General features: G+C 61.9%; 56 protein-coding genes (2 of these 56 only partly in view). 22 read left to right on the forward strand and 34 right to left on the reverse strand.

The genetic code is table 11. The features are described from left to right. The 3 genes in view from HX817_RS06845 to HX817_RS06855 are tightly spaced (at most 31 nt apart) and all read left to right on the forward strand, a layout consistent with a single transcriptional unit that may run on beyond the window. Window positions 1-377: the 3' portion of a CoA transferase subunit A gene (locus tag HX817_RS06845; RefSeq protein ID WP_008435892.1), read on the forward strand. It extends 322 nt beyond the left edge of the window; 377 of the gene's 699 nt are visible here — the last part of the coding sequence; the start codon falls outside the window, past its left edge; the stop codon is at window positions 375-377. 31 nt (window positions 378-408) lie between these two features. Beyond that, window positions 409-1,068: a CoA transferase subunit B gene (locus tag HX817_RS06850; RefSeq protein WP_003211625.1), complete on the forward strand. Its 660-nt coding sequence runs from the start codon at window positions 409-411 to the stop codon at window positions 1,066-1,068. Window positions 1,069-1,079: 11 nt separating this feature from the next. Next, on the forward strand, window positions 1,080-2,261 hold the full coding sequence (locus HX817_RS06855) for an acetyl-CoA C-acetyltransferase (RefSeq protein ID WP_003211627.1): 1,182 nt from the start codon (window positions 1,080-1,082) through the stop codon (window positions 2,259-2,261). Window positions 2,262-2,321: 60 nt separating this feature from the next. On the opposite strand, the gene HX817_RS06860 is transcribed toward HX817_RS06855, so the two are convergent. Together HX817_RS06860 and HX817_RS06865 are read right to left on the reverse strand one after the other, a co-directional pair. Beyond that, window positions 2,322-2,741, reverse strand: coding sequence for a PaaI family thioesterase (locus HX817_RS06860; RefSeq protein ID WP_003211628.1), 420 nt, complete (start codon window positions 2,739-2,741; stop codon window positions 2,322-2,324). A gap of 93 nt (window positions 2,742-2,834) precedes the next feature. Further along, the gene (locus tag HX817_RS06865) at window positions 2,835-3,920 is read right to left on the reverse strand and encodes a DUF1615 domain-containing protein (RefSeq protein WP_177040018.1); all 1,086 of its coding nucleotides are present in this window, start codon (window positions 3,918-3,920) and stop codon (window positions 2,835-2,837) included. Window positions 3,921-4,066: 146 nt separating this feature from the next. On the opposite strand from HX817_RS06865, the gene HX817_RS06870 reads away from it, so the two are divergent. Continuing rightward, window positions 4,067-4,681, forward strand: coding sequence for a LysE family translocator (locus tag HX817_RS06870; RefSeq protein WP_102369383.1), 615 nt, complete (start codon window positions 4,067-4,069; stop codon window positions 4,679-4,681). Between the two features lie 125 nt (window positions 4,682-4,806). Here the strand turns inward: HX817_RS06870 and hemB are convergent, their stop codons facing one another. From hemB to HX817_RS06885, 3 genes are all read right to left on the reverse strand, one after another. After that, the gene (gene hemB / locus HX817_RS06875) at window positions 4,807-5,781 is read right to left on the reverse strand and encodes a porphobilinogen synthase (RefSeq protein WP_177040019.1); all 975 of its coding nucleotides are present in this window, start codon (window positions 5,779-5,781) and stop codon (window positions 4,807-4,809) included. Window positions 5,782-5,904: 123 nt separating this feature from the next. Beyond that, window positions 5,905-6,747, reverse strand: coding sequence for a PhzF family phenazine biosynthesis protein (locus tag HX817_RS06880; protein ID WP_177040020.1), 843 nt, complete (start codon window positions 6,745-6,747; stop codon window positions 5,905-5,907). A gap of 8 nt (window positions 6,748-6,755) precedes the next feature. After that, window positions 6,756-7,454: a glutathione S-transferase N-terminal domain-containing protein gene (locus HX817_RS06885; protein WP_008435902.1), complete on the reverse strand. Its 699-nt coding sequence runs from the start codon at window positions 7,452-7,454 to the stop codon at window positions 6,756-6,758. A gap of 217 nt (window positions 7,455-7,671) precedes the next feature. Between HX817_RS06885 and HX817_RS06890 the strand changes: the two genes are divergently transcribed. Next, entirely contained in the window at window positions 7,672-8,373 is a 702-nt protein-coding gene (locus tag HX817_RS06890) for a histidine phosphatase family protein (protein WP_102604857.1), read from the forward strand. A gap of 118 nt (window positions 8,374-8,491) precedes the next feature. Beyond that, window positions 8,492-9,547 carry a permease gene (locus tag HX817_RS06895; protein WP_003211251.1) on the forward strand — a complete coding sequence of 352 codons (1,056 nt, stop codon included), beginning with the start codon at window positions 8,492-8,494 and terminating at the stop codon, window positions 9,545-9,547. Between the two features lie 128 nt (window positions 9,548-9,675). On the opposite strand, the gene mnmH is transcribed toward HX817_RS06895, so the two are convergent. The 4 genes from mnmH to HX817_RS06915 form a co-directional block, all read right to left on the reverse strand. Continuing rightward, window positions 9,676-10,779, reverse strand: a complete 1,104-nt coding sequence (mnmH, locus tag HX817_RS06900) for a tRNA 2-selenouridine(34) synthase MnmH (RefSeq protein ID WP_177040021.1) — start codon at window positions 10,777-10,779, stop codon at window positions 9,676-9,678. Then, entirely contained in the window at window positions 10,779-11,813 is a 1,035-nt protein-coding gene (selD, locus tag HX817_RS06905) for a selenide, water dikinase SelD (RefSeq protein ID WP_003211248.1), read from the reverse strand. The genes mnmH and selD overlap by 1 nt, the downstream gene beginning before the upstream one ends. Window positions 11,814-11,897: 84 nt before the next feature. Continuing rightward, window positions 11,898-12,644 carry a TerC family protein gene (locus HX817_RS06910; RefSeq protein ID WP_087694101.1) on the reverse strand — a complete coding sequence of 249 codons (747 nt, stop codon included), beginning with the start codon at window positions 12,642-12,644 and terminating at the stop codon, window positions 11,898-11,900. Between the two features lie 28 nt (window positions 12,645-12,672). Beyond that, a complete protein-coding gene (locus HX817_RS06915; RefSeq protein WP_023658942.1) occupies window positions 12,673-12,936 on the reverse strand; it encodes a hypothetical protein in 264 nt (87 codons plus the stop codon). 134 nt (window positions 12,937-13,070) lie between these two features. Between HX817_RS06915 and nhaR the strand changes: the two genes are divergently transcribed. Continuing rightward, complete coding sequence (gene nhaR, locus HX817_RS06920) at window positions 13,071-13,973, forward strand: transcriptional activator NhaR (protein WP_003211241.1); 903 nt, start codon at window positions 13,071-13,073, stop codon at window positions 13,971-13,973. A 4-nt stretch (window positions 13,974-13,977) separates the two neighbouring features. Here nhaR and HX817_RS06925 read toward each other — a convergent pair whose 3' ends face one another. Continuing rightward, window positions 13,978-15,132 carry an MFS transporter gene (locus HX817_RS06925; protein ID WP_177009760.1) on the reverse strand — a complete coding sequence of 385 codons (1,155 nt, stop codon included), beginning with the start codon at window positions 15,130-15,132 and terminating at the stop codon, window positions 13,978-13,980. Window positions 15,133-15,346: 214 nt separating this feature from the next. On the opposite strand from HX817_RS06925, the gene sstT reads away from it, so the two are divergent. Then, on the forward strand, window positions 15,347-16,567 hold the full coding sequence (sstT, locus tag HX817_RS06930; RefSeq protein ID WP_003211235.1) for a serine/threonine transporter SstT: 1,221 nt from the start codon (window positions 15,347-15,349) through the stop codon (window positions 16,565-16,567). A gap of 69 nt (window positions 16,568-16,636) precedes the next feature. Here the strand turns inward: sstT and HX817_RS06935 are convergent, their stop codons facing one another. Continuing rightward, entirely contained in the window at window positions 16,637-17,146 is a 510-nt protein-coding gene (locus tag HX817_RS06935) for a DUF1993 family protein (protein ID WP_003211233.1), read from the reverse strand. Between the two features lie 126 nt (window positions 17,147-17,272). On the opposite strand from HX817_RS06935, the gene HX817_RS06940 reads away from it, so the two are divergent. After that, window positions 17,273-17,920: a YceH family protein gene (locus HX817_RS06940; protein WP_003211232.1), complete on the forward strand. Its 648-nt coding sequence runs from the start codon at window positions 17,273-17,275 to the stop codon at window positions 17,918-17,920. A gap of 202 nt (window positions 17,921-18,122) precedes the next feature. Here HX817_RS06940 and HX817_RS06945 read toward each other — a convergent pair whose 3' ends face one another. After that, entirely contained in the window at window positions 18,123-18,941 is an 819-nt protein-coding gene (locus HX817_RS06945) for a shikimate 5-dehydrogenase (protein WP_177040022.1), read from the reverse strand. A 241-nt stretch (window positions 18,942-19,182) separates the two neighbouring features. On the opposite strand from HX817_RS06945, the gene HX817_RS06950 reads away from it, so the two are divergent. The 3 genes from HX817_RS06950 to HX817_RS06960 all read left to right on the forward strand — a co-directional run bounded on the left by HX817_RS06950 (window position 19,183) and on the right by HX817_RS06960 (window position 20,246). Further along, window positions 19,183-19,536, forward strand: coding sequence for a hypothetical protein (locus HX817_RS06950; protein ID WP_008435927.1), 354 nt, complete (start codon window positions 19,183-19,185; stop codon window positions 19,534-19,536). Window positions 19,537-19,768: 232 nt separating this feature from the next. Then, window positions 19,769-19,963, forward strand: a complete 195-nt coding sequence (locus tag HX817_RS06955) for a hypothetical protein (RefSeq protein WP_003211226.1) — start codon at window positions 19,769-19,771, stop codon at window positions 19,961-19,963. A gap of 103 nt (window positions 19,964-20,066) precedes the next feature. Next, window positions 20,067-20,246 (forward strand): hypothetical protein, encoded by a 180-nt coding sequence (locus HX817_RS06960; RefSeq protein ID WP_003211225.1) that lies wholly within the window; start codon window positions 20,067-20,069, stop codon window positions 20,244-20,246. Here the strand turns inward: HX817_RS06960 and HX817_RS06965 are convergent. Beyond that, the gene (locus tag HX817_RS06965) at window positions 20,243-21,304 is read right to left on the reverse strand and encodes an AI-2E family transporter (protein WP_003211223.1); all 1,062 of its coding nucleotides are present in this window, start codon (window positions 21,302-21,304) and stop codon (window positions 20,243-20,245) included. The genes HX817_RS06960 and HX817_RS06965 overlap by 4 nt on opposite strands. Before the next feature lie 149 nt (window positions 21,305-21,453). Here HX817_RS06965 and yegQ point away from each other — a divergent pair, with 149 nt between their 5' ends. From yegQ to HX817_RS06985, 4 genes are all read left to right on the forward strand, one after another. Then, entirely contained in the window at window positions 21,454-22,773 is a 1,320-nt protein-coding gene (yegQ, locus tag HX817_RS06970) for a tRNA 5-hydroxyuridine modification protein YegQ (protein ID WP_008435935.1), read from the forward strand. Window positions 22,774-22,981: 208 nt separating this feature from the next. Further along, complete coding sequence (locus HX817_RS06975; protein ID WP_177040023.1) at window positions 22,982-24,223, forward strand: exonuclease SbcCD subunit D C-terminal domain-containing protein; 1,242 nt, start codon at window positions 22,982-22,984, stop codon at window positions 24,221-24,223. Then, window positions 24,220-27,858 carry an AAA family ATPase gene (locus tag HX817_RS06980; RefSeq protein WP_177040024.1) on the forward strand — a complete coding sequence of 1,213 codons (3,639 nt, stop codon included), beginning with the start codon at window positions 24,220-24,222 and terminating at the stop codon, window positions 27,856-27,858. Before HX817_RS06975 ends, HX817_RS06980 begins: the two co-directional genes overlap by 4 nt. Then, window positions 27,855-28,448 (forward strand): glutathione S-transferase, encoded by a 594-nt coding sequence (locus HX817_RS06985; RefSeq protein ID WP_177040025.1) that lies wholly within the window; start codon window positions 27,855-27,857, stop codon window positions 28,446-28,448. The genes HX817_RS06980 and HX817_RS06985 overlap by 4 nt, the downstream gene beginning before the upstream one ends. Window positions 28,449-28,579: 131 nt before the next feature. On the opposite strand, the gene HX817_RS06990 is transcribed toward HX817_RS06985, so the two are convergent. The 5 genes from HX817_RS06990 to HX817_RS07010 all read right to left on the reverse strand — a co-directional run bounded on the left by HX817_RS06990 (window position 28,580) and on the right by HX817_RS07010 (window position 33,924). Next, window positions 28,580-28,759 (reverse strand): hypothetical protein, encoded by a 180-nt coding sequence (locus HX817_RS06990; RefSeq protein WP_003211212.1) that lies wholly within the window; start codon window positions 28,757-28,759, stop codon window positions 28,580-28,582. A gap of 156 nt (window positions 28,760-28,915) precedes the next feature. After that, on the reverse strand, window positions 28,916-30,091 hold the full coding sequence (locus tag HX817_RS06995; protein ID WP_177040026.1) for a lactonase family protein: 1,176 nt from the start codon (window positions 30,089-30,091) through the stop codon (window positions 28,916-28,918). Beyond that, window positions 30,078-30,374: a DUF5629 family protein gene (locus HX817_RS07000; RefSeq protein ID WP_003211207.1), complete on the reverse strand. Its 297-nt coding sequence runs from the start codon at window positions 30,372-30,374 to the stop codon at window positions 30,078-30,080. The genes HX817_RS06995 and HX817_RS07000 overlap by 14 nt, the downstream gene beginning before the upstream one ends. A gap of 118 nt (window positions 30,375-30,492) precedes the next feature. Continuing rightward, window positions 30,493-32,868, reverse strand: coding sequence for an RND family transporter (locus HX817_RS07005; RefSeq protein WP_003211205.1), 2,376 nt, complete (start codon window positions 32,866-32,868; stop codon window positions 30,493-30,495). Window positions 32,869-32,883: 15 nt separating this feature from the next. Next, the gene (locus HX817_RS07010) at window positions 32,884-33,924 is read right to left on the reverse strand and encodes a YCF48-related protein (protein ID WP_256348670.1); all 1,041 of its coding nucleotides are present in this window, start codon (window positions 33,922-33,924) and stop codon (window positions 32,884-32,886) included. A 427-nt stretch (window positions 33,925-34,351) separates the two neighbouring features. On the opposite strand from HX817_RS07010, the gene HX817_RS07015 reads away from it, so the two are divergent. Next, on the forward strand, window positions 34,352-35,467 hold the full coding sequence (locus tag HX817_RS07015; protein WP_177019746.1) for a Gfo/Idh/MocA family protein: 1,116 nt from the start codon (window positions 34,352-34,354) through the stop codon (window positions 35,465-35,467). A 102-nt stretch (window positions 35,468-35,569) separates the two neighbouring features. Here the strand turns inward: HX817_RS07015 and HX817_RS07020 are convergent, their stop codons facing one another. The 5 genes from HX817_RS07020 to HX817_RS07040 form a co-directional block, all read right to left on the reverse strand. Then, the gene (locus HX817_RS07020; protein ID WP_177040028.1) at window positions 35,570-38,683 is read right to left on the reverse strand and encodes an efflux RND transporter permease subunit; all 3,114 of its coding nucleotides are present in this window, start codon (window positions 38,681-38,683) and stop codon (window positions 35,570-35,572) included. Further along, window positions 38,680-39,951 carry an efflux RND transporter periplasmic adaptor subunit gene (locus HX817_RS07025; RefSeq protein WP_177035705.1) on the reverse strand — a complete coding sequence of 424 codons (1,272 nt, stop codon included), beginning with the start codon at window positions 39,949-39,951 and terminating at the stop codon, window positions 38,680-38,682. Before HX817_RS07025 ends, HX817_RS07020 begins: the two co-directional genes overlap by 4 nt. Next, window positions 39,944-41,182 (reverse strand): TolC family protein, encoded by a 1,239-nt coding sequence (locus tag HX817_RS07030; protein WP_102606345.1) that lies wholly within the window; start codon window positions 41,180-41,182, stop codon window positions 39,944-39,946. Before HX817_RS07030 ends, HX817_RS07025 begins: the two co-directional genes overlap by 8 nt. Before the next feature lie 96 nt (window positions 41,183-41,278). Beyond that, window positions 41,279-41,623, reverse strand: coding sequence for a hypothetical protein (locus HX817_RS07035; protein ID WP_087694115.1), 345 nt, complete (start codon window positions 41,621-41,623; stop codon window positions 41,279-41,281). Between the two features lie 297 nt (window positions 41,624-41,920). Next, a complete protein-coding gene (locus HX817_RS07040) occupies window positions 41,921-42,826 on the reverse strand; it encodes a hypothetical protein (RefSeq protein WP_003219728.1) in 906 nt (301 codons plus the stop codon). 368 nt (window positions 42,827-43,194) lie between these two features. Between HX817_RS07040 and HX817_RS07045 the strand changes: the two genes are divergently transcribed. Beyond that, window positions 43,195-43,878: a response regulator transcription factor gene (locus HX817_RS07045; protein WP_003219726.1), complete on the forward strand. Its 684-nt coding sequence runs from the start codon at window positions 43,195-43,197 to the stop codon at window positions 43,876-43,878. Next, the gene (locus HX817_RS07050; RefSeq protein ID WP_008435962.1) at window positions 43,856-45,253 is read left to right on the forward strand and encodes a cell wall metabolism sensor histidine kinase WalK; all 1,398 of its coding nucleotides are present in this window, start codon (window positions 43,856-43,858) and stop codon (window positions 45,251-45,253) included. The genes HX817_RS07045 and HX817_RS07050 overlap by 23 nt, the downstream gene beginning before the upstream one ends. A 126-nt stretch (window positions 45,254-45,379) precedes the next feature. Here HX817_RS07050 and HX817_RS07055 read toward each other — a convergent pair whose 3' ends face one another. From HX817_RS07055 to HX817_RS07065, 3 genes are read right to left on the reverse strand one after another with little or no spacing between them, the layout of a single operon-like run. Then, entirely contained in the window at window positions 45,380-45,796 is a 417-nt protein-coding gene (locus tag HX817_RS07055; RefSeq protein ID WP_102369400.1) for an SRPBCC family protein, read from the reverse strand. A gap of 29 nt (window positions 45,797-45,825) precedes the next feature. Further along, a complete protein-coding gene (locus HX817_RS07060) occupies window positions 45,826-46,623 on the reverse strand; it encodes an SDR family NAD(P)-dependent oxidoreductase (protein ID WP_003219722.1) in 798 nt (265 codons plus the stop codon). A gap of 16 nt (window positions 46,624-46,639) precedes the next feature. Continuing rightward, the gene (locus tag HX817_RS07065; protein ID WP_003219721.1) at window positions 46,640-47,644 is read right to left on the reverse strand and encodes an aldo/keto reductase; all 1,005 of its coding nucleotides are present in this window, start codon (window positions 47,642-47,644) and stop codon (window positions 46,640-46,642) included. Window positions 47,645-47,762: 118 nt separating this feature from the next. Between HX817_RS07065 and HX817_RS07070 the strand changes: the two genes are divergently transcribed. Continuing rightward, the gene (locus HX817_RS07070) at window positions 47,763-48,728 is read left to right on the forward strand and encodes a LysR substrate-binding domain-containing protein (protein ID WP_177040029.1); all 966 of its coding nucleotides are present in this window, start codon (window positions 47,763-47,765) and stop codon (window positions 48,726-48,728) included. Window positions 48,729-48,882: 154 nt separating this feature from the next. Here the strand turns inward: HX817_RS07070 and HX817_RS07075 are convergent, their stop codons facing one another. From HX817_RS07075 to HX817_RS07090, 4 genes are read right to left on the reverse strand one after another with little or no spacing between them, the layout of a single operon-like run. Beyond that, window positions 48,883-49,359: a periplasmic heavy metal sensor gene (locus HX817_RS07075; RefSeq protein WP_008435977.1), complete on the reverse strand. Its 477-nt coding sequence runs from the start codon at window positions 49,357-49,359 to the stop codon at window positions 48,883-48,885. Further along, window positions 49,356-49,787 carry a hypothetical protein gene (locus HX817_RS07080; RefSeq protein WP_003219715.1) on the reverse strand — a complete coding sequence of 144 codons (432 nt, stop codon included), beginning with the start codon at window positions 49,785-49,787 and terminating at the stop codon, window positions 49,356-49,358. Before HX817_RS07080 ends, HX817_RS07075 begins: the two co-directional genes overlap by 4 nt. Then, a complete protein-coding gene (locus HX817_RS07085) occupies window positions 49,784-50,365 on the reverse strand; it encodes an RNA polymerase sigma factor (RefSeq protein WP_177040030.1) in 582 nt (193 codons plus the stop codon). The genes HX817_RS07080 and HX817_RS07085 overlap by 4 nt, the downstream gene beginning before the upstream one ends. Before the next feature lie 47 nt (window positions 50,366-50,412). After that, window positions 50,413-50,733, reverse strand: a complete 321-nt coding sequence (locus tag HX817_RS07090; RefSeq protein WP_003219711.1) for a YXWGXW repeat-containing protein — start codon at window positions 50,731-50,733, stop codon at window positions 50,413-50,415. A gap of 270 nt (window positions 50,734-51,003) precedes the next feature. On the opposite strand from HX817_RS07090, the gene HX817_RS07095 reads away from it, so the two are divergent. Further along, window positions 51,004-51,147 carry a hypothetical protein gene (locus tag HX817_RS07095; protein WP_166742173.1) on the forward strand — a complete coding sequence of 48 codons (144 nt, stop codon included), beginning with the start codon at window positions 51,004-51,006 and terminating at the stop codon, window positions 51,145-51,147. 4 nt (window positions 51,148-51,151) lie between these two features. Here HX817_RS07095 and HX817_RS07100 read toward each other — a convergent pair whose 3' ends face one another. Then, complete coding sequence (locus HX817_RS07100; RefSeq protein ID WP_008435982.1) at window positions 51,152-51,400, reverse strand: DUF1652 domain-containing protein; 249 nt, start codon at window positions 51,398-51,400, stop codon at window positions 51,152-51,154. Between the two features lie 243 nt (window positions 51,401-51,643). Between HX817_RS07100 and HX817_RS07105 the strand changes: the two genes are divergently transcribed. Continuing rightward, window positions 51,644-52,588: a sensor domain-containing diguanylate cyclase gene (locus HX817_RS07105; protein ID WP_177040031.1), complete on the forward strand. Its 945-nt coding sequence runs from the start codon at window positions 51,644-51,646 to the stop codon at window positions 52,586-52,588. Window positions 52,589-52,875: 287 nt separating this feature from the next. Here the strand turns inward: HX817_RS07105 and HX817_RS07110 are convergent, their stop codons facing one another. The 3 genes from HX817_RS07110 to HX817_RS07120 all read right to left on the reverse strand — a co-directional run. Then, complete coding sequence (locus tag HX817_RS07110) at window positions 52,876-53,136, reverse strand: hypothetical protein (protein WP_177040032.1); 261 nt, start codon at window positions 53,134-53,136, stop codon at window positions 52,876-52,878. A 129-nt stretch (window positions 53,137-53,265) separates the two neighbouring features. After that, on the reverse strand, window positions 53,266-54,165 hold the full coding sequence (locus HX817_RS07115) for an AraC family transcriptional regulator (RefSeq protein WP_177040033.1): 900 nt from the start codon (window positions 54,163-54,165) through the stop codon (window positions 53,266-53,268). Between the two features lie 36 nt (window positions 54,166-54,201). Then, window positions 54,202-54,502: the end of a fumarylacetoacetate hydrolase family protein gene (locus tag HX817_RS07120; RefSeq protein ID WP_102369405.1), read on the reverse strand. Its footprint extends 395 nt past the window's final position; the window shows 301 of its 696 coding nt (coding positions 396-696); its start codon lies off the right edge, out of view; the stop codon is at window positions 54,202-54,204.

The following is a 54,502-nucleotide window of genomic DNA, read 5'->3' on the forward strand; positions in this document are numbered from 1 at the left end:
AAAAACTGCGCGCAGGCGGTGCCGGCATCCCGGCCTTCTTCACCGCCACCGGCGTCGGCACGCCAGTCGCTGAAGGCAAGGAAACCCGCGAGTTCAACGGTCGCCCGTACCTGATGGAAGAATCCATCACCGGCGACTTCGCCATCGTCAAAGGCTGGAAAGCCGACCACTTCGGCAATGTGATCTATCGCCACACCGCCCAGAACTTCAACCCGCTGGCCGCCACCGCCGGCAGGATCACCGTGGTCGAAGTCGAAGAAATCGTCGAACCGGGCGAGCTGGACCCGGCGCATATCCACACCCCAGGGATCTACGTCGACCGGATCATTTGCGGCACCTTCGAGAAGCGCATCGAACAGCGCACCCTCCGCAAATAATCCACCAGCCCAAATAATAAGGAGACAAAAAATGGCTCTTACCCGCGAACAAATGGCTCAACGCGTCGCCCGCGAAATGCAGGACGGTTTCTACGTCAACCTCGGCATCGGCATTCCGACCCTGGTGGCCAACTACATCCCAGAAGGCATGGAGGTCATGCTGCAGTCGGAAAACGGCCTGCTGGGCATGGGTCCGTTTCCTACTGAAGAAACCATCGATGCCGACATGATCAACGCCGGCAAACAGACCGTCACCGCGCGCATTGGCGCGTCGATCTTCTCCTCGGCCGAATCCTTCGCGATGATTCGCGGCGGCCACGTCGACCTGACCGTGCTCGGCGCGTTTGAGGTCGATGTACAAGGCAACATCGCCTCGTGGATGATCCCCGGCAAGCTGGTCAAGGGCATGGGCGGCGCGATGGACCTGGTGGCCGGTGCCGAGAACATCATCGTGATCATGACCCACGCGTCCAAGGACGGTGAGTCCAAGTTGCTGAGCCAATGCAGCCTGCCGCTGACCGGCGCCAACTGCATCAAGCGCGTGCTGACGGACCTGGCCTACCTGGAAATCGAAAATGGCGCTTTTGTCCTCAAGGAACGCGCACCTGGCGTCAGTGTTGAAGAGATCGTCAGCAAGACAGCCGGTAAACTGATCGTCCCGGACCACGTTCCAGAAATGCACTTCCAGTGAGGACAGATTCCATGCAAGACGTCGTGATTGTTGCTGCCACCCGCACCGCCGTGGGCAGCTTCCAAGGTTCGCTGGCAAGCATCCCGGCCCCGGAGCTGGGGGCTGCGGTGATTCGTCGCCTGCTGGAGCAGACCGGCATCGACCCGGCACTCGTGGATGAAGTGATCCTTGGCCAGGTGCTCACCGCCGGCAGCGGCCAGAACCCGGCCCGCCAGGCCTCGATCCTCGCTGGCCTGCCCCACGCCGTGCCGGCGCTGACCCTGAACAAGGTCTGCGGCTCGGGGCTCAAGGCCCTGCACCTGGGCGCACAAGCGATCCGTTGCGGCGATGCCGAGGTAATCATCGCCGGCGGCATGGAGAACATGAGCCTGGCCCCGTACGTATTGCCGGCCGCCCGCACCGGCCTGCGCATGGGCCATGCGAAGATGATCGACAGCATGATCACCGACGGTCTGTGGGATGCGTTCAACGACTACCACATGGGCATCACCGCCGAGAACCTGGTGGACAAGTACGGCATCAGCCGTGAAGCCCAGGACGCCTTCGCCGCCGCCTCCCAGCAAAAAGCCACGGCGGCCATTGAAGCCGGGCGTTTCAGCGATGAGATCACACCGATCCTGATTCCCCAGCGCAAGGGCGACCCGGTGGCCTTCGCCGTGGACGAACAGCCACGCGCGGGCACCACCGCCGAATCCCTGGCCAAGCTCAAGCCGGCCTTCAAGAAAGACGGCACGGTCACCGCCGGCAATGCATCCAGCCTCAACGACGGCGCGGCTGCCGTGCTGCTGATGAGCGCGGACAAAGCCAAGGCCCTGGGCCTGCCGGTACTGGCACGCATCGCCAGCTACGCCAACGCCGGCGTCGATCCCGCGATCATGGGCATTGGCCCGGTATCGGCCACCCGCCGCTGCCTGGACAAGGCCGGCTGGAGCCTGGGCGACCTGGACCTGATCGAAGCCAACGAAGCCTTTGCCGCGCAGTCACTGGCGGTGGGCAAAGAGCTGGAATGGGACGCGGCCAAGGTCAACGTCAACGGCGGCGCGATTGCCATCGGCCACCCGATTGGCGCGTCAGGCTGCCGTGTGCTGGTGACCCTGCTGCATGAAATGATCAAGCGTGACGCCAAGAAAGGCCTGGCTACCCTGTGCATCGGTGGCGGGCAAGGTGTAGCCCTGGCCCTTGAACGCAGCTGATTTCAAAGAGCAACATGGAAAAGGCCCGGTTCCACGAAAACCGGGCCTTTTCTTTATCGGTCAGTCCCGCGCCTGGGGCACCGCAAAAACCGCATTTGCCCGCACCACCACCTTCTCCCCGACCTGCACGCTGACCGTGGCAAACGCCATCTGCCGCCCGCGCTTGTGATGCTCCAGACGCACCTCGACCCACTCCCCTACCTGCACCGCGCCGAGATAGTCCAGGGTCATGCTCGCCGTGATCAACGGCAGCGGCGGCTCGCTGGAAAACGCCATGGCGTAGCCCATGCCCACATCCGCCAGGGTGGCCAGCACGCCACCGTGCACGGTGCCGCGTCCGTTGGCGTGGCGGTTGTCGGCGCGCAGGCCGATTTCCAGCTGCAAGCCCTCACCTCGGCTATACACCGGGCCAAGCAGGTCCAGGAGTGGGCTGCTGCGACGCAGCGGAGTAAAGCCTTCGGGGATGGCATGGGCAGTCATGTCAGGTTCTTCCTTGGGGACAAGGCTGGAGGTGTATCCCACCGCAGCCATCCGGACCATCAACATCAGCCCGGTAAATCCCCGGTGATAAGCCTAACGCTTCATGCAGCGCTGATAACGCTCATCCACGCGCTTGGCAAACCAGGCCGTGGTGAGGTTGCGGGTGATCTTCGGGCTTTTCAGCACGATGCCCGGCAGGATCGCCCGCGGCACCGGTTTGCCGGCGGCCTTGTCGGCCAGGGCGAACACCCGCTGGTACAGGGTAGTGTCTTCAAAATCCAGGCGCTCGCCCTGCTCCAGCTGGCTGCGGATGCTCGGGTTGCGCATGTCCAGCGCCTTGCCCAGGGAACGCACTGCCAGCTCGGTGGTGCCTGGCAGGAACGAGCCGTAGTTGATCAAGTCGCCGTCCAGCGCCAGCGTGGTCCCCGAGACCCGGCTGACCGCTGCCTGGAATGCCGCGTTGCGGCTGGCGTACCAACCGGCGTTGAAATCGGCGAAGCGGTACAGCATCTGGTCGTAATTCACCGGGTAGCCCAGCAGATGGAGGATGCCAAAGTACATGCCGCCTCGGCGGGTAAACACTTCCCGGCGGATGCTGCCATCCACGGTGTAGGGATAATCCCGGGCCTGCTTCTGTGCGAAGTCGATGCTGACCTGCATCGGGCCTGCGGTATGCACCGGGTTGAAGCCGCCAAACAGCGTATTGCCCAAGGGCACAACACTGATGAAGTCATCAAAGATTCCACTCAAATCCCGCTCGGTGCGCGCAGCGTTCAAGCGCTCGGCGTAGGACTTGCCCGTGGGCGAGCGCAGTTGCAGCGCCGTGCGCACCAGCACCGCCGGCACGTGGACTTTAGCGGCGCGGCGCAGGATTTCGTCCTGGGCGATCTTGCCCATGTTCGGTACCGGCGGGTCAACCTGATAGGTGGACTCCTGCTCGGTCACGGCCAATACCGCGCAGATGTTTTCCGTGCTGGGGTAGATTTTCTGCGTATTGAAGGCGGTGTAGATGTCCTGGGCCCAGCCGCCACGATCCGGCACGCTGGCCGGCATCAGCCGCACGATCTGCGCTTTCACCTCGGCTTCGCTGCGCTCCGGCAGTTGCTGGGTGCGCTGGCTGGAGCAGCCGGCCAGTACCAATAAGGTGGTAAGGCACAGGATGAGGCGAGATGAACGCATGGGGCTTCCTTGGGCGACAATGGGCCAGTCTTGGCAGATATCGACCGGTAAGTCTAACCGGGGTTCGCCGACCTGCCGCACTCGCCAAAAAAACCGCAACGTGAAAGGATCAGGCTCCCATCGTTCCTACAAGGAGTTTGAATGCCATGCTTAGCCTGAACTTCCTGATCACCTGCCTGATCGTCGTGCTCATTCCCGGCACCGGCGTGATCTTCACCGTGTCCACCGGACTGACCGCCGGCAAGCGCGCCAGTGTGTTCGCCGCGCTGGGCTGCACCGCCGGGATCGTCCCGCACTTGTTGGCCTCCGTGCTTGGGCTGTCCGCCCTGCTGCATACCAGCGCCCTGGCGTTCGAAGCCCTCAAGTATGCCGGCGCCGCCTACTTGCTATACCTCGCCTATGCCACCTGGCGGGACCGCTCGGCCTTTGCCATGAACGACGCACCGACGATTTCCAGCGCCCACAGCCTGATGGTGCGAGGCCTGTTGCTGAATATTCTGAACCCCAAGCTGACGATTTTCTTCCTGGCGTTCCTGCCGCAATTCGTCACCCCGGGCGCGGGTGCACCGGCCCTGCAAATGCTGTTGCTGAGCAGTGTATTCATGGCGATGACGTTTGCGGTGTTTGTGATTTATGGCCTGCTGGCCAATGTGTTCCGCCGCGCGGTGATCGAATCGCCACGTGTACAGAACTGGCTGCGCCGCAGTTTTGCAGCGGCGTTTGCGGGGTTGGGGCTGAACCTGGCGTTTGCCCAGCGCTAAGTTGCAAGCAGCCGCGAACAGCCTTCTTGTGGCGAGGGAGCTTGCTCCCGCTGGACTGCGCAGCAGGCCCATTTTCAGGGCCGCTGCGCGCCCCAGCGGGAGCAAGCTCCCTCGCCACAGGTTACTTAGATCCCGGCGAGTGCCAGGTCCATCGCGAAGTAGGTGAAGATCAAGTCCGCACCGGCGCGCTTGATCGAGCCCAGGGTTTCCCGTACCACGCGGGCTTCATCGATCGCACCCGCCTGGGCGCCGAACTTGATCATCGCGTACTCGCCGCTGACCTGGTACGCCGCCACCGGCAAACGCGAGGCTTCGCGGATGTCGCGGATGATGTCCAGGTACGCGCCGGCCGGCTTGACCATCAGCGCATCCGCACCTTCCTGCTCATCCAGCAACGATTCGCGCACCGCTTCGCGGCGGTTCATCGGGTTCATCTGGTAGCTCTTGCGATCGCCCTTCAGCGCGCTGCCGCCGGCTTCGCGGAACGGGCCGTAGAGGGCCGAGGCGAACTTGGTGGAATAGGCCATGATCGGGATATGGCTGAAGCCTGCTTCATCCAGGGCCCGGCGAATGGCCTGGACCTGCCCGTCCATCGCGGCAGACGGCGCGATCACATCGGCACCGGCACGAGCGGCAGCCACAGCTTGCCTGCCAAGGTTGACCAGGGTGCGGTCGTTGTCGACTTCGGCGCCGTGCATCACGCCGCAATGGCCGTGGTCGGTGTACTCGCAGAAGCATGTGTCGGACATCACGATCATTTCCGGCACCGCATCCTTGATGATCGAGGACATGCGCGACACCAGGCCACGCTCTTGCCAGGTGTCACTGCCCGAGGCGTCCAGGTGGTGGGACACACCGAAGGTCATCACCGACTTGATCCCGGCTTTGGCATAGCGTTCGATCTCGCCGGCCAGCTTCGACTCGGGAATGCGCTGCACCCCGGGCATGCTGGTGATCGGCACGAAGTCGTCGATTTCTTCTTCAACGAAGATCGGCAGCACCAGGTCATTGAGGGTGAATTCGCTTTCCTGGAACAGGCCACGCAACTCCGGGGAGCGGCGCAGGCGGCGTGGACGGGCTTCGGGGAACTGGCTGGACATTGATGCTCCTGAAAAAAGGCAGGCCAAAAATCTTTGGGGCGAAAGCTTATGCCTCGTGCACCGCAGAGCACAAACGCCAAGTGCGGAACAGTTTATTGCAGGCTTGGTAACAATTGCATTGATCTAGAGCTGTAGACGGCCTTCAATGCAAACGGCAACCGCGCCGCCGACCCAGATTTCCTCGCCGCTGTGTTCAATGCGGATTCGCCCGGCGCGGCCCATGGCGGTGCCCTGGCTGACCACATAGCGGCTGGGCGCCAAACCCTCGCCCAGCAACCACTGGGCGACACCGGCGTTCAGGCTGCCGGTGGCCGGATCTTCCGGAGCGCCGTCGCCGGCAATAAAGGCCCGCACCTCAAACTGCGCCTCATCGCCATCCCGCTCGGGGTTCCACGGGGCGATCACGCCCACGGCCAAGCCCTGCAACTGCGAATAGTCAGGCCGCAGTGCCAGTACCTGCTCGCGATCCGCCAGCATCACCGCCAGCCAGCCCGCGCCGTTATCCACCCACTGGCTGCGCAAAATCGCACCGGGCTCAAGGTCCAGGGCCCGACGCACGCGCTCGCCCAATTCAGCTTCCAGCGGGCCGGAACGCAGCAACGGTGGCGCGATAAACGCCAGTTCATCGCCCTGGCGGCGGATGCGCACCAGGCCGATCTCACACTCCTGGATGATCTCCTCCCCAGCGGGTTGGCCACCGGCCAGCAACCAGGCATGGCAACTGCCCAGGGTCGGATGGCCGGCAAACGGCAACTCCTTGAGGGTCGTGAAGATCCTTACGCGGTAGTCCGCTCGTGGATCACGGGGCTTGAGCAGGAAGGTGGTTTCGCTGAGGTTGGTCCAGTTGGCGAAATCCGCCATCTGCTGGTCGCTCAGGCTGTCGGCGCCCAGCACCACGGCCAACGGGTTGCCCTTGACGGCCACACTGCTGAAAACGTCCAGTTGTTTGAAGTCGAAAGAAGCCATGCCGGTCCTTATGCTGGGATGTTCAAGCCACGGATCACCGCCGGCCGGGCGACGAACCCGTCCAGGGCCCGCAGTACGTTCGGGAAGTCGGTAATACCCACCAGGTCGCCAGACTCATAGAAGCCGATCAGGTTGCGAACCCACGGGAAGGTGGCGATATCGGCGATGCTGTACTCGTCACCCATGATCCAGGTGCGGCCCAACAGGCGCTTTTCCAGCACCTCCAGCAAGCGGCGCGACTCGGCGACGTAGCGATCGCGCGGGCGCTTGTCTTCATAGGCCGCGCCGGCGAATTTGTTGAAGAACCCCACCTGGCCGAACATCGGTCCGATACCGGCCATCTGGAACATCAGCCACTGGATCGTCTCATAACGCATCGCCGGGTCTTCGGGAAGCAATTCACCGCTCTTCTCGGCGAGGTAGATCAGGATCGCGCCCGACTCGAACAGCCCCAGCGCCTGGCCGCTCGGGCCATTGGGGTCGATGATCGCCGGAATCTTGTTGTTGGGGTTCAGCGACAGGAACTCGCTGGAAAGCTGGTCCTGGGTCTCGAAACTGACCTTGTGCGCCTCGTAGGGCAGGCCGATTTCCTCGAGCATGATCGACACCTTGACCCCGTTGGGCGTGGGCAACGAATACAGCTGCAGACGCTCGGGATGCCGGGCCGGCCATTTGGCGGTGATGGGGAAGTCTGAAAGTGAGTTCATCATGGGACTCCTGATAAAAGTAGGAGAGTAGTGGTTCAGTGCCTATCGTGCATCCGTCTTAATTCAGCAACATCGGCGGGTTAATCTCCTGCACACGGCAAGGATGCCGCCCCATCTCCCCCGCGAAACGAACCAAACTGCCTTGGGGAACTCTTAAAGAGCGCCCGATGGCTGGGCTTGCTTGCCCTGAATCCCTGCACCGAGACTTAGAACCATCATGACCATCAAGCCTCTGTGCCTTGCGAAACGCTTCAAACGCTACTCTTACATCCTGCTGCCGGTATTGCTGGTGAGCGCCGCGGTCGGCCTTAGCCTGGAATCGCGGGTCAGCCGCGCCCAGCCGGTCGACGGCGTGCAAACCCTGGTGTTCCTGCGCCATGGCGAGAAACCTGCCGGGGGCCTCGGCCAACTCAACTGCCAGGGGCTTAACCGTGCGATGAACCTGGCCACCGTGCTGCCGGAAAAATTCGGCAACGCCAACTACGTGTTCGCACCCAACCCGACCCGCAATGTCGAGGAAGGCGAGAAAGACAACTCCTACAGCTACATCCGCCCGTTGATGACCATCAGCCCCAGCGCGATCAAGCTCGGGTTGCCGGTCAACATAAAGTTCTCGGCCAATGACACCAGCGCCCTCGCTGACGAACTGGTGGAAGACAAATACCACAACGCCGTCATCTACACTGCCTGGTCCCATGGGTATCTGCCGGACTTGATCAACAAGGTGGCAAGCGAGGCCGTCGGTGAAAAACATGTGATTACCGACGATTGGTCCGGCAGCGATTTCGATAGCTTGTATGTGTTGACCCTGACCTGGCACAACGGCAAGGCCTCGCTGCTCAGCCGCAACTACAAGCAAGGCCTGGACAATGGCCAGCAGACTTGCCCGGACGCAACGCAAGTCAGCGCCGATATCTGACCGCCCCCTCGCCACAGCAAGCTCCCTCGCCACGGCAAGCTCCCTCGCCACAGTGCTTCGGAGGCGGCCTTGTACAGCGTATGATGTTGCGCTATTGACTCACCTGCGGATCATCTACATGTCCAACCTCTCCTCCACCCAGCCTGCCCGGGGCTGGTCCTTCTGGTGGAAACCAGCGCTGTTCCTGCTGGTGGCCTGCGTCGGCCTCTACTACGTGAAATGGTCGCCCTACTACGCCAAGGCGTTTATCGCGGCAGACAACCACAGCATCGGCGCCTCGATTCTCAACGACCAGCAAAGCGCGCCACTGGCCGCCGCGCTGGCCTATGCCCAGGTGTATTTCCTGGCGATCTGGAAAGCTGCCGTATTGGCGGTCATTCTCGGCTCATTGCTGCAGGTGCTGATCCCACGGGACTGGCTGCTGCGCCTGTTTGGCCGTGCCGGGCTGGGATCTACCCTGCGTGGCGGGCTGTTCGCCCTGCCGGGGATGATGTGCAGTTGCTGCGCCGCTCCGGTGGCGGCCGGTATGCGTCGGCAGAAAGTCTCGGTCGGCGCGGCGCTGGCGTTCTGGATTGCCAACCCGGTGCTGAACCCGGCGACACTGGTGTTCATGGGCTTTGTGCTGGGCTGGGGCTTTACCGCGCTGCGGTTGGTGGCCGGGATCGTGCTGGTGGTGGGTGTTTCGCTGGTGGCGCAACGCATCGCGCGGCCGGAGCAGGTACCGGAAGCCGCGCTCGACGCCGTGGCCCAGGCCAGCCATGCCGAAACCGAACCGTTCCTGACCCGCTGGCTGCGCACCCTGTGGCAGCTGTTCTGGAGCACGATTCCGGTGTACATCCTGGCGGTGCTGATCCTTGGCGCGGCGCGGGTCTGGCTGTTTCCCCACGTTGACGGCGCCATGGCCAACAGCCTGGTGTGGCTGGTGCCTCTGGCGATTGTCGGCACGTTGTTCGTGATCCCGACCGCCGCCGAAATCCCCATCGTGCAGACCATGATGACCCTCGGCATGGGCACCGGCCCGGCCGTGGCCTTGCTGATGACCCTGCCGAGCGTGAGTCTGCCGTCGCTGCTGATGCTGCGCAAGGATTTCGATGCGCGGGTGCTGGTGACTGTGGCCGGGCTGACGATGCTGATGGGGGTGGTGTGTGGGCTGATCGGGGCGTTTATCCTGTAGTGATTGGGTGAGTTTGAGGGCCTCTTCGCGAGCAAGCCCGCTCCCACATTCGACCGCGTTTATCCTGTAGGAGTGCGGTCGAATGTGGGAGCGGGCTTGCTCGCGAAGGGGCCGGCGAACTCAATCAATTACTTACGCCGAGCGAGCCTGTCCCGGAAATACTCCACCACCGCCGCTTGCTCTCCCGCAAACTCGATGCGTGCGCCTTTGCTTTCCCGCTGGAACGCATACATCGGGTCGTAGTACTCACGCAACAGCCCTTCAATCCAGCCGCGGTGCAAATCCACCGCGCCGCTGCTGGCTTGTTCTGCCAATGCTTCCTGCATGATCGCGTGCAACCGCGCAAACCGCTCGCCGCCCAGGCGCTTGTGGATATTGGCCAGGCTCTGGGTCAGGCGCTCGGCAAACAGTTCCTGGCCAGTGTCGCCAAACACCGCGACAAACTCGGCGCAGAGGTCCACTACATAATCCTTCAGGATGCGCTCCACCCGGCCTTCAACGCTGTCTTCCAGCCAGACCATCGGGAAGCCCTGCATGCCTTTGTGCAAGGGCAACGGCAGCGCGCAGCTGCCGATCATGCGGCTCTCATCCTCGACCACAAACTGCTCGATACCGGCGGCGCGCTTTTTCAGCAGGTCCACCGCCAGGCGGTTTTCGAAGTCGATGTTGGAAGGTTGCGCCGTGGCGCGTTTGCCGAAGCTGGAACCGCGATGGTTGGCGTGGCCTTCCAGGTCCAGGGCGTTGTTCAACTGGCCGAGCACTTCGGTCTTGCCGGTACCGGTCATGCCGCCCAACAGTACGAAGTCGCATTGCGCGGTGGCGCTTTCAACCGTGTCGAGCAGGAAAGTCCGCATAGCCTTGTAGCCACCGCCCACTCGCGGATAGTCGATACCCGCCTCGGTTTTCAACCATTGCTGGGCAATCTGCGAACGCATCCCGCCGCGAAAGCAGTACAGCAGACCATCCGGATTGGCCTGGGCAAAACGCGCCCAGAGTTCGATACGTTCGGCCTTGATCGCCCCGGACACCAGTTCGTGCCCGAGAACAATGGCCGCCTGCTGGCCTTGCTGCTTGTAACAGGTGCCCACCCGTTCGCGTTCGTCGTCGGTCATCAACGGCAGGTTGACCACCCCGGGAAACGCGCCCTTGATGAACTCGATCGGCGCACGGGTATCCATCATCGGCCGGTCGTTGAGAAAGATATCGCGGTAATCGGTGATGTCGATGGGCATCAGAACACCTCTACCGCGTTGGTCTGTCGCTCAACCAGTTCGCCGATCGGCTCAAGGTTCAGGCCCAGCTCCGCCGCCACGGCGAGGAATTCGGCATTGCCTTCGGGGGTGACCGCCACCAGCAGCCCGCCGCTGGTTTGCGGGTCGCACAGCACGCGTTTGTGCAGTTCGTTCAGGCGCCCCAGCTTGCTGGCGTAGCTGTCGAAATTGCGCAAGGTGCCGCCGGGGACGCAGCCCTGTTCCAGGTAGTACTCAACCCCGGGCAGGCGTGGGACTTTTTCGTATTCGATGCGGGCAGTTAATTGGCTGCCGTCAGCCATTTCCACCAGGTGGCCCAACAGGCCGAAACCGGTGACGTCGGTCATGGCCGTGACACCGGCCAGCTTGCCAAAACGGCTGCCGGGTTTGTTGAGGGTGCACATCCAGTCACGGGCCAGGCCCACGTCGGCCTCGCGCAGCTTGCCCTTCTTCTCGGCCGTGGTGAGGATGCCGATGCCCAGGGGTTTGGTCAGGTACAGCTGGCAACCGGCGGTGGCGGTGTCGTTGCGCTTCATGTGGCGCTTCTCCACCAGCCCGGTGACGGCCAGGCCGAAGATCGGCTCGGGGGCGTCGATGGAGTGGCCGCCGGCCAGGGGAATCCCGGCAGCGTCACACACGGAACGGCCGCCGCGAATCACTTCCCGGGCAATCTCCGGAGCCAGCACGTTGACCGGCCAGCCGAGAATCGCGATGGCCATCAACGGATCGCCGCCCATCGCATAGATATCGCTGATGGCATTGGTGGCGGCAATGCGGCCGAAGTCGAAGGGGTCATCGACGATCGGCATGAAAAAGTCGGTGGTGGACACCACGCCGCGCTCCTCGTCGATGGCGTACACCGCCGCGTCATCGCGCGAAGCGTTGCCTACCCAGAGCTTGGGGTCGAGGTTCTGTGCGCCACTGCCGGCGAGGATCACTTCCAGTACCTGAGGTGAGATCTTGCAACCGCAACCAGCACCGTGGCTGTATTGGGTCAGGCGAATCGGCTCGTTCATGGGTATCCCTCAAGGCGTCAAGTGGGCGGATTCTAGCAGACAGCAAAAGGCCGACTGCATGCAGTCGGCCTTTATGTTCAGCCCTTAGTGTTTGGCAGCAAGCCGTTTATGCCGGTTGCGTCGCATCATGTTCAGGCATTCGATGGCCGCCGAGAACGCCATGGCCGCATACACATAGCCTTTTGGCACATGGGCGCCGAAACCTTCGGCGATCAGCGTCATACCGATCATGATGAGGAAGCCCAGGGCCAACATCACGATGGTCGGGTTGTCGTTGATGAACTTGGCCAGCGGCTCGGCCGCCACCAACATCACGATCACCGAGACCACCACGGCAATGATCATGATCGGCAAGTGCTCGGTCATGCCCACGGCGGTGATGATGCTGTCGATGGAAAACACCATGTCCAGCAGCAGGATCTGGCCAATCGCCGAGGCGAAGCCCAGGGTCACGCTCGGCGCGCCGGTGTCCACATGCTCCTTCTCGGGGTCCATGCTGTGATGGATCTCGGTGGTGGCCTTCCACACCAGGAACAGGCCACCGGCGATCAGGATCATGTCTTTCCAGGAGAACGACTGCCCCAGGATGTCGATGACCGGCTCGGTCAGCTGCACGATAAAGGCGATGGTGCTCAACAGGCCCAGACGCAGGATCAATGCCATGCTGATGCCGATGCGGCGGGCCTTGGCCCGGTGCTTCACCGGCAACTTGTTGGTGAGAATCGAGATAAAGATCAGGTTATCGATCCCCAGCACGATCTCCATGACGATCAGGGTGGCCAGTGCGATCCACGCGGTCGGGCTGGCGGCCAGTTGTAAAAGGTAATCCATAGGTCATTCCTGGTGTTGTGTGCGGGTATCAGGTTTCTTGGGAGGTGGACTCAGGCTTGCTGTCTTCCTGTTCCGGCTTGTCCGGCTTGCCTTGCGGCGGTGCGATCAAGCCCTTGGTCGCGTCACTCAACGCCTGCTCGGCGGCCTGGTGGGTGTCGTCAATCACTTGCTTGGCCGACTCGGTGGCCTTGCCCAGCAGTTGTTGCGCGCTTTTTTCCGCTTGGTCACAGCCACTGAGCATGACTAATGAAAGCCCAAGTAACGCCGTTGCGCCCAGGGAATTGAGTTTCATGATGCGTTCCTCGTTAGAACCGTCGGGTCCAAGTAGTGGCCCCTCGATAGCGACGCATTCTATGCAGGGGAACACTTCAGGAAAATTCGTATTTTTTTCGTTTATACTTCGGTTTTCACGAAGTATTGGCCGCCATGCTCAATTACCGACAACTGCACTACTTCTGGGTCGTCGCCAAGACCGGCAGCATCGTGCGCGCCTGCGAGCAACTGAACCTCACGCCGCAGACCATCAGCGGGCAGATCAGCCTGCTGGAACAGACCTTTGGCGTGGCATTGTTCCAGAAGGTCGGGCGCCAGCTGGAGCTGACCGAAGCCGGGCGCCAGGCGCTGCCCTATGCCGAGCAGATGTTCCAGCTGGGCAATGAGCTTGAAGCGATGTTGCGCACCCAGCCCAATGAGCAGCAGATCCTGTTCCGGGTTGGCGTCGCGGATGTGGTGCCCAAGTCCATCGTCTATCGGCTGATTGCGCCAACCATGGAGTTGAGCGAGCCGATCCGCATCACCTGCCGTGAAGACAAACTCGAACGCTTGCTGGCGGACCTGGCGATCCAGCGCCTGGATCTGGTGATCTCCGACAGCCCGATGCCGCCGCACCTGGACATCAAGGGCTACAGCCAGAAGCTCGGGGAATGCGGCATCAGTTTCTTCGCAACCCAGGCATTGGCTGACCAGCATCGCGGCGATTTCCCACAATGCCTGCAGGGTGCGCCGCTGTTGATTCCGGGGGCGGAGACGGTGGTGCGCAGCCGTTTGCTGCGCTGGTTTGCCGAGCAGCAGATCCAGCCTCGGATTGTCGGGGAATTTGACGACAGTGCGTTGATGCAGGCCTTTGGCCAATCCGGCAGCGGGATTTTCATCGCGCCGAGCGTGATTGCCGACGAGGTGGAGCGCCAGTATGGCGTGGCGCTGATCGGCCAGACGGATGCGGTGACCGAATCGTTTTATGCAATCTCGGTGGAGCGCAAGGTCAAGCACCCCGGCATCGTGGCGATTACCGAAGGTGCCAGACGGGAGCTGTTCACTTCCCTGCCCTGAAGGCTCAGGCGCAGACGGCGCGGGTCTTGGCAGTCATCAGCCACAGCGCCAGCAGGATCGACAACAGGATAAAGCCCGCCGCGGCAAACCCGAGGCTGCCCAGGCCCAGGGTGTCGATCACGTGCCCGCCCACCAGCGCCCCCAGGCCAATCCCCAGGTTGGCCCCGGCAATGTTCAACGAGGCGGCAAACGCCGGCGCATGGGGTGCGGCCTTCATCAGTCGCACATGGCTGACCAGAAACAATGCCGCCTGGGTCACGCCCCATACCGCCATCGCCGCCGCCAACCCGATCGTGGAATGGATGGCGGGCACCAGCGCCACCATGCCGGCGATCATGAAACCGCAGAACACCATCGACGCAATCAGCGGATGACGGTCGACCATGCGCCCGCCCAAAGAGTTGCCGATCAGGCCGACCGCGCCAAAGCCCATGAGGCACCAGCCCACTACCGTGCCGTCAAAACCCGCCAGGCGTTCGAGAATGTCTGCCAGGTAGGTGTAGGCGGTGAACATCCCGCTGAACACCAGGATCGACAGCAGGATATGGCCCTGCATCAGCGGGCTGCGCAAGATCTTGAACTGCGAGCGCAGGCTGACCTGGTCGTGCTTTGCCCGGGTCTTCGGCAGGTAGATAAACAGCAGCAGGGCCTTGGCGAACGCCACCACCGCAAGAATGCCAAAGGCGGTGCGCCAGCCGAACATATCGGAAATCAGCGTGCCCACCGGGATCCCGAAGACCGTGGCACACACGATGCCGAAGCCGATTTTTTCAATCGCGCGACCGGCGAAGTCCGGCCCCACAATGTCCACCGCTGTTTCGCTGGCCAGGGCCCAGAACACCGGCAGCCCCAGTGCCGGGATCAACCGGGCCAGGGACATAACCCAGATATTCGAGGCCATCGCCGCCAGAGTGTTGGCCAGGCCGAACATGATCAGGATCGTGATAAACAGCCGCTTGCGCTCGAACCGGGCGAAATATGCGGTGAGGAACGGGCCAAACGCCGCCACGGTGAAGGCGAACAACGTCACCAGCAACCCGGCCTGGGACACGCTTACATCGAGGTCCCGGGCGATGGAAGGCAACAGGCCGACGATGATGAACTCTGTGGTCAGCACGGTAAAACCGGCTGCCGACAACAGCAGGATCGGAAACAACATCAAAAACTCCAGAAAACAGCGACATCAACGACAGCCCGGAGGGCCCGCTGATAGAGAAGAAATAAGAGGATGGGCAATGTTAACAGAATGTGTAGCGGCGTGGTGACGGAACGCCGCACCCGGATTAGACGTTTCCTACAGATGTTAGACTTCGCTCCTGTCAGATTCATGCTGCCTAGCTGCATCTATTAAAAAAACCAGAGACAACCTTTTTATGACTGCTGCCCCTTCCCTCTTCCAACGCCTGATGTCTATCAGCCTGGTCACCCAAATTGTCATCGGCCTGATCGCCGGTATCCTGTTGGCCCTGCTGTTGCCCGACGTCGCACAAGCCACCGGGTTTATTGGCAAGGTCTTTGTCTCGGCGCTCAAGGCCGTCGCGCCCATCCTGGTATTTGTGCTGGTGATGGCCTCGATTGCCAGCCACAAGCACGGCCAGGAAACCCATATCCGCCCGATCCTGTTCCTGTACCTGCTGGGCACGTTCGCTGCCGCCGTGGTCGCGGTGATCGCCAGCACGCTGTTCCCCTCCTCGCTGGTGCTGGCCACCCACGATGTGGCCGTCAGCCCTCCCGGCGGTATCGGTGATGTGTTGCAAAGCCTGTTGCTGAGCGTGGTGGACAACCCGGTCAGCGCGCTGATGAACGCCAATTTCATCGGTATCCTGGCGTGGGCCATCGGCATGGGCATCGCCATTCGCCATGCCAGCGACACCACCCGCACCGTGCTGGGGGACCTGTCCAACGGCGTCACGCTGATCGTGCGCATGGTGATCCGCTTCGCGCCCCTGGGGATTTTCGGCCTGGTGGCCTCGACCCTCGCCACGTCCGGCTTCGGCGCCCTGCTGGGCTACGCACACCTGCTTTTGGTGTTGATCGGCTGCATGCTGTTCGTCGCGCTGGTGATCAACCCGGCCATCGTGTTCTGGAAGCTGCGCCGCAACCCTTACCCGCTGGTGCTGATGTGCCTGCGGGAAAGCGGGATCACCGCGTTTTTCACCCGCAGTTCGGCGGCCAACATTCCGGTCAACCTGGCGTTGAGCAAGCGCCTGGGCCTGCATGAAGACACCTACTCGGTGTCGATCCCGCTGGGCGCCACCATCAACATGGCCGGCGCAGCCATCACCATCACCGTGCTGACCCTGGCCGCCGTGCACACCCTGGGCATTGCCGTGGACATCCCCACCGCCGTGCTGCTCAGCGTGGTCGCGGCGGTGTGTGCCTGCGGCGCGTCGGGGGTTGCCGGGGGCTCGCTGCTGTTGATCCCGCTGGCGTGCAGCCTGTTCGGCATTCCCAGCGAAATCGCCATGCAGGTGGTGGCCGTGGGCTTCATCATCGGCGTGTTGCAGGATTCGGCGGAGACCGCACTGAACTCGTCCACCGACGTGTTGTTCACCGCTGCCGCGTGCCTGGGCAAGGAAGAACAAGCCGCGTAGACCTTGCGCGCACAAAAAAGCCCAGGGCGGTTCGTGAATGAACCGCCCTGGGCTTTTTTATTACAAGGCTTAGAACGCGCCCATGTAGTCGCGCTTGCCCACTTCCACGCCGTTGTGACGCAGCAAGGCGTAAGCGGTGGTGACGTGGAAGAAGAACTGCGGCAGGCCGTAGCTCAGCAGGTACGACTGGCCGCTGAAGCGCTTCTCTTTCGGGGTGCCAGGGCGAGTGATGATCTCGATGCCTTCTTTACCGTCGACCTGGGCCGGGGTGATGGTGTCGATAAACGCCAGGACCTTGGCGATCAGCGCTTGCAGGTCGGCGAAGGTGACTTCTGTATCGTCGTATTTCGGAACTTCGATTTCAGCCAGGCGGGCAGAAACGCCTTTGGCGAAGTCGACGGCGATCTGCACCTGGCGCACCAGCGGGAACATGTCCGGGTACAGGCGTGCCTGCAGGAAGGCGTTCGGGTCGATGTTCTTGGCGGTGGCGTGGGCCTCGGCCTTGTTCAGCACATCGCTCAGGGCGTTGAGCATTTGCTTGAAGACCGGGAGGGAAGCGGCGTACAGGGAAATAGTCATGACAGTCTCGACAGTTGTGGCAGGGTTTGAAACAGCCGCGATTATAGACATGCCGGCCACCGGCGCCGCTTGTCTTTTATTTTTTCAGGATTAGGCTAGTGAGCTCACTGCATTAGGGAAAGCGCGATGACCACCGAGCACGACACCACTTCCGAAGAACCGCGCCTGAACAGCACGGAAATCCGCATCCTTGGCTGCCTGATCGAAAAACAGGCCACCAGCCCCGAAACCTACCCGTTGACCCTCAACGCGCTGGTGATCGCCTGTAACCAGAAAACCAGCCGCGAACCGGTGATGAACCTCAGCCAGGGCCAGGTTGGCCAGAGCCTGCGGGCCCTGGAAGGCCGCGGGTTTACCCGGCTGGTGATGGGCAGCCGCGCCGACCGCTGGGAGCATCGGGTGGACAAGGCGCTGGAGCTGGTGCCGGCCCAGGTGATTCTCAGCGGGTTGCTGTTCCTGCGGGGGCCGCAGACGGTCAACGAACTGCTGACCCGCAGCGGGCGCATGCATGACTTTGAAGACGCCGAGCAGGTGGTGCATCAACTGGAACGCCTGATTGCCCGTGGGCTGGCGTTGTTGGTGCCGCGTCAGTCGGGGCAGCGGGAAGATCGGTACATGCACGCCCTGGGCGACCCGGCGGACATTGAAGCGATCCTGGCGGCACGTGGGAATCCGGTGGAGCGTGGTGCGGGAAGTGGGGTTTCCCTGGAGCGTATCGAAGAGCTGGAAGCGCGGATTGCGGCGCTGGAAGAGCGCCTTTCGCGGCTCGAGTAATGTTTGTGGTGAGTGGGCTTTTGTGGCGAGGGAGCTTGCTGTGGCGAGGGAGCTTGCTCCCGCTGGAGTGCGTAGCGCTCCCATTTTCTTGGGGCTGCTGCGCAACCCAGCGGGAGCAAGCTCCCTCGCCACAAAAACTCACTCTCCAAAGCAAGCTCCCTCGCCACAGCAAGCTCACTCTCCACACCGCCAGCGGTGATGCTCAGCTCCGGGCAAATGCCACCGCCGCCTGAAACTGTTCATCCGTCGGCCGCACGCCGGTGTACAGCACGAACTGCTCCAACGCTTGGATGGCGATCACTTCCAAACCGGTGATCACTCGTTTGCCCTGGGCCCGTCCACGCAGGATCAGTGGGGTTTCCGAGGGAATCGCCACCACATCGAAGACCGTCTCGGCCGCATCAACCGCGTCAGCTTCAAACGCCAACTGATCCGCTTCCGCCCCTCCGGTCATGCCAATCGGCGTCACGTTGACCAGCATCTGCGGGCGCAAGGCACCCAACTGCGCCTGCCACTCATACCCCAGGCTCTGGGCCAGCGCCCGGCCCGCGTCTTCATTGCGCGCCACGATCACGCCCTTGGCGTAGCCGCCATCGCGCAAGGCACTGGCCACCGCCTTGGCCATGCCGCCGCTGCCGCGCAGGGCGAAGGTCGAGTCCTTGGGCACCTGGTGCTTGTGCAGCAGTTGCTCGATGGCGATGTAATCGGTGTTGTAGGCCTTCAAATGCCCGTCGGTGTTGACGATGGTATTGATTGACGCAATGGCCCGCGCCGAATCGTCCAGCTCATCCACCAGGGCAATACAGGCTTCCTTGAACGGCATCGACACGCCACAACCCCGAATGCCCAAGGCCCGAATGCCACCGACGGCGCCCGGCAGGTCGTGGCTACTGAAGGCCTTGTAGTAGAAATTCAACCCCAACTGCTCATACAGGTGGTTATGAAAGCGCAGGCCAAAGTTCCCTGGGCGCGCCGACAGTGACATGCACAGTTGGGTGTCCTTGTTGGGGTTCATCTGCATCGGTAACTCCTTGAAGCCATTCCAGAGGCGGTTTCGGATAGACGGAATACCCGCGCCGGCGGGTTCTCATGGATCATACGCACTGTGCCCGGCCACTTGTGTAAGCCAACCGATACAGACCTTACACAACCTTTACCTATCGGCTGTGCTGTTTTTTAGAAATACGCTGTCTTAAAAGTATCCCCGCGACAATCCTTGAGTCGATTGATTGCAGACCATGAGCGCAGGGGCTAACCGAGGAATGACCATGATTCGTAAACTCCCCAAGATCGCCTTGCTGATCGGCGCACTCGCTATGGCAGGACAGGCCTCCGCCCACGGTGGTGGTTGGGGTGCTCCGCTCGCACTGGGAGCCGTTGTTGGTGCAGTGGTAGGCGGCTCGATCGTCGCCAGCCAATCGCGGCCGGTCTACGTGCAACAACCGGTGTATGTCCAGCCGCAGCCGGTGTATGCCGCTCCGCCGCCGGTCTACTACGCACCGCCACCGCCTGTGTATGTGCAACAACAGGTTTATTACCGCCCGGCGCCGGTCTACTACGGCCCACCGCGCGGCTACTACGGCCCTCCACACGGCTATTACGGTCGCGGCTGGTAAGCCTCAACTGATACACCTGAACAGGCTCCGCCCTAAAAGCGGGGCCTTTTTTTGGCCTGCAGGTCTGAATAAATCTCGCCAAGGTCGTTATAAGGACAATGGCTGTGGCCAAATCCCACATCATTGATCTCAATAGGCGCTTGCCCGAACGGGGCCTGCGCTGTCATGTTTGTGTCTCAAAAGGCTTCCACTATCAACACTGTCCGACCAATAACAACAAGGACGATTGCCCATGCCCACGCAAAACCCACATCGCACCGCCGGCCTCTGCACCTCGAGCAAGGTCTATAGCGTACTGACGGAGCTCAAGGCCCTGGAAGGCCATCGCAACGCCAAGTTCCTGTCCTTGCTGACGGAAAACCTGGTGCGCAAGGGCCTGCTCAGTGAACAGGAAGTGGTGCATATGCTCGACCAGGTGGTCGACTGACTGAGGGTCGCTCGATAACAGTGATGTCGACTATCGAGCAGGTTGATTTTCCCTGAAGGCCTACGCACCGTAATGTCACCTCCATAGCGTATCGGAGGTCATCATGCCCACTATTCAAATCATGTCTGTCATCGGCAGTGCCGTTCCCGCCTCTCTGCGGGAGCTTGGCTTGCTCGCCTGCTGGTACCTGGTACGCGATGGCGAAGCCATCAGCGGCCCACTCACTTCATTACCGGCCGCCCAGGCCCTGTCGGTCAAAATGGCGCATTGCTTTCATGCCTAAGGCAGTTGCACCCGCGGTTTGGTTTCCACAAACAGCGCCCAGCTGGACATGAACAACGCAGCAATCAGTGGCCCGATGACAAAGCCGTTCAAGCCAAAGATCGACAGGCCGCCCAAGGTTGAGATAAGGATCAGGTAATCCGGCATGCGGGTGTCCTTGCCCACCAGGATGGGCCTTAGCACATTGTCCACCAGCCCGATCACAAATACCCCGAACAACCCGAGCACCACGCCCTGCCAGATCGACCCGCTCAGCAGGAAGTACGCCGCCACCGGCCCCCACACGATCCCCGCGCCCACCGCCGGCAGCAGCGACAGAAACGCCATCAACACCGCCCAGAGCAACGCGCTGGGAATGTCCAGGAACCAGAAGATCAAACCACCCAACGCGCCTTGCGTGACCGCTACCAGCACGTTGCCTTTCACCGTGGCACGCACCACCCGGTTGAACTTCAATTGCAGGCGACGCTTCTGCGGTTCGGCCAGCGGCACCGCGGTGCGCACCTTGCGCACCAGCTCGGGGCCATCGCGCAGCAGGAAGTACAGCAAGTACAGCATGATGAAAAAACTCACCAGGAAATCAAACGTGCCCTGGCCGAAGCTGAACGCCTGGGTCGCAAAAAACTGGCTGCCCTGCATCGCACTCTTGACGATCTTCTCCCGCAGGCCTTCCAGGTTGCCCATGCCGAAGCGGTCCAGCAGATGCTGGAAATACGGTGGCAGGAAGTTCTTGAACTGCTCGATATACCCGGCAACGTCGAGCTTGCCGCTCTCGACGTTCTTGTAAAGCGTCGCGCCCTCCTGCACCAGCAAGGCACTGGTGATGATCACCGGCAGAATCGCGATTATCAGGCACACCGTCAGGGTTGCCAGGGATGTGAGATTGCGGTTCCAGCCAAAACGTTGCTGGAAGCGCCGTTGCATCGGCGCAAAGATGATCCCCAGGATCACCGCCCAGAAGACCGCGCCGTAGAACGGCAGCAAAATCCAGATAAACGCGATGGTCACCAGGGCGAGCAGTAACAGCAGGGTTTTGAATTGCAGGTTGGTTTGGTTCATGTTCGGTCCATGTCTAAAACACCAGGCGCTCATGTGCGCCTTGATGTTTAGTCCACTGCAAATCCCGCGAGTGCCCTACTTATTAGACCTGGATCAATAAACTGCGCACCCGGCCCGGCTACCCTGCCGCCCTTTTGCGACCCGAACCCATGCCTCCCGTTATCGCCCCCGAACTGCTCGCCCCCGCCGGCACCCTGAAAAACATGCGTTATGCCTTTGCCTACGGTGCCGATGCCGTCTACGCCGGGCAACCGCGCTACAGCCTGCGGGTGCGCAATAACGAGTTCGACCACGCCAACCTCGCCCTCGGCATCCAGGAAGCCCAGGCCCAGGGCAAGCGGTTCTATGTGGTGGTCAACATCGCGCCTCACAACGCCAAGCTGAAAACCTTCCTCAAGGACCTTGCCCCGGTGATCGCCATGGGCCCGGATGCGCTGATCATGTCCGACCCGGGCCTGATCATGCTGGTGCGCCGGCACTTCCCGCACATGCCGATCCACCTGTCGGTGCAGGCCAATACGGTGAACTGGGCCAGCGTCGAATTCTGGCAGGCGCAGGGCATCTGCCGGATCATCCTGTCCCGGGAGTTGTCGCTGGAGGAAATCGACGAGATTCGCCAGCAAGTCCCCGCCATGGAGCTGGAAGTGTTTGTGCACGGTGCGCTGTGCATGGCCTATTCCGGGCGCTGCCTGCTGTCGGGCTACATGAACAAGCGGGATGCCAACCAGGGCACCTGCACCAACGCCTGCCGCTGGAAATACCAGGCGACGCCTGCGGTGGAAAACGCCGCCGGCGACATCGTGCAGCACTATGCGCCCGAGCCGACCCTGGGCCTCGGTGCGCCCACCGACCAGGTGTTCCTGCTGCAGGAGGCCAATCGCCCCGACGAACAGATGCCCGCCTTCGAAGATGAACACGGCACCTACATCATGAACGCCAAGGACCTGCGGGCGGTGCAGCACGTCGAGCGGCTGACGCGCATGGGCGTGCACTCGTTGAAGATCGAAGGCCGCACCAAATCCCACTTTTACTGCGCCCGCACCACCCAGGTATATCGCCAGGCGATTGATGACGCGGTGGCCGGGCGCGACTTTGACCGGGGCTTGATGACCAACCTCGAATCCCTGGCCCAGCGCGGCTACACCGAGGGTTTCCTGCGCCGGCACGTGCACGATGAGTATCAGAACTATCAGAACGGCAGCTCGGTGTCCGAACGCCAGCAGTTCGTCGGCGAACTGACCGGTGAACGGCGCGGCGAACTGGCCGAGGTCAAGGTCAAGAACCGTTTTGCCGTGGGCAATCACCTGGAACTGATGACCCCGGCGGGGAATTTCCACTTTGACCTGGGCTCATTGCACAACGCCAAGGGCGAGGCCATCGCGGTGGCGCCGGGCGACGGGCATACGGTGTATTTGCCGATCCCGGCGGAGATGGACCTGCGTTTCGGCCTTTTGATGCGCGACGTTTAACTTCGCCAGACACCTCAATGAGTGTGAGACAGCTTGCTGTGGTGAGGGAGCTTGCTCCCTCACCACAGCACTCTCCTTCACCACCGCAAGCTCCTCACCACAAAAAGCAGGGCGTACGCGCACTAGGTTCATTTGCAAAGTAGAATTGGCGGTTCTGCGTACCGCCACCTTGTCTTGAGCGGTCACCCTCTTTTTTACGGAGATCGCCTTGCGTCTGTTTCATACCTCCGACTGGCACCTTGGGCAAAACCTGCACGGCCAGGAACGCGACTTCGAACACGCCTGCTTCCTCGACTGGCTGCTGGGCCAGTTGGGCCTGCATCGCCCTGACGTGCTGTTGATCGCCGGCGATATTTTCGACACGGTCAACCCGCCACTCAAGGCCCAGGAGCGGCTGTACGACTTCATCATCAGCGCCCATGAGCAAAACCCTGCACTGACCATCGTGATGATCGCCGGCAACCACGACTCCGGCTCGCGCATCGAACTGCCGGCGCCGTTGATGCGCCGCCTGCGCACCCACGCATTGGGCCGGGTGCTGTGGCTGGATGACGGACAACTGGATGTCGAACGCCTGCTGATTCCATTGCCCGGTGCCGACGGTGAAATTGCCGGCTGGTGCCTGGCATTGCCGTTCCTGCGCCCGGCCGAAGTGACCGGCGCCCAACTGGGGGACGATTACCTGCGGGGCATCGGCCAGGTTCACGAGTGGCTGATTGCTGCCGCCAACGCCAAGCGCCAGCCGGGCCAGGCACTGGTTGCCATCAGCCATGCGCACATGGCCGGCGGCTCGGTGTCGGAAGACTCCGAGCGCAGCCTGATCATCGGCAATGCCGAAGCGCTGCCCGCCAGCCTGTTCGATGCCAGCGTCAGCTATGTGGCCCTCGGCCATTTGCATAAACCCCAGCGGGTGAATGGCGAGGAGCGGATTCGCTACTGCGGCTCACCGATTCCGCTGTCATTCTCGGAAATCGGCTACCAGCACCAGATCCTCGACGTGCAACTGGACGGCGAAATCCTGGTCAGCGTCGAATCCCGCCTGATCCCGCGCTCGGTCAACCTGCAACGCCTGGAAGCCGCGCCCCTGGCCGACATCCTCAAGCAACTGGCCGACCTGCCCGACATCGACCTGCTGGCCGAAACCCAGCGCCAACCGTGGCTGGAAGTGCGGGTGCGCCTCGACGAACCGCAACCCGACCTGCGCCAGCAGGTGGAAAACGCCCTGCAAGGCAAGGCCGTGCGCCTGGTGCGCATCGCCGCTGAATACGCAGGCAACGGAGGCCGTGAAGACAGCCAGGAAGACCGCCTGATCGAACTCGACCAGCTCACGCCCCAGGAATTGTTCAGCCGCGCCTGGCAGGAAAGCTACGGCAGTGAAGTGGACGAACAGACCCTGAAGGACTTCGCCGTGCTGCTCCAGGAAGTGCAACAGGAGGGTGAACAGCCATGAAGATCCTCGCCATTCGCCTGAAAAACCTCGCCTCTTTGGCGGGTCCGTTTGAAATCGACTTTACCGCCGAGCCCCTGGCCAGCGCCGGGCTGTTCGCGATTACCGGGCCCACCGGCGCCGGTAAAAGTACCTTGCTCGATGCGCTGTGCCTGGCGCTGTTTGGCGCCGTGCCGCGCCTGGGCGATACCGGCCAGGCAAAAATGCCGGATGCCGACACCGATATTTCCATCGGTGACCCACGCACCCTGATTCGCCGGGGCACTGGCGGCGGTTATGCCGAAGTGGATTTTGTCGGCGTCAGTGGCCGTCGCTACCGCGCCCGCTGGGAAGCCAACCGCGCCCGGGACAAGGCCAGCGGCAAGCTGCAAGCCAGCCGGCAAAGCCTGATCGACCTGGACAGCGAGCAACTGCTGGCCAGCCAGAAAACCGAATACAAGACCCAGCTGGAATTGGCCCTGGGCCTGAACTTCGAGCAGTTCACCCGCGCGGTGTTGCTCGCGCAAAGTGAGTTCAGCGCGTTCCTCAAGGCCAACGACAACGAGCGCAGCGAACTGCTGGAAAAGCTCACCGACACTGCGCTCTACACCCAACTCGGTCGCCGCGCCTTCGACAAAGCCAAGGACGCCCGGGACGCCCACAAACACCTGCAGGACCAGGCTACCGGCGTCACCCCGCTGGCCCCCGAGGCCCGCGCCGAACTCGACGAACAGCTGGCCGCCGCACAGCAACAGCTCAAGACCCAGCAGGCGCAACTCAAGCAACTCGAGTTGCAGCACACCTGGCTGAAGGAACTGCGGGAGTGGCAGGAGCGCCAACAAAGTGCGGTCGAGCAACTGCAACAGGCCCAGCAACACTGGGCAAGCCAGGGCCCGCAGCGCCTGGACCTCAGCCGCCTGGAACAACTGGCGCCGCAACGTCACCACTTCGCCCGCCAGGCCGAACTGACCACGCAGTTGCAGCCCCTTGCCGCGCAAATCCAGCAGCACCTTGAGCAACAAACCGCGTTGCACACCCGCCAGACCCAACTGCAACAGCAACAGGCCGACGTGCAAGCCGCCCTCGCCCAGGCCCTCAAGCAGCAAGCCGACGCTGTGCCCTTGCTGCGCCAGGCCTTCGAGGAGCAAACCACCCTCGCCCACTTGACCCGTGAGCTGGCCAAACGCAGCGAAGAGAAGCAGCTGGGTGAAGCTGCCTGCGTGGAAGGCCAGGCGACGTTGACCGGCTTGCTCGACAAGCAGAAAGTTGTCGCCGAGCGCCTGCACCGGCTGGCCGCAGAGCTTGAACGCAGCGCCGCCCTCGCGCCGTTGAGTGAGGCCTGGAGCGCCTACCGCGACCGCTTGCAACAGCTGATGCTGATCGGCAATCGCCTCAATAAAGGCCAGGCCGAACTGCCACAACTGGAAGAGCGCGCCACCCGTCTCGGTGAAAAATGGACCGAGCAACGCGAAGCCCTTGACCTGCTGTACCACGAAGCCGGCGCCGAACCCCATGCAGTGGCCGAACAGATCCAGTTGCTCGGCAGCCTGCTCCAGGACAACCGCAAGCAACATCGCGCGTTTGAGGACCTGGCGCGGCTGTGGAACAGCCATCAGCAACTCGACAGCCAGAGCCAGGCCCTGACGCAAAAGCAGACCCTCGCCCAGCAACAACGCGAACTGTTGAACCAGAGCGGCTTGCAGGCCAAGACCGAGCTGGCCGTCGCCGAACAGACCCTGACCGTCACCAAGCAACTGCTGGAGCGCCAGCGCCTGGCCCGCAGTGCCAGCGTCGAGGAATTGCGCGGCCAGCTTCAGGATGAGCAGCCGTGCCCGGTGTGCGGCAGCGTCGAGCACCCGTATCACCAGCCCGAAGCCATGCTGCAAAGCCTGACCCGCCACGACGAAAGCGAAGAAGCCAACGCGCAGCAAGCCGTGGATGTGCTCAAGGAAAAACTCACTGACCTGCGTGGCGAAGTGGGCGGCCTGATCGCCCAGCAAAAGGAATTCCTGCAACAACAGGAGCAACTCGCCAGCCAGTTGCAGGCCTTGCTGCCAAGCCTTGAAGCCCATCCGCTGTCGGCCTCGCTGTTCAACCAGGACGCGGCCAAGCGTGATGCCTGGCTCACCCAGCAACTGAGCCAGCTCAGCCAAAGCCTCACCCAGGACGAGCAACGCCAGGGCGCCCTGCTCAACCTGCAACAGAACGCCGGGCGTTTGCAGCAACAACTGCAAGCCGCCCAGGACGCCAGCCAACAGGCGCGCCAGTTACTGATCGACCAGCAACGGGAACTGTCCAACGACCGCGAACGCCTGGACGAAGAACTCAACGCCTTCGCCAGCCTGCTGCCCACCGAGACCCTCGAAGGCCTGCGCAGCGAGCCGGCGGCGACCTTCATGTTGCTCGACCAGCAGGTCAGCCAGCGCCTGGAACAGCTCGACAACCAAAAGGAAGAATTGGCCGAGCAGCTGCAGCGCCAGCAAGCCATCGAGAAAGAGCAGGACCGCCAGCAACATCGCCAGCAGCAGCTGGAGACTTTGCACAAACAGCTCGCCGAACAGAGCGCCCTGCAACACGCCGCCAAGGAAAAACTCGCCGGCCTACTGGGCGAAAACTCCAGCGCCGAACACTGGCAACAGCAATTGGACCTGGCCGTCGACCAGGCGCGGCAACATGAGGCCGAGGCCAACCAACAGTTGCAGGACACCCGCAACCAGTTGATCCAACTGGCCGCCGACCTCAAATCGCTGCAAGAACGCCAACAGTCCCTGGAAACCGAACACGCGGCCCTCACTACGCGCCTGAGCGACTGGCGCGCGTTGCACCCGGAACTCGATGACGAAGGCCTGGCACGCCTGGTGGCCTTCGATGAGCCGCAGGTGGCCGAGCTACGCCAGCAACTGCAACACAGCGAAAAAGCCATCGAGCAGGCCAAGGTGTTGCTGCAAGAGCGCGAACAGCGGCTCAAGGATCACCAGGCGCTGCACAACGGCAACCTCGACGCCGAGCAACTGGACAGCGCCCTGGCCGAACTCAATGCCGCGCTGATCATTGGCGAAAAACACTGCGCCGAACTGCGCGCCCAACAGGCCGACGACCAGCGCCGCCAGGATGCCAACCAGGCCTTGGCGGCCGAGATCGCCAAGGCCTACGAAGAATGGCAACGCTGGGCACGCCTGAATGCGCTGATCGGCTCGGCCACCGGCGATACCTTCCGCAAGATCGCCCAGGCCTACAACCTCGACCTGCTGGTGCACCACGCCAACGTCCAACTGCGCCAACTGGTGCGCCGCTACCGCCTCAAGCGCGGCGGCAGCATGCTCGGCCTGCTGGTACTCGACACGGAGATGGGCGACGAACTGCGTTCGGTGCACTCGTTGTCCGGCGGCGAGACGTTCCTGGTGTCGCTGGCGCTGGCCTTGGGCCTGGCGTCGATGGCGTCGAGCACGTTGAAGATCGAGTCGCTGTTTATCGACGAAGGCTTCGGCAGTCTCGACCCCGAGTCGCTGCAACTGGCGATGGACGCCCTCGACGGCTTGCAGGCCCAGGGCCGCAAGGTGGCGGTGATTTCCCATGTGCAGGAAATGCACGAGCGGATTCCGGTGCAGATTCAGGTCAAGCGCCAGGGCAATGGCTTGAGCACCCTGGAGGTCAAGTGAGCGAGGCCGTGTTGTATTCGTTCCGCCGTTGCCCCTATGCGATGCGGGCGCGGATGGCCCTGCGGTATTCAGGGGTGGCGGTGCAGATCATCGAGGTCAGCCTCAAGGCCAAGCCGGCTGAGATGCTGGCGTTGTCACCCAAAGGCACGGTGCCGGTGCTGAGCGTGGATGGCCGGGTGATCGATGAAAGCCTGGCGATCATGCGCTGGGCACTGGCAAAGAACGATCCTGAGGGTTGGTTGCTTGGGGATGATCGGGCGACGCAGGCGCTGATTGAAGAGAATGATCAGGGCTTCAAACATCAATTGAATCGATACAAGTATGCCGAGCGCTATCCGGAGTATCCGATGGAGCATTATCGGGCCGAGGGTGAGGTGTTTTTGATGAAGCTGGAGGGGTTGCTGGCGGAGCGGGAGTATTTGCTGGCCGGGCATTTGAGCCTGGCGGATGTGGCACTTGCACCGTTTGTGCGGCAGTTTGCCCATGTGGATCGGGAGTGGTTTGGCCGGGCGCCGTATCCGCGGTTGCGAGCTTGGTTGCAGCGGTTTCTGGAATCGCCGTTGTTCATCGCCGTGATGGCAAAAACCTGAGACTGTCGCAGGACAAAATGTGGGAGCGGGCTTGCTCGCGAAGGCGGTGTATCAGTCAGCCCATGTATAGACTGACCCGGCGCTTTCGCGAGCAAGCCCGCTCCCACATTTGATCTTCATCAGCTTCAAGATCAGTTCTGGATTTTGTGGTCCAGCGCTGCATAGAAGTTGGCGCTTTGTTGCAGGTATTTCTGGGTGTAGGCGCTGGTGCTGGTTTTTTTGCTGCTGATTTCAACACTGGCGCTGGCTGGCAACGCTACGGTGGCGGAAACAGCGGAAGCGGCGATGATCGAGAAAAGATTGAAGTTCATGTCGGTAACCCTTGTGTTCGGTTGGCTTGGTGGCCTGTGTTGGCCTTGGAACCAAACTTACGCCCGAGGGGTTAGCCTTAGAAATTCATTGAAACACTAGCCGCTATTAATAGTATTAATACAACCAGTCAGGCCCCGCACTGCGGGGCCTGTGGCTTATTGCCGCACCAGGAACTTGAGGTCGCTGGGGGCATCAATCGCCAGTTTCTGCACGGTTTTGCCCAAAAGACCGGTCTTGGGATCGCGCTCGACGACCACAATCTCGTTGCTCTTCTGGTTGGCGATCAGCAGGAACTTGCCGCTGGGGTCCAGGGCGAACTCCCGGGGATGGTCACCTTCCACCGACCGGCGCTGGATCTCTTTGAGCTGCGCAGTGGCCGGGTCGATGGCAAACACCAGCATCTGGTTGGCGGTGCCTCGGTTGCTCACGTAGAGGAACTTGCCGTCACTTGAGGCATGCAACGCGGCGCCGGCCTTGTCGGACACCGGCTGACCATCCGCGAAGTTGACCAGTTGCTTCTGGGTCAGCTTGCCATCGTTGTAGTCGAACACCGCCACTTGCGCGCTCATCTCGGTGGTCAGCCACGCGTGCTTGCCGTCTGCGGTGAACAGCAGGTGCCGCGGGCCGCTGCCCGGTGGCAATTGCACAAACGCAGGGTCGGCCGGGGTCAGCGGCAGTTCGTGGTTGGCCTTGGGGTCGTAGTGGTAGGCAAAGATCTTGTCCGCCCCCAGGTCCTGGACAAACACGTACTTGCCGTCCGGCGAAGACACCACCGAATGCACGTGGTTGGACGCCTGGCGCTCCGGGTTGACCCGGCTGGCCGGGTGCCCGCTCAACTGCACCGGCGGCGACAGCTTGCCTTCGGTGTCTAGCGGCAGCACCGCGAGGCTGCCGCCCGGATCTTCCAGCACCGAATAGTTGGCCACGAACAGGTAGCGCCCGTCACTGGCCAGGCTGGAATGGGTCGGCTCGTTGCCCAGGCTCTGCACCTGGTTGATCAGGGTCAGTTGATGGTTCTTCGGGTCGATGCTGTAGCTGCTGACGCGCCCCACCGGGTCTTTTTGGCCCGGGCCGTTTTCGTTGACCACAAACAGGTGCTTCTGGTCCTTGGACAGGGTCAGCCACGACGGGTTGGCCGCCTTGGCGGCGAGCACCGGCTGGCCGCTGAACTGCCCGGTACGGCTGTCGAACTGCAAACGGTAGATACCTTCGCTGGTGCCGGCGGTGTAGCTGCCAACGAGCAATTCATAGGTGTCCACCGGCGCGGCCTGGACCGACATCGCGCCTACGCTGCCGGCCATCAGCAGGGGCCAGAATTTACGCATCATCATCCGCTTCATCCTCGTCATTATTGTTGCCGGTGACGCCGCTCATGCAGACCAGGCGGTGTTCGCCCTTGTCATCGGTAAGTGTCCAGCTTTGCAGGGTTTGATCAAAGGTCGCCGCCTTGACTTGCTCCAGGGTGAAACTCCAGCGCTTCTCGACGCGACCGTCCATGCAGATGATCGATAACGTCTGGTCATCCAGGCTGAAATCGAAGCTGTGCAGGCCATCGATTTCGACCATCTGGCAGTCTTCAAAAGCGTCGGGCAAGGTAGCGGTGTCGGCAGTCATAACCATCAATCATCAAGAGGAAAGACCTCATGATAGGTCAAATCGTTGCATCGGCCTAAGCCCGCGCAATGCAAAACGCCGTGGCACAGGCCACGGCGTTTTGGCAAACAGCGTTGGATCAGTGGGCGAACAGCGAATTGCCCTTCTGCCCCGCCAGCTTCTCGGGCTTGATCAGGAAGCGTGCCAGCGCCGGCAGCAGCCACAGCGCGCCGAACATGTTCCACAGCAGCATGAAGGTCAGCATCAGACCCATGTCGGCCTGGAACTTGATGGCCGAGAAGATCCAGGTGCATACGCCGATTGCCAGGCACAGGCCGGTGAACAGCACGGCTTTACCGGTGGACTTGAGCGTCTGGTAATAGGCTTCCTGCAACGGCAGGCCGGCCCGCAGGAAACTCTCCAGGCGGCTGTAGATGTAGATGCCGTAGTCCACGCCGATCCCCACCCCCAGCGCCACCACCGGCAAGGTCGCGACCTTGACACCGATGCCCATGAACGCCATCAGCGCGTTGCCCAGCACCGAGGTCAGCACCAGCGGCAGCACGATGCACAGGGTCGCCGCCCACGAGCGGAAGGTGATCATGCACATGGTGGCCACGCACAGGTACACCAGGATCAGGATGGTCAGCTCGGACTCCTTGATCACCTCGTTGGTGGCCGCCTCGATCCCGGCGTTACCGGCGGCGAGGATGAATTCCAGGCCGTCCTTGTTGTTCTCTTTCGCGAAGTCCTGCACTGCATGCACCGCGCGGTCGAGGGTTTCGGCCTTGTGGTCGTTGAGGAACACCAGCACCGGCGCCAGCGAACAGTTGTTGTTATACAGGCCATCGGCACGGGCAATGGAGTTGTTCAGCACGTCCGGGTTGCGCGACAGGGTTTCCCATTTCAGGTTGCCCTCGTTCATGCCCTTGATCATCTGCTTGGACACGGTCACCAGCGAGATGGCCGACTGCACGCCTTCGGTGTTCTGCATCTTCCACATCAACTGGTCGATGGGCGCCATGGCTTCATACCGCGAGCAGCCTTCGGGCGGAGTCTTGACCATCACCACCAGCACGTCGGAGCTGGTGGAGTAGTTGTTGATGATGAAATTGTTGTCCTTGTTGTATCGCGAGTCCGGGCGCAGTTCCGGTGCACCCTGGTCGAGGTCACCGATCTTCAGGTTCTGGCTGTACCAGAGGCCGCCACCAAAGGCGATCAGCGCCAGGGCAATCGACACCGGCGCGACCTTGGGGCTGGCGAACTTCGACAGCAGGCGCCAGAACGGGTGTTCGCGGTGCGCATCCTTCTTGCTCTTGGCGATGGCGCGCTTGCTGATGCCGACATAGGAGATCGCCACCGGCAGCAGGATCAGGTTGGTGAACACGATGACCGCCACCCCCACCGAAGCACCGATTGCCAGCTCGCGGATCACGCCGATATCGATGATCAAGAGGGTGATAAAACCGACCGCATCGGCGAGGATCGCGATCATGCCCGGCAGGAACAGCTGGCGGAAGGTACGCCGGGCCGCGGTCAGGGCGTTGTCGGCATCACTGGATTGCAGGGCGATGCCGTTGATCTTCTGTACGCCGTGGGAAATACCGATGGCGAAGATCAGGAACGGCACGAGCATCGAGTAGGGATCCAGCCCGAAACCCAGGGCATGCATCAGCCCGAGCTGCCAGATCACCGCCACCAGCGTGGTGCTCAACACCGCGACGGTACTGCGCAGGCAGTTGGTAAACCACAGCAGCAGCACCAGGGTGATGACGAAGGCGATACCGAAGAACATCACCACCATCACCAGGCCGTCGATCAGGTCGCCGACCTTCTTGGCAAAACCGACAATGTGGATCTTGACGTTGGGGTTCTGCGCTTCGAACTTGTCGCGGATCTTGTCTTCGAGCTCATGGGAGAACTTGCGGTAGTCCAGGGCCAGCAGCTTGCCCTGGTCCTGGGGATCCGGGTAGGACTCCAGCAGCGGAATGTCGACGATGCTCGACTTGAAATCGTTGGCCACCAACCGCCCGACCTGCCCGGACTTCAGCACGTTGTTGCGCAACTGGTCGAGGCTTTCCGGCGAGCCGTTGTAGCTCTGCGGGATCACTTCACCGCCGGCAAAGCCTTCTTCGGTAACTTCGGTCCAGCGCACGCTGGGGCTCCACAGGGACTTGAGGCCGGAGCGGTCGACGCCGGAGATGTAGAACACCTCGTCGTTGATCTGGCGCAGGGTCTCCATGTACTCCTTCGTGAAGATGTCACCGTCCTTGGCCTCCACCGAAATGCGCACCGTGTTGCCCAGGTTCGCCAGGTCGTTGCGGTGCTCCATCATCCTCTCGATGAAGGGGTGCTGGAGGGGGATCATTTTTTCGAAGCTGGTGGACGGGCGAATCAACGTCGCCTGCCAGAACAGGAAAATACTCACCAGCAGGCAGATCGTGATGACTGCCGGGCGGTTATTGAAAATCAGGCGCTCGAGAAACGTGGCCTTGTCGTTGTGATGACTGCTCATTGTGTCCCCGCCTTCTTATTGTTTTGTCGGCTCGGCGCCGGTTGGACTGGCCACGCGAACGCCGCCCTGCCCCGCCAGAATCAAGTTGCCGTTGCCCGCCGCGGTGACCGCCGACAGCGAAATGCGGTCCGGGCGATTGAATACGCTGAAGGTCAGGCCGTCGTCGTGGCTGACCACCACGCTGCCACCGTTGCCCACTACCACGATGGAACCGTCGTCCAGCAGGGTCGCCCCCGACAAACCGAACTCCAGCGCGCCACGAGTGGCGTTCAGCTCCACCGGCTCCCAGGTGCTGCCAAAATCCGTGGAGCGGAACAGGTTGCCACGCAGGCCGTAGGCCAACAGCGTCTGCGCCTGGGCGGTGCCGATCACGCCGAACAGCGAGCCCTCGTAGGGGCCTTCGAGTTTTTCCCAGGTTTGCCCCTCGTCATGGGAGCGGAACATGCTGCCCTGCTCACCGACGATAAACAGCCCGGCATCTTTCATCTGGGCGATGGCGTTGAGGTGGTATTGGTCTTCGTTGTCGAGGCGGTCGCTGACGTCGTTCCAGGTCTTGCCCCCGTCGGTGGTTTCGATCAGCGCACCGTAGGCACCCACGGCAAAGCCGTTGCTGGCGTCCTTGAACCAGACGTCGAGCAGCGGTGCTTCGCGCTTGAGGTCCTGGAATTGTTGGGTCCAGGTCATGCCGCCGTCGGTGGTGGCGAGGATCTGTGCGTCATGGCCCACCGCCCAGCCGTGTTGGTCGTCGGCGAAAAACACGGCGGTCAGCAGTTGCCGGGTGGGGACTTTGGCTTGGGTCCAGGTGACACCCTGGTCGTCGGAATAGAGGATGTGCCCGCGATCACCGACCGCGACCAGGCGCTTGCCTGCGTGGACCACGTCGATCATCAGGCTTTTGGCGGCCTTGGGGGAGTCAATGGCGAACACCGCGGCGGCGGTGGTTTCTGTGGCGGCATGGGCCGGTGTCGACAACGCGACAACCCCCAGCAACGAGAGCGCTGTGGCCAGCAATGCGACCCTGCGCGTGGCCTTCGGGCGGAAAAACACCACACCCATGACAGGCTCACTCATAGACCTTTCTCCCATTTATTATTGTTAGGTCGTCTTGCCGTGGGGAGCCCTGAAACCTGCAATCTAGAGCGCCTTGGGCAAGCTGGGCCATCCTAGCGGGCTTTGGAATCGTCTGACAATCGGCGCTACGTTATGTTTTGTTAACTGGAGGGGTTTGGGTCGGTGCTGAATGTAGTGCTATCAGCGGCGGTGATCCGTGGAGGGGGGCTGTTGGGGTGAGGGGGCTTGCTTCCGCTGGAGTGCGCAGCGCTCCTACGCTTTTTGGGGCCGCTGCGCAGCCCAGCGGGAGCAAGCTCCCTCGCCACGGGGGAGGTGTGGGCCTTGGAATGAATTTTTATTCTATGTGTTGAGTTTTGGGAATATTTATTCCATAAATAGGCTTCTCAATACAATAATTCGAAGGAACCCGGCTATGCGCGAACTCGGAATCGGCCTGATTGGTACAGGCTTTATGGGGCGTGCCCACGCCTTGGCGTTCAATAATGCGCGGGCGGTGTTCGAGCTGCCGGTGAAGCTCACGCTGGCCGCCCTGGCCGATGCCGATACCGAGCGCGCAATACGCTGCGCCGCTGACTGGGGGTTTGCCCAGGCCCATGGCGACTGGCAGCAGTTGATTGACGATCCCAAGGTGGATGTTGTCGCCATCACTACTCCCAACCATTTGCACTACCCCATGGCCATGGCTGCACTGGCGGCAGGCAAGGCGGTGTATTGCGAGAAGCCGCTGGCGGTGAGCCTGGAGCAGGCGGCCGCGATGCGTGATGCGGCGAGCAAGGCCGGGGTGGTGACGCGGGTGGGTTACAACTATCAGCACAACCCGATGATTGGTTTGGCCCGGCAGTTGATCGCCCGCGGTGAGTTGGGGGAGATCATCAGTTTTCAGGGGGAGTTCAGCGAGGATTTCATGGCGGATTCGGCGTCGCCGTGGTCGTGGCGCTGTGAGGTGGGACATGCCGGCGGTGCGTTGGCGGATCTGGGCAGCCATTTACTGTCCATGGCGCGCTATTTGGTGGGGGATGTGGTGAGTGTGTGTGCCGATACGCAAACGGTGCACGGGCAGCGGCCTGCCACCGCCGGGAGTGAGACGCTGCGGGAGATTGCGGTGGATGACCAGGTGCATGCGTTGTTGCGGTTTGCCAATGGGGCACGGGGGACGGTGAGCAGTAGCTGGCTGAAGCATGGGTATAAGAATCACCTGAGCTTTGAGATCAGTGGCACGCGGGGCACGTTGTTGTTTGATCAGGAACGGTTGAATGAATTGCAGCTGTTTCGGGTTGGGCAGGAGGGGTTTCAGCGGGTGTTGGCGGGGCCTTCGTTGCCAGGGTATGCGGCGTTCAGTCCGGCGCCGGGGCATCAGTTGGGGTACAACGAGTTGAAGACGCTGGAGGTGCATGAGTTGGTGATGGCGTTGGCCGGCAAGGGCAGTGACGGGACGGATTTTGCGGCGGCTTGGGAGATTGAGCGGTTGGCCACGGCGATTCGGGTGGCGGCCAAGGAGGAGCGGTGGGTCAGGCTGAATGAGGTCTAAATGTGGGAGCGGGCTTGCTCGCGAACGCGGTGGGTCAGCCACGGCATCTGGCGACTGACACACCGCTTTCGCGAGCAAGCCCGCTCCCACATTTGATTGTCGTTAGCTTTTGGATTTGCGCATTAGCCTATATGCCGCCGGGATGACGAAGAGGGAGAGCAAGGGCGCTGTGAGCATGCCGCCAATCATGGGCGCGGCAATCCGGCTCATGACTTCGCTGCCGGTGCCGCCGCCTAAAAGGATCGGCAGCAAGCCGGCGATGATTACGGCCACGGTCATCGCCTTGGGCCGCACGCGTAATACGGCACCTTCGGTGATGGCTTCCAGCAGGGCCTGGTCCCCTCCTCCCTGGCGTTCGGCCCAGGCGTTTTTCAAATACAGCAGCATGATCACGCCGAACTCCGCCGACACCCCCGCCAACGCGATAAATCCAACACCCGTCGCCACCGACAGGTTGAAGCCCAGCCAGTACAGCAACCACACCCCACCCGTCAGCGCGAACGGCAACGTGGCGAGGATCAGCAGCGCCTCATCCACCCGCCGGAACGTCAGGTACAGCAGCACGAAGATGATCAGCAAAGTCGCCGGCACCACCAGTTTCAGGCGTTCATTGGCCCGCTCCAGGAACTCGAACTGCCCCGAGTAGCTGAGGCTCATGCCCGGTTGCAGTTGCACGTTCTGGTTGATCGCCTCGCGCAAGTCCTTCACCACCGACGCCAGGTCGCGATCACGCACGTCAATGTACACCCAGCCGGAAGGCCGAGCGTTTTCGCTCTTGAGCATCGGCGGGCCTTCGCTGACCTTGATCCTGGCCACGGTGCCCAGGGTGATCTGGCTGCCTGACGGCGTATAGATCGGCAGGTTGCTCATCGCGCTCACCGAGTCGCGCCATTCTTTCGGGTAGCGCAGGTTGATGGGAAACCGCGCCAAGCCTTCGACGGTCTCGCCGATGTTTTCCCCGCCAATCGCCCCGGAGACAATGGACTGCACATCGGTGATGTTCAGGCCATAACGCGCGGCGGCCGGGCGGTCGATATCCACGTCGATGTAGCGCCCGCCCGTTAGGCGTTCCGCCAGCGCCGAGCTGACGCCGGGCACCGTCTTGGCGACCTTTTCCACGGCCTGGGTCACGGCGTCGATATCCATCAGGCTGGAACCCGCGACCTTCACGCCGATCGGGCTTTTGACCCCGGTGGCGAGCATGTCGATGCGGTTGCGGATCGGCGGAATCCAGATGTTGGTCAGCCCCGGCACCTGCACCACCCGGTCGAGTTCCTTCACCAGTTTTTCCGGGGTCATGCCCGGCCGCCATTGGTCTCGCGGCTTGAACTCGATGGTGGTTTCGAACATTTCCAGCGGCGCCGGGTCGGTGGCGGTTTCGGCGCGGCCGGCCTTGCCGAACACGTGGGCGACTTCCGGCACGCTCTTGATCAAGCGGTCGGTACGTTGCAGCAATGCGCCGGCAGTTTGCGTCGACAAACCAGGCAACGCCGACGGCATATACAACAGGTCACCCTCATCCAGCGGCGGCAGGAATTCACCGCCCAGGTGCGACACTGGCCATAGCGCACTGGCGACCATCAGCAGCGCGACCAGCAAGGTCATGCGCGGCCAGCGCAGCACCGCGTCGAGGGCCGGTTGGTAGAGTTTGATCAGGCCGCGATTCAGCGGGTTGCGTTGCTCATCGGGAATACGCCCGCGAATCCAGTAGCCCATCAGCACCGGGATCAGGGTCACCGACAACCCCGCTGCAGCGGCCATGGCATAGGTCTTGGTGTAGGCCAGCGGCCCGAACAAGCGGCCTTCCTGGGCTTGCAGGGTGAACACCGGGATAAACGACAAGGTGATGATCAGCAGGCAGAAAAACAACGCCGGCCCCACCTCCACTGCCGCATCGGTGATGACCTTCCAATGCGCCTCCCCCTTCAATTCCTGGTTCGGATGCGCGTGGTGCCAGGCTTCGATTTTCTTGTGGGCATTCTCGATCATCACCACCGCGCCATCGACCATCGCGCCGATGGCAATCGCAATCCCGCCCAGGGACATGATGTTCGCGTTGATGCCCTGGAACCGCATGACGATAAAGGCAATCAACACCCCCACCGGCAACGAGATGATCGCCACCAGCGAGGAGCGCAGGTGCCACAGGAAGATCCCGCACACCAGCGCCACCACCAGGAACTCTTCGAGCAGCTTGTGGCTGAGGTTGTCCACGGCGCGATCGATGAGTTTGCTGCGATCGTAGGTGGTGACGATTTCCACCCCGGGCGGCAGGCTGGTTTGCAGTTGCTCCAGCTTGGTCTTGACCGCCGCGATGGCCTCGCGGGCGTTCTTGCCGCTGCGCAGGATCACCACGCCGCCCACCGCCTCGCCTTCGCCATCCAGTTCACTGATGCCCCGGCGCATGTCCGGGCCCAGCTGGATCGTCGCCACATCCCCAAGGGTCACCGGCACGTTGTGGGTGTCGAGCCGCAGGGGAATGCCGCGAAAGTCCTCCAGGGTTTTCAGGTAGCCGGACGCACGCACCATGTATTCCGACTCACCCATGTTCAGCACCGAACCGCCGGTTTCCTGGTTGGCCTTGCCGATGGCTTCCACCACCTGGGCCTGGGTGATGCCGCGACTGGCCAGGGCCAGCGGATCGATCTGCACCTGGTACTGCTTGACCTGGCCGCCGATGGTCGCCACTTCGGCGACATTGGGCAGGGTCTTGAGCTCGAACTTGAGGAACCAGTCCTGCAACGAGCGCAGTTGCGCCAGGTCGTGTTTGCCGGTGCGGTCCACCAGCGCGTACTGGTAGATCCAGCCGACACCGGTGGCATCCGGGCCCAGCGCCGGCTTGGCCGATGCCGGCAAACGCGCCTGCAACTGGCTAAGGTATTCCAGCACCCGCGAGCGCGCCCAATACAGGTCGGTGCCTTCGTCGAACAGCACGTAGACGTAGCTGTCGCCGAAGAACGAAAAGCCGCGCACGGTCTTCGCCCCCGGCACCGAGAGCATGGTGGTGGTCATCGGGTAAGTGACCTGGTTCTCGACAATCTGCGGGGCCTGGCCCGGGTAAGGCGTGCGGATGATCACCTGCACATCCGACAGGTCCGGCAAGGCGTCCACCGGGGTGTTCTGGATCGACCACAAACCCCAGGCCGTCACGAATAAAGTCGCCAACAACACCAAAAAGCGGTTGGCTACCGACCAGCGAATCAACAGGGCGATCATGGCCGGGCTCCCGGTTGCATGCTCATGCCGTCCATGGCCCCCTCATCTGAAAAACCGCCGGACGATTGAGTGGTAATTCCCTTCAAACTTGCTTCGGAGTCCAGCAGAAATTGACCGGAGGCCACCACCTGCTGGCCTTCCTGCAGGCCGGCGAGGATGACGGTGTTGTCCTGGTTTTCTGCACCCACCTGGACTTCTACCGGGCGATATCGCCCGCCCTCCTCGGCCACCATCACCAGCACGCGTTTGCCGGTGCGAATCAACGCCTCGCTCGGCAGCAACAGCACCGATTGGCCGCTGGATTGGGCCAGGCGCACCTGGGCGGTCATACCGGGGCGCAACATACCGTCAGGGTTGGGCAGTTCGACCCGAACCTGCACGGTGCGGCTGTCCATGGCAGTTGCCGGCAGAATCGCGGCGACGGTGCCTTTGACGACTTGTCCCGGCAACCCGACAAAACGGCTCTCGACCGTTTGCCCAACGGCCAGCGCGGCGCCCTGGGCTTCAGGCACGGCGACCTGCAGCCACACGGTGCCCAGGCCATTGACCCGCGCCAGGGTTTGGCCCGCCGCGACGGTCATGCCTTCGCGTACGTCGAGGGTTTGCAACGCGCCGCCCAGCGGGGTGGTGATGGTCATCACCGATTGCACCCGGCCGCTGCGCTCCATCTGCGTGATCAACCCGGCAGGCATTCCGCTCAAGCGCAGACGCTGGCGGGCGGCAGCCAACAAACCTGGATCGCTATGTCGCAGAGCAAGGAACTCTTCCTGAGCGGCGGCCCATTCGGGCACCAGAATGTCCGCCAGGGGCGCCTGAGCCTTGAGCACATCCCCCGGCGCACGGGCGTAAACCCGCTCGACAAATCCGGCAGCCCGCGCCTGCACCACCGCCACATCGCGGTCGTTGAAGGCGAGGATTCCCGACAGCTCAAGACTCGACGCCAGCACCCCACGGCTGACGCTCGCCAGGCGCACGCCGATGTTCTGGGTCAGGCTGGGGTCGATCTGAATCGCCGCACTCTCCTCGGCGCCACCGGCGTAGCGCGGCACCAGTTGCATGTCCATGAAGGGCGACTTGCCCGGCTTGTCGAATTTTTGCTGCGGGTACATCGGGTCGTACCAGTACAGCGCCTTTTTCTCGTCCGGCGCCCGCATCGTCCCGACCATGGCCGGCTGTGCCTCGCGTGTCTGCGCCAGCCAATAGCCGCCACCCAGACCCAGCAGCAGGACGCCGCCCAACAGGGCCATATTCACGATTCGGTTATTCATTGGCGGGTTCCCCGTAAGCAAAATACAGCTGGGCGCCGGTCAGGGCGCGCTGTTCAATGGCATCAATCTGTTTGAAGCGCGCCTCGACCCACTCGCGGCGGGCGCTGACCACGCTCATCAGGTCGCCCTTGCCCGCGCGATACCCCGCCAGGCTCAGCGACAATTTCTCCTCGGCCAGCGGCACCAGGCTGTCCTGGCTGCGCTGCACGGCGCGGTCCAGGCGCTGGTAGTTGGCCAGGTCGTCTTCGAGTTCCTGGGTATGCTCACGGGTCTTGGCTTCGCGTTCGGCGTCCAGTTGGTCGAGTTCGGCCTGCTTGGCGGCGATACCGGGGTTTTGTCGGCGACCGGGGAAGATCGGCAAATCGAAGGTGAATTGCAGGCTGACCATGTCGCCGTACTCACGGCCTCGGTGCTGGTAGTCCACTTCCCAACTCCAGTCCGAGGTCTTTTGCGCCTTGGCCTCGTTCAGCCGGGCTTCGGCCTCGCGGGTGCGCGGTGCAAAGGCTTGCAGAACCGGGTGCTGGTGCAGGTTGTGGGTGAAGCCGGTGGTGTCGATTTTCCAGTTCGGCAATTGCCCGCTGGGGGCTTCACTGGCGGCCGGGCCGATCCAGCGCTTGAGGGCCGCCCGGGCCTGGGCGCGTTGCTGGATCAGCTCATCCTCGCGCTCGGCCAGGTCAGCCGCTTCCTGCTTCGGGATCACGACGTCGGAAGGCTGCCCGCGACCGCCGGCCAGTTGCGCACGCACGGTGTCTTGCAGCAGGCGATTTTGCTGATAGAAGTCCTTGAACAGCGCCTCTTTACGCTCCACCGCATAGGCGCGAATCCACGCCTGGGCGGTGGCCTGACGCACATTCAAGCGCTCGATCCGGCCTTCGGCGGCAGCCGTGTCCACGCTGGCCGACGCCAACTCAACCCGTGCCTTGCGCTTGTCGCGGCTGGGCACTTGTTGCTGGATGCCGATCATTTGCTCGGTCATGTCATCGCCATACAACGTGCCGCGATTGGGCCCGCCGACGGGGAAATTTTGCAGGCCTACTACCAGTTTCGGGTCCGGCAGTTCGCCGGCCGGAATCGCCGCCTGGGTCGCGGCCTGCAATTTGGAGGATTCAGCCGTCAGCGACGGCGCGTTGTTTTGCGCCAGGCGCAAGGCCTCATCCAGGGTCAGCGCAGACGCCAGCGTCGGCCACGCCAGCACGCCCATCACCAGGGCACGCACGCATAGGAAATTCATCTTGAAGTGTCCTGTTCTGTTGCGCTGTGCACCGCTTTACGCGGCCCACAGCAAGGCCGTCCCGGTTCAGGGACGAGTCTTCAGGTGCAACAGGATTCAGCGACGGGGCGGGCGCCAGACGCCGGACGGCGTGCGGTCGGGAATGAAGTCGGAAGAGACGCTGACGACCAGCGCATTGGAGGCAGTTACCGGGGCCTTGAGCACCGGCATCGACAATTGCAGCATGCCGCCGGTCTTGCACTCCTGGCCGGGCTTGCAGCTTTTGCTGTGATCGGCGGCTGCGCCGTCCTGGCAACAGTCAGGGGCCATGTCGCTCATCATCTGCATGTCGGACATCTGCATCGGGCACGGCTCGGTGCTCGACGGCACACCCGCCATCCCGGTCAGGGGAAGCGCAAGACTCAACAGCAGGACCAGGAAAAAACGCAGATAGCGGCTCATGGGACGGGAGCTTAGCCAAAAGGCGGTTAAGCAACAATTAACAAAATCCGGAGATTTCGCCTTCGCCCGGAATGCAGCAACGACACAAAACAAAATGTGGGAGCGGGCTTGCTCGCGAAAGCGGTGTATCAGCCAATCCATATGTGACTGATACACCGCTTTCGCGAGCAAGCCCGCTCCCACATGGGGACCGAGCAAGCCTGAGGATCAGTGCATGAAGATCGCGATCAGGATAATGACCGGGATAGGCACACCGAGGAAAAACAGCAGTAATGAGCGCATGACGTTCTCCTTGAATTAACGAACGGAAGTGGTGTGGGGAGTGGTTTCCAGATACACCACGGCATCCCGGCGACGACCACCAAAGGTTGCAGCGAGGCTGGCAAAAAACGCACCGATCAACAGCGCCACGAAGGTCCACAGCGACGTGTAGGCAGCCACTTTTGCAGCCGTGTCGGCAGCCTGCTTGGCTTTCAACTTGGCGTCATCCAGGGCTTTTTGAGCCTGGCCATAGACCTGGTCAACACGCGCCTCGGCATCGGCCTGGCTGAGGTTGGTCCGCTGGCTGATCAACTGTGCAAGGTACGCACGGTCTTCAGGTGCCAGCTGACCATTGTTGCTCACGGTACGAGCGAAGATGCGAGCGACCACACCATGCACCGCGTCATCACTGACGGCGGCCGGGCGATCATCACGGAACAGGCTGTCGACGTAGTAGCCAAAGTCTTCGCCCTTGGAGGCAGCGCCAGCCACCTGGCTCATGCCACTGACGGCACCCGAGGCCACACTGGCACCGGCCTTCACACCACCGCTGACCACACTGCTGACCGAACCGACGATCAGCACCGCCGTCACCAGTGTCGCCACGGCCCAGGCCAGGAAGCCATGGGCGGTGTCGCGAAAGTACACCTCATCGCCGTGCATATTGGCCCATTTCACCCGCAGGCGACCGGCGATGTAACCGCCCATCCCCGACGCGATGATTTGCGTAACCGCCAGCCAGACAATGGTAGAAATGCCAAGCCCTTTGGCGCTGATGCCACTGTCGGCCCACGGCGACACCGCCGAAAAGCCCAGGCCGAAGCCCAGCAGTACCAGAATCAAGGACAGCGCAGCCGCGGCAGCGGCCCCGGCAAAGATCGCGCCCCAGGAAACCCCGGAGAGCGTGCTCGACTCTTGCAGCGTGGATGAGGATGTAATCATTGTTGTTTTGCTCCAGGCATGAAAAATAGTGTTACAAGTCTCAAAAGGGACAGTGCAGGCGACGTGCCAGAAGCTCGAAAATTAAAACTTCATATATTTCAACAACTTAATTAAGTTGAACTAATTTGAACCATGCAACTTGCAAGAAATGGCCCGGAGCGGCGGGCGTATTGCATTCCTCGTAGGAAATAACCCGTACGCCCCCCATGGCATGCAAAAAATCCTACACACACAGCGTTCGTTCAGATTCAGCGGGTTATGGTGAATTGTGTCGTTTGTGCCTACATAAATTTTTATTTAGGAAGCGGGCTATCATTTCTTGGCAAAATGCCCGCACTTCAGTGTGAATCGCTCACCAGGTAATCCTTATGACCCGCATTTTGACCATCGAGGACGACGCCGTAACGGCCCGCGAGATCGTTGCCGAGCTGAGTAGCCATGGACTGGACGTAGACTGGGTAGACAATGGCCGCGAAGGCCTGGTCCGTGCCGTCAGCGGTGATTACGACCTGATCACCCTCGACCGCATGCTCCCGGAACTGGATGGCCTGGCCATCGTCACCACCCTGCGCACCATCGGCGTATCCACGCCGATCCTGATGATCAGCGCCCTCTCCGATGTGGATGAACGGGTACGTGGCCTGCGGGCCGGTGGTGATGACTACCTGACCAAACCGTTCGCCTCCGACGAAATGGCCGCCCGCGTCGAAGTGCTGCTGCGGCGCAAAAGCACGGTCAAGGAGTTTGAAACTGCGTTGCGCGTGGCGGATCTGGAACTGAATCTGATCAGCCGTGAAGCCAGCCGTGCAGAACAGCCCCTGAGCCTGTTGCCGACCGAATACAAACTGCTGGAATTCCTGATGCGCAACACCGGGCAAATTCTCTCGCGGATGATGATCTTCGAGGAAGTCTGGGGTTATCACTTCGACCCGGGCACCAACCTGATCGACGTGCACATCGGTCGCCTGCGCAAAAAAATCGACCCGCCGGGCCTCACGCCGCTGATCCGCACGGTACGAGGTTCCGGGTATGTCATTGCTGAACCCCTCTAAAGGCTGGCGCTCTTCCAGCAGCCGGCTGCTGGCGCTCTACAGTTCGTTGTTCGTGGCCTGGAGCTGCATCCTCATGGGCGTGCTGTACTACGAGGTGTCCGGTTACCTGGGCGACCTCTCGCGCCACTCCCTGATGCAGCGCCAGCACCTATTCCAGCGGTTTGACGGCGAAGAGCTGGTGGAAGCCCTGACCACCAGCATGACCTTCGACATGAAGGGCGTTGACGCCTACGGCCTGTTCGACAATCAGTTCAACCCCATCAGCGGCCCGATCCGCGTGATACCGCCCGACCTGCCAATGGACGGGCACATCCACGCCCTGGCCAACTGCATCGACTCCGACGACCCGAAACTGCCGCGCGACAGCTGCGACGCCGTGGCCACCCACACCGAAGACGGCCGCTGGCTGATCCTGGTGCGGGCCAACGGCTCGCTGTTCGGCGTGACGCGGATCATCCTGCACGCCTTGCTGTGGGGGATCACCCTGACGATCATTCCCGGCGCGGCCGGCTGGCACCTGCTCAGGCGGCGCCCGTTGCGGCGGATTCGCGGGATCCAGGCGAGTGCCGAAGCCATCGTGGCCGGCGACCTGACCCACCGTTTGCCATTGTCCGACCGACGCGACGAACTGGACATGCTGGCGGCCATCGTCAACGCGATGCTCGACCGTATCGAGAAGCTGATGAACGAGGTCAAGGGCGTGTGCGACAACATCGCCCACGACTTGCGCACCCCGCTCACACGCCTGCGGGCGCAGCTGTACCGAATCCAGCAACAGGCTGATGAAGACGCGCCCCACGCCCTGCAACTGGACGCGGCCATCGCCGAGACCGACACCTTGATGGCGCGTTTTCGCGGCCTGCTGCGGATTTCCGAACTGGAAGACCACCAGCGCCGCTCGGGCTTCCTGGTGCTTGATCCCCTGCCCTTGCTGCAGGAACTCCACGACTTCTACCTGCCCCTGGCAGAAGAAGGCGAGATGGAACTGCTGCTGCAAGTGCCGGACTCATTGCCCTGGATCACCGGTGACCGCGCGCTGCTGTTCGAAGCCCTGGCCAACCTGCTGAGCAACTCGATCAAATTCACCCCGCCGGGCGGCGAAGTGATTTTGCGCGGCGTGAACGATGCCGGCAGCACCCGCATTGAAGTCCTGGACTCCGGCCCCGGGATTCCCGCAGCTGAACGTGCGGCAGTGTTCCAGCGGTTTTACCGGGTGGACGAAGGCAATCAGCAACAAGGCGGGTTTGGCTTGGGGCTGTCGATTGTGGCCGCGATCATCAACCTGCACGGGTTCAAACTGGAAGTCGGCAGCAGCGAACGAGGCGGTGCGAAGCTGATCCTCGAATGCCGCCAACAACTGATGCCCGAAGCCTGAAGCCTGAAGAACACCACAAAACCAATGTGGGAGCGGGCTTGCTCGCGAATGCGGAGTGTCAGTCAACCCATCTGGCACTGATCCACCGCATTCGCGAGCAAGCCCGCTCCCACATTTGATCTTCATTCAGCCCGGAAAATTACCCCGCAACGCATCCAGCCCACCGCTGTAGACACCGCTGAACAACTCCTCCACCGCCGCATCCGTCACACCGGCCACCGGAGTAAACACGCCCGACCAGGTCACCTTCGCGGAGCTGTCACCCAGCGCCTCAACCTTCAACGTCGCCAGATACTCACTCACCGGAAACGGCGACTCGCTGATGGAGTAGCTGTAAGTACGCGCCGCATCATCAAAGCGTTGCAACCGTTCCACCACCACCCCGCCATCCGCCGTTTGCAGGTGGCGCACGCGCCCGCCTTCACTCGGCTCGCTCTTGACGATAAAGGGCAGCCAGTCCGGCAGCGAATTGAAGCCGCCGACCAATTGCCAAACCTGTTCGGCCGAAACCGGGATTTCAATAACAGCAGATGCTTTTGCCACGATTAACACTCCAAACCATTCAAGAAAAATCAGATCGCCATGCTGTCGACAACACCGCCGTCGACCCGCAACGCGGCACCGGTGGTGGCAGAGGACAACGGTGAAGCAATGTACGCCACCAGATTCGCCACTTCATCCACATTCGCTGCGCGCTGGATGATCGACGTCGGCCGCGCATTGCGCACAAACACATCCGCCTCGTCCCGCGCACTGCGCCCGGACTTGGCCACGGCGTCCTTGAGCATGTGCTCCAGGCCATCGGTAAAGGTCGGCCCCGGCAGGATCGCATTGACCGTCACCCCGGTGCCCGCCAGGCGTTTGGCCAAGCCATGGGACACCGCCAGGTTGGCGCTTTTGGTCACGCCGTAATTGATCATGTCAGCCGGCGTTGCCACCCCGGATTCCGACGACACAAAGATCACCCGGCCCCAGCCCTGCTCGACCATGCCCGGCGTGTAATGCCGCGACAAACGCACACCGGAGATCACGTTGACCTCGTAGAAACGCGTCCACTCGCTGTCGGGAGCGTCAAAGAAATCGACGTCGTTGAAGATCCCGAGGTTGTTCACCAGGATGTCGGCGCGCGGCTCGGCGGCGAACAGCTTTTCAGCGCCCTCGGCCGTACCGAGGTCCGCCACCAGCCCACGCAGATCCGCGCCGGGCACGGCCTGGCGAATGGTCGCCAGCGCCTCGTCGACCTTGCCCGATTCACGCCCGATCACCACCACCGTAGCGCCGGATTGCGCCAGCGCCTGGCTGATGCCCAGGCCTATGCCGGCGGTGCTGCCACTGACGATTGCGACTTTGCCACTGATATCAATTTTCATGTTCGCGTTCCTGTGGTTAGAGCGGCAGCGGTGCACGGGCCGAAATCAATCGGGCCTCGCGCAGGGCCTGCCAAAAGGCTGCGGGAATCTTCTCTGACAACGCCGCGACGTCTTCAGCAATGCGCCCCGGACGACTGGCACCCGGAATCACTGCCGCCACTGCCGGGTGGGCCAGGGAGAATTGCAGTGCAGCGGCTTTCACACTCACGCCATGGGCCGCGGCAATCGCCTTGATCTGCTCGACCTTGCTGATGATCGCCGGGCTGGCTTTCTGGTACTCAAAATGTGCGCCGCCCGCCAGGATCCCGGAGCTGTAAGGGCCACCGACCACGATCTCGACGTTCTGCGCCTGGGCTGCATCCATCAAGCGCTGCAAGGCGCGTTCATGGTCGAGCAAGGTGTAGCGTCCGGCAAGCAGGAAACCGTCGGGCTGGGCTTCGGCCAGGTCCAGGGTCAACTCGCAAGGCTCGACCCGATTGACGCCCAGGCCCCAGGCCTTGATCACGCCTTCTTCACGCAGGCGGGTCAGTACTTTGAAAGCACCGGTGCGCGCCTGATTGAAGTAGTCCAGCCATTGATCGCCGTAGAAATCCTGGGCGATGTCGTGAATCCACACGATGTCGAGGCGGTCGGTTTGCAGGCGGTTGAGGCTGTCTTCGATGGAGCGCAGGGTGGCATCGGCGCTGTAGTCGTTGACCATCTTGTTCGGCCGGCCATGTTCAAACACGCCGCTTTTCTCGCCGAGGTCGCGGGCGCTTTCTTCCACTTCATCCAGGATCACCCGGCCGACCTTGGTGCTGAGCACATAGTCGTCACGGTTGTACTTGGACAGGGCCTGGCCCAGGCGGATTTCCGAGAGGCCCGAGCCGTAGAACGGTGCGGTGTCGAAGTAACGCACGCCCTGGTTCCAGGCTGCTTCAACGGTGGCTTGCGCCTCCTCTTCAGGAATCGCACGGAACATGTTGCCCAAGGGGGCGGTGCCAAAACCCAGCACGCCGGGCAGTTTGTCTTTCAAGCTCATGGGGTAAATCCTCAAGATTGTTCAAGGTCGCTGTGTTGACCGTTGAGCAGATCGTAGATTGCAGAGATCGGACCGTCCAAGACATACTGCGACCAACTTGAGTCCCTTAAGGTCTGACATGATCGATTTCCGCCAATTGCGCTACTTCGTTGTAGTCGCTGAAGAAGAACACGTGGGGCGTGCTGCCGAACGGTTGCACATCTCCCAATCGCCCCTGAGCCGGCAGATTGCCCAATTGGAAGAACGCTTGGGCCTGACCCTGTTCGAGCGCAGCCAACAGCGCATCCGCCTGACCCGCGACGGCCAGACGTTCCTCGCCGAAACCAAGGCGCTGCTGACCCACGCCAACCGCCTGGAGTCATTGGGCCGGCGATTGGGTAAAGGCGAAGAAGGCGGACTGTGCATCGGCTACATCGAAAACGCCATGCACGCGGGGGTGCTGCCCAACGGCCTGAAGGTACTGCGTGACGCGCGGCCCAACGTGCATATCGCCCTGTACAACCTGCCCTCCGCCGAACAGTTGGAAGGCCTGCGCCAACGCAGCCTGGATATCGCTCTGGTGGGTGAACCACCGGCGGCGGATGACCCGGACCTGATGGCATTGCAAGTGCTGGACGATCCGATGCTGCTGGCGCTGCCCGAGCAGCATCCGCTGGCCAGCGTCAGCGAGTTGCTGCCTGAGCATCTGGCCGAGCAGCAATGGATTGGCGTGCAGCGCAAAGCGGGTGCAAACCCGGCGGATGACTTTGTTGCGGCGTGCATTCGGGCAGGGTTTACCCCGCAGATTCCGATGGAAGCTAGCGAGCCGTTTACCGCGTTGGGGTTGGTGGCGTCGGGGCTAGGTATCGCGATGGTGCAAAAGGGCTTGAGCCGCAATGCACCGCCGGGCGTTGTGCTGCGAGAACTGCCGTGGCTGACCTACACCACGCCGCTGTGGGCGGCGTGGCATCGGATCAACTTGCGGCCGTTGGTGGAGACGTTCAGGAAAGTCCTGACAGAGCCCCTATCACCTGTGGGAGCCGGGTTTGCCCGCGATGCAGGCACCTCGGTCTGTCAGTCAGACCCAGGCGATGCCATCCGGTGATTAATGCTCGTTCCCACGCTCTGCGTGGGAACGCATACCGTGACGCTCCGCGTCACCACTGCGCAAGACTTGAACCTTGCATCGCCAATTGGACGCAGAGCGTCCGGGGCGGCATTCCCACGCAGAGCGTGGGAACGATCATCCGTCGCTCGTCTCAGTTACTTCTGGCGACCTTGCCCTTCGCCTGCCCCTTCATATACAACGCCTCCACCAACCGCTGGCGCTCATCCCGGGGCAAGGTGCTGGCGAACTGCGCCAGGGTGTTGTCCACCAGCGCTCTGAGCGCCATGTCCGCCTCCCGGGCCTTGCCCAAATCCGTCACCAACGCCTCACGGTCGAGAGTCGGCGCCTCCAGTTGCTTGATCACGTCCAGCCGCGCCTCGCGCCCGGCAAGTACCAGCGGCTGGCTGTCGGCGCGGTTCTGGCGCAACAACTGGCGCAGTTCCTTGCGCCGTTCCGGCGGCAGCTTGACCATCGCCTGGCGCAGGCCATGCTGGTTCACCACCGCCTCGGCGGGCTTGGTGTTCGCCAACCAGTGGTACAAGCCTCCGCCGACCCCGCCGATCAAAAACACGTTGAACAACACCGACACAACCAGCAGCGGCTTCAGGTACTTGGGTGACGGGGTCATTGCTCGCTTTCCTCGGCGTTGACGGTGAAGACGACTTCGGCGTCGCCCTGGTCGAAGACACTCGGCAGTACTTCAGGGCCAAGCATGGGCAACGGCACGCTCAACGATGCCACCAGGATTCCGGCGGCGACCCCGGCGATGCCCACGCCAACAAAACCGGCCGGCGACAGCCAGCCGGCGTAGCGCGCCCAGAAGGACTGGCGCTGGGGAAACGATTGGCGAATCTGCCGCGCCAGCGCCGGGTCGACGGGTGCCAGTTGATAGCCGTCCAGCTGGCCGTCGAGCCATCGCGCCTGATGCAGCACCTCAAGGAGGCTGGCATCGCCTGCATCCAGCAGGGCCTGGGCCTCGGCCTGTTCGGCGCGCGGCCAACGGTGCAAGTGGCCGCCGTAAGCCTCGGCCAATTGGGCAAATCGTTCAGGCGTCATGGTTTTCCCCTTCCTGGGCGGGCGGGCCCGGGTGTGTCGTCAAGGTAACTGCGCAGGTTGCGCCGGGCCCGTGACAGCAAGCTCTCCAGTGCCTCGACGCTGATGTTCATCAGCGCCGCGGCGTCGATATTCGACAGCTCTTGGTAATACTGCAACACAATCGCCTCACGCTGGCGATCAGGCAGCGACGCTAACGCCGCCGCCATGTGCTCACTGCGGGCGGCCGCTTCCAGCTGTTCATCGGGCGCAGGCGCTGTGTCGACCACCTCGCTCATCGCCTCCTCATCGTGCAGCGGGCGCTCCTTGCGCCGACGCAAATGGTCTTGGCACAGGTTGAGTGCCACGCGGTGCAGCCAGGTGTCGAAACGCGCTTCGCCACTGCGCCAGCTTGCAGCCTGGCGCCAGATACGCAGGAAGCTTTCCTGGGCCACGTCCCTGGCCTCGTCGGCATCCCCGAGGATCCGACTGGCGAGCGCGAGCAAACGCGGCAGTTTGCGCGTCACCATTTCGTTGATGGCCGCCGGTTCGTTGTTACCGATGCGGGCCAACAGCTCAACGTCCGGATCAGTGTCTTTCAATAGGGCAAGTCTCGGTCCGGTGGCTAAGGGTCAGGTTGACGGAATGCTCAGCGGATCCAGTGCCCTTCTCTCCAGTACCAGTTGGGGCCGCGCGATTCCCAGTGGCCAGGTTCCCAACGGGCGTTGCGCATCACCGGCTGCCAGTGGCCCGGTACCCAGGCATAACCGCGCCCTTCGTAGCGCCAGTGCCCGCGATCCCACACATAGCCAGGGCGTTCGACGGGAACGGCCTCGACGCGCATCGGCGGTGGCGCTTCGCGGATGATCACTTCGGTCTGGGCAAAGGTCGGCGTGCTGACCAGGGCGGCCAGTGCCAGCGGGATCAACAGGGCATAACGTAATTTGGCCAGCGGTCGTGCAAGTCTCATGACAACTCCTTCATCGGCGATCGCCAGTGATCGCAGTTGTAGGGTTGAACGGCAGGTGTCCGAAAATCCGTCGCAACAAAAAGAACTTTTTATCGCGACCGCTCAGGACGGCAGGCAGGGCCAGTATTGCCCAGGGTTTGCGGGGAGTTGATGAAATTGTTGAAAGGTCGCGACGGATTTATCCATATGGCCGCGTTCAAGGGTTAACCGTTGGTAATCGACAGGCGCGTTCTGTTGGTTGGCGACGCCCATCACCTTGAGGAAATCACCATGTCTCGTCGAATTTCACTGCTGGTTGCCGCCGTCCTGCTCATGAACCTTGGCGGCTGCGTGTTCCTGCCGGGGCACCGCGAGCATTGCTGCTGGCGCGGTTACGGGGTAGTGACTACCCCGACGGCACAAGCGATCTCCTGATCCGCTAACTGACCGCTGCAAAACCCCTGCGCCCGGCCTTGATCTCGGTGCGCAGTTCGCCAATCAGGTTTGAGATGGAACGGATGCTGTCCAGACCCTGGGGCGACACACGGGGCAGCAGCAGGTCGACGCGCCCGGAGGCCGGGTCGAAGATGTTGATGCGCAGCGAACCGTCGCTGTTCAATGAGCAGTCACAGGCGAGGGGCAGGAAGCCCGACTCCATGATGTGGCGAAACTCGGCGATCGAAATCATGCGGGCACCCTTCCCTGTACGGGGCTCGGAGGACGTGATCCGTCTAGGGTAGATGAGCTTTTTCAAACTGCCCGGGAATTAATTCAAAAGTGATACTTGGTGCGCATTTCGGCTAAAACCGCTGGCCGGCTGACGCCAGAAAAACCACACAGCCCCCCTCTTATCCGATGCCACGCGAAGGGCTTGCTTCCTGGCGATGATGGCCAGATGCTCTGGTTTTTTCCGACACCGAGAGCACCCCGCATGAGTATCGAACCTTTGATCGAACCCGACAGTGCTGTGTACAAGACGTTGCTGGAATCGACCAAGGCCATCCCCTGGCGCATCGACTGGCCGACCATGACCTTCAGCTACATCGGCCCGCAAATCGAGGCGCTGCTGGGCTGGACGCCACAGAGCTGGGCCACCGTGGACGACTGGGTGGAACGCATGCACCCGGATGACCGCGAATACGTGGTCAACTTCTGCGTCTCGCAGTCCCGCGCCGGGGTCGATCATGAAGCCGATTACCGGGCGCTGACCGCCAGCGGCGAGTACGTGTGGATTCGCGACGTGGTGCACGTGGAGCGCAAGGACGGCGAGGTGCAGGCGCTGATCGGCTTCATGTTCGACATCAGCGAGCGCAAGAAGACCGAAGAACACCTGATTCGCCTGCAAAAACAGCTGGAGGAGTATTCGTTCCAGGACGGCCTCACCGGCATCGCCAACCGGCGCATGTTCGACAATGTGCTGGCGCGGGAATGGACCAGCGCCCAGCGCAGCCAATTGCCGCTGTCGTTGATCCTGTTGGATATCGACTATTTCAAGCAGTACAACGACCTCTACGGGCATATCAAGGGCGACGAATGCCTGCGCCAGGTGGCACGCACGCTGTCGCAGGCGGCCAACCGGCCACGGGACTTCATTGCGCGCATCGGCGGCGAGGAATTTGTGTGGTTGTTGCCGGAAACCGATGCCGAGTCGGCACGGCGCGTGGCCGAACGCTGCCTGCACTTGATCCGCCAGCAGCAGATCGCGCATGAGCACTCGGCGGTGTCGGACCTGCTGACACTGAGCCTGGGCGTAGGCACTTGCACGGTAACGCCGGGCGGCGCGGCGCTGGCCTTTGTCGAAGCCGTCGACAAATTGCTGTACCAGGCCAAGCGCAATGGGCGGATGCGCGCAGAGTTTGCCGACGTAGAGGATTGATACAACGCTCAAATCGCGGGCAAAAAAAATCCCAAGTAGCTGATGGAAACTTGGGATTTAAAAATGCATAAACCGTGGGAGGTGAACGCCCGGCTATATTACCCAGCGGGAAAACTTGTAACAAGATAATTTTCAACCTTTCGTCGGATTAAAACAGCGCTAAGTCATTCAATAACCACACTTTTTTAATGGATCCGATTATTGGAAATGCCACTTTTTGGTGCAATAACAGCGCATCGTTAAACAAACTTCGCTGTTTAATTCCGCGATAAAAATAAGGTTATTGATTAAAAGTGCGTGGGCTTCTTCAAATAGTGCTGATACAGGTGTTTGCACGGATCCACCAACACAAGTTCGTCCTGGGGCGTGGCGCGCGAAACACTGGCTGCCTGACGGCATAACGCCAGGCGCTCCGCCGCCTCTTCCCGCTGCCGGTCTACCTGGGCATTGAGCCGAACGAAATAGGTCCCCAACAACACCGCGACACATAGAACCCCGACGCAAAAATAGCGCAAGGCGTTGGATTGAGGGGGTTCCAGCTCACTCATACACTCATTGCACCTTGTGTTTCTGATAGCGAACATCGTCGCCCAGCTTCTCACCGAGACGCCCAATTGTATGTAAATTGAAACACATCGGTTGTGGTGGATTTGTAAAACAGTCAGCCGGATTGCGCGTTAATCCTGCTCACGGCGCCTGAACTGCCCCGGCGCCAGCCCGTGGGCCTTGCGGAAACACCGGGAAAAATACGCCTCGTCGGTAAACCCGCAACGGTGCGCAATCGCGCCGATCATCTGCGGGCTGTTGAGCAGCAGCGTGCGCGCCAGTTGCATGCGCCGGTCGAGCACCAACTGGGAGAAGGGTTTGCCGGTTTCCTTGCGCAACAGGTGGGTCAGGTAGTTGGGCGACAGGAACGCCGCCGTCGCGGCATCCGTCAGGTTCAGCGACGGCTCGTGCAAATGCTCGCGGATGTAGCCTTGCACCCGGGCCAGGGCATCCTTGCGCCCACGCCGGGTGGCGTTGTTGGCGGCGAACGCCTGGAGCGGTTCGGCGTACTGTTGGCACACCAGCCCGATCAACTGGAACAGGTAACCCTTGAGCCGCTCCCGGGCGCCGAAGCTGCGGTGGGCGTCCAGGCTACGCATGTGTTCCAGCCAGGCTTTGACTTCTTCGAAGGCCGCGTCGTCGAGGATGAAGTCCAGCTGCTCCTGGAACCGGAACGGCGACAGCTCCGGCGCCTGGCCGATGGGGATGTCTTCCAGGTCCAGCGGGTCGCAGGTCAGTTGCGGCAGGAAAAAACCCTGGCTGAAATTGATCAGCATGAAGTCGCCGTCGTCGGGATGGGGAATCACGTGCAGGCGATGGGGCAGGATAAAGGCCATTGCCTTTTTCGGGAACGGGCGCACCGCGCCGCCGATGTGCTGCACGGTGTCGCCACCCAGGTTGATCTGGATCTGGAAATATTCGTGGCGATGGGGACTGGTCAGCGCCGCCCTGCCCCGCTTGTCGCGGATGTAGAAGTCGGAGCGGTCGCTGCGTTGTTCCATGCCATAGGTGGTGATGCGGGTGCCGGGCATACGCGTTTCTCGGGGGGCCTGGGCACCACTGTAGCGTCAACCCTGGCCGAGGGTGAAGCTCAGCTCGGCCAGGCCGTCGATGCCGGCGGTCACCACATCGCCCGGTTGCAAGGCGCCGACGCCCGCCGGGGTGCCGGTAAAGATCAAGTCGCCGGCTTTCAGCGCCACGGATTTGGACGCGTGGCTGATCACCTCACTGACCGACCAGATCTGGTCTGCCAGATCGCCCACTTGACGTTGCTCGCCATTCACCTTGAGCCAGATTCGCCCAGTGCCCGGGTGGCCGACGGCACTCACCGGCCGCAGCGGAGTGCAAGGTGCCGACTCATCAAAGGCC

The organism is Pseudomonas sp. C6002 (assembly GCF_013385805.1).
Classification (GTDB): Bacteria; Pseudomonadota; Gammaproteobacteria; order Pseudomonadales; family Pseudomonadaceae; genus Aquipseudomonas.

What these genes read in the sequence shown, in the direction of transcription:
- HX817_RS06980 (WP_177040024.1), top strand. Translation starts at nt 24,220, where the DNA reads ATGAAGATCCTCGCCATTCGCCTGAAAAACCTCGCCTCTTTGGCGGGT.
- HX817_RS07065 (WP_003219721.1), bottom strand. Translation starts at nt 47,644, where the DNA reads ATGAGCTTGAAAGACAAACTGCCCGGCGTGCTGGGTTTTGGCACCGCC.
- HX817_RS06935 (WP_003211233.1), bottom strand. Translation starts at nt 17,146, where the DNA reads ATGACTATTTCCCTGTACGCCGCTTCCCTCCCGGTCTTCAAGCAAATG.
- HX817_RS07080 (WP_003219715.1), bottom strand. Translation starts at nt 49,787, where the DNA reads ATGACGCCTGAACGATTTGCCCAATTGGCCGAGGCTTACGGCGGCCAC.
- sstT (WP_003211235.1), top strand. Translation starts at nt 15,347, where the DNA reads ATGACTGCTGCCCCTTCCCTCTTCCAACGCCTGATGTCTATCAGCCTG.
- nhaR (WP_003211241.1), top strand. Translation starts at nt 13,071, where the DNA reads ATGCTCAATTACCGACAACTGCACTACTTCTGGGTCGTCGCCAAGACC.
- HX817_RS06965 (WP_003211223.1), bottom strand. Translation starts at nt 21,304, where the DNA reads ATGAACCAAACCAACCTGCAATTCAAAACCCTGCTGTTACTGCTCGCC.
- HX817_RS07060 (WP_003219722.1), bottom strand. Translation starts at nt 46,623, where the DNA reads ATGAAAATTGATATCAGTGGCAAAGTCGCAATCGTCAGTGGCAGCACC.
- HX817_RS06855 (WP_003211627.1), top strand. Translation starts at nt 1,080, where the DNA reads ATGCAAGACGTCGTGATTGTTGCTGCCACCCGCACCGCCGTGGGCAGC.
- HX817_RS07115 (WP_177040033.1), bottom strand. Translation starts at nt 54,165, where the DNA reads ATGCCCGGCACCCGCATCACCACCTATGGCATGGAACAACGCAGCGAC.
- HX817_RS06880 (WP_177040020.1), bottom strand. Translation starts at nt 6,747, where the DNA reads ATGGCTTCTTTCGACTTCAAACAACTGGACGTTTTCAGCAGTGTGGCC.
- HX817_RS07025 (WP_177035705.1), bottom strand. Translation starts at nt 39,951, where the DNA reads ATGAATAACCGAATCGTGAATATGGCCCTGTTGGGCGGCGTCCTGCTG.
- HX817_RS07005 (WP_003211205.1), bottom strand. Translation starts at nt 32,868, where the DNA reads ATGAGCAGTCATCACAACGACAAGGCCACGTTTCTCGAGCGCCTGATT.
- HX817_RS06945 (WP_177040022.1), bottom strand. Translation starts at nt 18,941, where the DNA reads ATGCAGATGAACCCCAACAAGGACACCCAACTGTGCATGTCACTGTCG.
- HX817_RS07015 (WP_177019746.1), top strand. Translation starts at nt 34,352, where the DNA reads ATGCGCGAACTCGGAATCGGCCTGATTGGTACAGGCTTTATGGGGCGT.
- hemB (WP_177040019.1), bottom strand. Translation starts at nt 5,781, where the DNA reads ATGTCCAGCCAGTTCCCCGAAGCCCGTCCACGCCGCCTGCGCCGCTCC.
- HX817_RS07075 (WP_008435977.1), bottom strand. Translation starts at nt 49,359, where the DNA reads ATGACCCCGTCACCCAAGTACCTGAAGCCGCTGCTGGTTGTGTCGGTG.
- HX817_RS06915 (WP_023658942.1), bottom strand. Translation starts at nt 12,936, where the DNA reads ATGAAACTCAATTCCCTGGGCGCAACGGCGTTACTTGGGCTTTCATTA.
- HX817_RS06950 (WP_008435927.1), top strand. Translation starts at nt 19,183, where the DNA reads ATGACCATGATTCGTAAACTCCCCAAGATCGCCTTGCTGATCGGCGCA.
- HX817_RS07100 (WP_008435982.1), bottom strand. Translation starts at nt 51,400, where the DNA reads ATGATTTCGATCGCCGAGTTTCGCCACATCATGGAGTCGGGCTTCCTG.
- HX817_RS06940 (WP_003211232.1), top strand. Translation starts at nt 17,273, where the DNA reads ATGACCACCGAGCACGACACCACTTCCGAAGAACCGCGCCTGAACAGC.
- HX817_RS06870 (WP_102369383.1), top strand. Translation starts at nt 4,067, where the DNA reads ATGCTTAGCCTGAACTTCCTGATCACCTGCCTGATCGTCGTGCTCATT.
- HX817_RS07110 (WP_177040032.1), bottom strand. Translation starts at nt 53,136, where the DNA reads ATGAGTGAGCTGGAACCCCCTCAATCCAACGCCTTGCGCTATTTTTGC.
- HX817_RS06910 (WP_087694101.1), bottom strand. Translation starts at nt 12,644, where the DNA reads ATGGATTACCTTTTACAACTGGCCGCCAGCCCGACCGCGTGGATCGCA.
- HX817_RS06955 (WP_003211226.1), top strand. Translation starts at nt 19,769, where the DNA reads ATGCCCACGCAAAACCCACATCGCACCGCCGGCCTCTGCACCTCGAGC.
- HX817_RS06990 (WP_003211212.1), bottom strand. Translation starts at nt 28,759, where the DNA reads ATGAACTTCAATCTTTTCTCGATCATCGCCGCTTCCGCTGTTTCCGCC.
- HX817_RS07070 (WP_177040029.1), top strand. Translation starts at nt 47,763, where the DNA reads ATGATCGATTTCCGCCAATTGCGCTACTTCGTTGTAGTCGCTGAAGAA.
- HX817_RS07090 (WP_003219711.1), bottom strand. Translation starts at nt 50,733, where the DNA reads ATGAGACTTGCACGACCGCTGGCCAAATTACGTTATGCCCTGTTGATC.
- HX817_RS07010 (WP_256348670.1), bottom strand. Translation starts at nt 33,924, where the DNA reads ATGGGTGTGGTGTTTTTCCGCCCGAAGGCCACGCGCAGGGTCGCATTG.
- HX817_RS07045 (WP_003219726.1), top strand. Translation starts at nt 43,195, where the DNA reads ATGACCCGCATTTTGACCATCGAGGACGACGCCGTAACGGCCCGCGAG.
- mnmH (WP_177040021.1), bottom strand. Translation starts at nt 10,779, where the DNA reads ATGCCCATCGACATCACCGATTACCGCGATATCTTTCTCAACGACCGG.
- HX817_RS06890 (WP_102604857.1), top strand. Translation starts at nt 7,672, where the DNA reads ATGACCATCAAGCCTCTGTGCCTTGCGAAACGCTTCAAACGCTACTCT.
- HX817_RS06960 (WP_003211225.1), top strand. Translation starts at nt 20,067, where the DNA reads ATGCCCACTATTCAAATCATGTCTGTCATCGGCAGTGCCGTTCCCGCC.
- HX817_RS07050 (WP_008435962.1), top strand. Translation starts at nt 43,856, where the DNA reads ATGTCATTGCTGAACCCCTCTAAAGGCTGGCGCTCTTCCAGCAGCCGG.
- selD (WP_003211248.1), bottom strand. Translation starts at nt 11,813, where the DNA reads ATGAACGAGCCGATTCGCCTGACCCAATACAGCCACGGTGCTGGTTGC.
- yegQ (WP_008435935.1), top strand. Translation starts at nt 21,454, where the DNA reads ATGCCTCCCGTTATCGCCCCCGAACTGCTCGCCCCCGCCGGCACCCTG.
- HX817_RS07035 (WP_087694115.1), bottom strand. Translation starts at nt 41,623, where the DNA reads ATGAGCCGCTATCTGCGTTTTTTCCTGGTCCTGCTGTTGAGTCTTGCG.
- HX817_RS07020 (WP_177040028.1), bottom strand. Translation starts at nt 38,683, where the DNA reads ATGATCGCCCTGTTGATTCGCTGGTCGGTAGCCAACCGCTTTTTGGTG.
- HX817_RS07095 (WP_166742173.1), top strand. Translation starts at nt 51,004, where the DNA reads ATGTCTCGTCGAATTTCACTGCTGGTTGCCGCCGTCCTGCTCATGAAC.
- HX817_RS07000 (WP_003211207.1), bottom strand. Translation starts at nt 30,374, where the DNA reads ATGACTGCCGACACCGCTACCTTGCCCGACGCTTTTGAAGACTGCCAG.
- HX817_RS06895 (WP_003211251.1), top strand. Translation starts at nt 8,492, where the DNA reads ATGTCCAACCTCTCCTCCACCCAGCCTGCCCGGGGCTGGTCCTTCTGG.
- HX817_RS06885 (WP_008435902.1), bottom strand. Translation starts at nt 7,454, where the DNA reads ATGAACTCACTTTCAGACTTCCCCATCACCGCCAAATGGCCGGCCCGG.
- HX817_RS06995 (WP_177040026.1), bottom strand. Translation starts at nt 30,091, where the DNA reads ATGATGATGCGTAAATTCTGGCCCCTGCTGATGGCCGGCAGCGTAGGC.
- HX817_RS07040 (WP_003219728.1), bottom strand. Translation starts at nt 42,826, where the DNA reads ATGATTACATCCTCATCCACGCTGCAAGAGTCGAGCACGCTCTCCGGG.
- HX817_RS06850 (WP_003211625.1), top strand. Translation starts at nt 409, where the DNA reads ATGGCTCTTACCCGCGAACAAATGGCTCAACGCGTCGCCCGCGAAATG.
- HX817_RS06865 (WP_177040018.1), bottom strand. Translation starts at nt 3,920, where the DNA reads ATGCGTTCATCTCGCCTCATCCTGTGCCTTACCACCTTATTGGTACTG.
- HX817_RS06925 (WP_177009760.1), bottom strand. Translation starts at nt 15,132, where the DNA reads ATGTTGTTTCCGATCCTGCTGTTGTCGGCAGCCGGTTTTACCGTGCTG.
- HX817_RS07105 (WP_177040031.1), top strand. Translation starts at nt 51,644, where the DNA reads ATGAGTATCGAACCTTTGATCGAACCCGACAGTGCTGTGTACAAGACG.
- HX817_RS06860 (WP_003211628.1), bottom strand. Translation starts at nt 2,741, where the DNA reads ATGACTGCCCATGCCATCCCCGAAGGCTTTACTCCGCTGCGTCGCAGC.
- HX817_RS07030 (WP_102606345.1), bottom strand. Translation starts at nt 41,182, where the DNA reads ATGAATTTCCTATGCGTGCGTGCCCTGGTGATGGGCGTGCTGGCGTGG.